Source organism: Tenacibaculum sp., assembly GCF_048269885.1.
Taxonomy (GTDB): Bacteria; Bacteroidota; Bacteroidia; order Flavobacteriales; family Flavobacteriaceae; genus Polaribacter.
On record NZ_JBLWTZ010000013.1, the window covers coordinates 57,672 to 115,342 of the forward strand.

The following is a 57,671-nucleotide window of genomic DNA, read 5'->3' on the forward strand; positions in this document are numbered from 1 at the left end:
TTCCAATAAAACGAACAGGATCTATTGCTTCATAGGTTGGTCCCGCAGTAATTAGCATCTTTTTCCCACGAAGTGGTAATTTAGATACAATATCTTTCTCTATAAAGTCAACAATATCTTCTGGTTCAGCCATACGACCTTCTCCAACCAACCCGCTTGCTAATTCACCCGAAGTAGCAGGAATGAAGATATTCCCAAAATCTTGTAAACTTTCTAAACTCGTTTTAGTTGATGGATGTTGGTACATGTCTAAATCCATCGCAGGTGCAAAATACACTGGACATTTAGCTGACAAATAGGTTGCTAATAATAAATTATCGCAAGTACCATTGGTCATTTTAGACAAGGTATTTGCAGTAGCTGGGGCTATTAACATTAAATCTGCCCACAAACCTAAATCTACATGGTTATTCCACAATTCATTTTCATCTTCTTTATCATAAAAGGTAGAATGAACTGGATTTTTTGATAAGGTGGAAAGTGTAAGAGGTGTTATAAAATCTTTAGACGCAGGAGTCATAATTACTTTGACTTCTGCGCCCGATTTTATAAATAAGCGAACTAAGTTCGCTGTTTTGTATGCCGCTATACCGGCGGTAACACCAAGTAAAACTTTTTTACCGCTTAGTACAGACATATTATTTTGTCTCTGGAGTTCTATAATATACCTTGTCGTTTAACCACTCTTCTACTGCAATAGCATGTGGTTTAGGCAAACGCTCATAAAATTTAGAAACTTCGATTTGTTCTTTGTTTTCAAAAACTTCTTCTAAACTATCGTTATAAGTAGCAAACTCATCTAACTTATCAACCAATTCCTTCTTTAAATCAGAATTAATTTGTGTGGCTCTCTTTGCTATAATAGAAATAGCTTCATAAATATTATGTGTTGGAGCCTCGATAGCTTCTTTATTATAAGTTACGGTACTTAACGGCGCTTTCGTTTCTTTATAATCCATTTTTTAACTTTTAGCTAATTGTTCTTGTTCTTTGTTTAATGTTGCTAACATTTCGTTTGATTCTTCCATGAATTTCGATTCAGGAAAATTTCTTTTTAACTTATCGTACGCTTTAACTGCTTCTTTAATTCTTTCTGCTTTTCTACGTTGCGTACTTTTCATTGCAAAATCATGCGCTGCTTTTAAACGGTAGTACAAAGCTTCTTCTTTATACTTCGTTCCTAAATAATCTTCTAATAAATTATCAAAAGCAACGATTGCTGCTTTGTAATTTCTAGAATCATAGTCTGCAGTTTTATAATATGTTTTTGCTATCTCAAAAGATTTCTTTTCTAGTTTTGCTCTTAATTCAGCATGATACTTGTTAGCCTCTGCTACCTTATCTGAATCTGGGTAATTATCTATAAACTTCTGAAAGGCTTCTAATGCTTTGTTTGTATCTGTTGGATCTAAACTAAAGCTTGGTGCTGCTTTGTAATAACTTAAAGCTGATAAAAAAGCGGCCTCTTCTCTTTTTGAACTTTTCGGATAATTCCCTGTAAATCTATTAAAATAATAACCTGCTAACCCGTAATTTTTCTCATTAAAGTTAGCTTGAGAAACCATAAATTGAATACGCTCCATTTGAGGTTTTCCTCTGTATGAAGGTGTTATTTTTTCAAACAACCGTAAAGCTTTGCCGTACTTTTGAGCTTCGTACATTTTTACAGCCATTTTGTATTGTTCTTCTACAGTTCCTTTATTCAATACTTTTTGATATTCTCCACATGAAGAAAGTACTAAAAGCATTACAGCAATATACGCTAGATTTTTCATTTTTTGCATCTGGCAAAATTAGTGATTAATTATGGATTATTAAAACGATTTTTTTTCTCATAAATGAGAGAAACAAGAAACTACAAAATCTGTTATATTTTTTCCAAAGAACTCCTAAATGTTTGTTAATCTTATTGCTGAGCTCCAGCGGCAGATTGAGCTACTATTTGCTTTACATCGTTATCAAATAGATATAATCCTCCTTTATCGTCTCCTATTAAGTTAATTTTATCTAAAATGTTGCGTGCCAATGCTTCTTCTTCTATTTGCTCAGACACATACCACTGTAAAAAGTTATGGGTTGCATAGTCTTTTTCTTGTAGTGTGATATGTACTAAGTCATTTATCGATTTAGATACCATTACCTCATGATCAAATAATGTTTGAAACATATCTTTAAAAGATCCAAATTTTGCTGGAGGTTCTTTTAAATCAGAAATATGTGCATGTCCACCACGTTCATTTACAAACTTTATTAATTTTAGCATGTGCATACGCTCTTCATCTGAATGTGCATACATAAATTGTGCTACACCTTCAAATCCTTGAATTTCTGCCCAGCATGCCATAGCTAAATATACTTGTGAAGACTCTGCTTCAACTCTAATTTGATCATTTAATGCCTGTTCTATTACTTTTGATAACATATTTTTTACTTTAAAAAGTTACTCTTTATACAAAGATGCTAAAAAAAGACTACAATAACGAAATTGTAGCCTTTTGCATTCTTTATTTTTGTTTAGACAGCTTATAGATTATCTATAAAGTCTGATATTTTTGTTTGTAGTTCTTCTGAAGCTGTTACTAACGGTAAACGTACTTCATCTAAACAAATTCCTAATTTTTGCAATACTGCTTTGATTCCTGCTGGATTGTTTTCTTCAAAAATTAAGCTTATTATATCCATTAGTTTATAGTGAAGTTCGTAAGCTTCTTTTGCTTTTCCTTCTAATCCTAACTGAATCATTTTTGAAAACTCTTTTGGCAATGCTTGTCCAATTACCGAAATAACTCCTGCTCCACCTGCTAAAGTTACTCCAACAGCCAAATCATCATCACCAGAAATTACTAAAAAGTCTTCAGGCTTGTCTTTTAACAACTCATAGTATTGTTGTTGGTTGTTTCCTGCTTCTTTTACTGCAACGATGTTTTCAAAGTCTCTTGCCAATCGTAAGGTTGTTGCTGGCTCCATGTTTTTTGCGGTCCTACCAGGAACGTTATACATAATAATTGGCTTAGGACTCGCTAAAGAAATTGCTTTGTAGTGCTGATAGAATCCTTCTTGCGTTGGTTTGCTATAGTATGGAGCTACTGATAAAACTCCATCTATTTCCGATAAATCTAAAGATTGTAGTTCCTCAACAACAGTTTGTGTATTGTTCCCTCCAACCCCTAAAACGAGTGGTAAACGCCCTTTATTTTCTTCGGCAATTACTTTAATTATATCGATTTTTTCTTCTTTAGTAATTGTAGCACTTTCTCCAGTAGTTCCATTGATTACTAAATAGTTTGTACCGTTTTCAATATTGTAATTTACTAGCTTTTTAAGTGCTTCGAAGTCTACACTTAAATCTTCCTTAAAAGGAGTTACCAAAGCTACTCCAGTTCCTACAAACTTTTGCATTATATTTTATTTAAAATCGTTAGGTATTTTTTTAATTCTTGATTTAAAACAGCTTCGTTAAAACTAGCGTCAGACACCACTATATCGTATAATCTATCGTCAATTTCAGCAAAACCTACTTTAAAATCTGCTTGCGACAACAAAGTTACCATATTCGTTAATAAGTTTGACGCTTTTGTATAGTTTATGAGTAGGTCATATTTGTTTTTAACGAAATCTTTTAAATTGTCGGATTTTAAACTCGCTTTGAAGCCAAAATCTTTTTCAGTAAAAAACTCTGGAGAGGATTCCTCCTTTTTGGAGTACTCTTTACAAACCAGTACGCTTATGTCTGTTTTTTGAAAAGGAAAAATGTTTGTTAAGTTGGCTATTACTACATTTACTAAAGCTTCATTATCTAGCAGTATTGCTACACTTTTAACTTTAGTGTCTTTATGCGGAGTATTCTCTTTTTTTACAACTAGTTTGTCGTATGCTTTTTGAATGGATTTCTTCTTTAGGGTACTTATCATTTGTAAAAATTACGAGTAGCTAATTTATATTATTTCTCATCAATTTCTAATAATAAAAATTGATTTAACTGCTTTCCATACAATTGAAAATTATCATCAGCAACCAAAATTAACGATCTATTTCCGTTTTGTAATATGGGGCCTAGAGTAATTGCCTCAATATTATCTACAATTCCATCAGTTAATTGATTTTTAACAGTGCTAAAATCAAATAAGAGTTCTTTTTTTAACGGTGTATATTTTTCGTTTTTCAACGATTGTTTTTCTAGTGTATTTGTTGAAGTATTACCTATAGTCGCTTTAAAAATTCTGACTACATTTCCATGGCTACCATAACCACTTTGATAGGCTCTTTCAATTATAAAAAACTGATTTTTTCGGTATTCTAAAATAGCCGTAGTTCCGTTTAGGTTTATTTTTCCTTTAGCTGGTTTATCAATTTTCTCTAATTGATATGCGAATTGTTTGGTTGCTTTTTTTGATTCGTTATCAAAATAGGTAATTCTAATAGGAGATTGTGTTTCGTGAAAAGTTGGTTCTTCTCCATCTGCTTCTAAAGGAGCTTCCATTGCAACCCAAAAACCTTTGCCGTCAAAACTTTTTGAAGAACTTTCAAAAACACCGTTATGCTTTGGCTTCGCTTTGGATGTTGCTTTGAAATAGTTAGGTATTTCTATCTCTTGTTTAAAGTTTCCTTTCGTGTCTATTTCAAATATACTTGGATCTTTTTTATAGTGAATAGATCCCTCACTTACTAAATTTATGGTTCCCTTATCTACAAAAATAGACTCTAAATCTAATACGTGGGTTTTAGTAAACTGACTTATAGTATCAACTATAATAACATCTTCAAAATTTACCGATTGTATCGAATCTTTTTTAACAGTAATACCTCCTACTAAAATTCTTGGGTTGGTAGCATCATCTACTACCATATAGTAGTTGTTATTATAATAATCAATTCCAGAAATACCACCGATAACAGTGTTATTAACAATTAAAGAATCTTTTACCAGATACTCATCTAAAAACTTAAGTGTTGTTTTTTGTTGTTTACAGGCTAATAAACCAAAAACTGATAAGGCAAATACTATTTTTTTCATACTTACAAAAGTATTGTTTTTAGTTCATGTAAGCATTAAAAATTGTAACGTCTAATCAAGTAGATTTTTATTATGTATGAAAAAATATATTCTTTTAATTTTAAAACTGGTTCCTGCTTTTATAATGCTTCAAACATTATTTTTTAAATTTACTGGGGCACAAGAAAGCATTGATTTATTTACTAAAATAGCCGGAGATAATGAGGTTTATATGCGAATAGGGACAGGTATTTTGGAATTCATTGCTTCCATACTTTTATTCATTCCAAAAAAAACTTGGATAGGAGCCTTGCTTACTGTAGGCGTAATGATAGGAGCCGTTATGAGTCACTTAACCATTATAGGTATTGAACATAATGGCGATGGTGGTACCTTGTTTATTAGTGCTATTGTAACTTTTATCTCTGGTTCCATTCTATTAATTTTTAATAGAGCCAACATTCCTTGGGTTGGAAAAAACTTCAAAAAGAACTAAAAAAGAGCAGTTTAAAAACTGCTCTTTTTGTTAATTTATTCCTATACATATTATTACTTCTGCATTTGTTGGATCTGATGCTTTCGCTCCATACACTTCATAATCGGATGTATAAGCTCTATTGATATCTTTATTCCAAATCTCTAACCATTTATTGTAGACAATATTATCTGTTAAACTTCCTTTTGCTATGTATGTTTTATAACTTGGGGCTGTTATTTTTTTACTCACCAATCCTTTTGGAATAGCATCTATCTCACTTACCTTGCAGCCAATGATTGTTGTATATGGCTTGGTGTAATCTGATTCATAATCGGTATATACAGCATATATTTCATTTGAAAGTTTATTGGGTATTTGTTCAGCTATATTTTCAGACATAAATCGTTGCCATAAAGCAGGTATATCTTTTGCTGCTTGTTGATTTTCATTTGTTGTTCTTACTGAAATCCCTACCACGTAAAACGGTTCTTTTTGTTCTGTACTCATCTTATCTTTTTTTAATTAAGCTATCAAATACCAAAAATCAAGTTGAGTTGTGGATTCCTCTATTTTTTCTAAAAATGCTTTACAAAATTGATTCTCAAAATACCCAGAACAGAGTTGCTTTGTTTGCCCTAAAGTTTCTCCAAACACAACTTCAGCGTAAGTATCATTTGGTAGAATTCCTACAAAATGTCCTTTGGTATTATTAAAATTATTCAGGTAGTTGTTTTTTACTGCTTCTAAGGCTGGTAATAATGAGTCTAACTTTTCAGTTTCTTTTAATTTAAAAACACCATATTCTACACATGAAAAATTCTCTGGTACCTTAAAGTTTTTCTCATTTATTTTATTAAAGTTGACTTGTACACTACTTGATTCAACCATATCGAAAAAAAGATTTACTGACTCATTACTTTCTGCTGATTTTTCGAGTTGCTTTAAGGCCCCCATATTTTCTGCAAAAAGAACATTCGCAAATTTTCCTTCTATATTCCTTACCAAACAGTGAAATACAATTCCTTTTTGCTGCTTTAAAAAGTTTGATTCAAAATTCAATACTGCTTCAATTAACTGATTGACTGTTACACTACTCTTTACCTCGAACGTAGTAAACTCCATTACTGCTACATTACTATTATTAAGTCTTATCATTTATTAAGTTTTTAATTAATAATGCAATAATAGAATCTGGTAGTGTCAGCCTTATGTCAAGGGTACTAAATATTTTAATAAGATTCGAAAAACTCCGCTAAGGTCATATTATGAGGTTCGAAAGTTATATAAGAAGTTACTAAACTCTTCATACAGTCTAACCTAAAAGCTCTAAATTCATTTCTCAATCGACAATACGCTATTAACAACCAATTTTCGTTGGTACTATATAATGCAAAAGGCTCTACTATTCTCTTCGTAAAATTATTTTCAAGAGACAAATAGTCTAACTCTAATAAATTAAAATTTGTAATTGCTGACTGAATTTGAATTAGGTAATTGCTCGATTGTTCTTTTTCTATATTGGCTCTAAAAGCAATTCTTTGAGATAGGAAATCGACTTTCCCTTTTTGTGAATACCTTAAAACTGCTTTGATCTTAGTAATAGCTTCACTATAATTTTTCACTAGTGAAGTATCTTTATTTTTCAAAATTAACTGCTCTGCTGTTATCAGTGCATTAGCTTCTTCTTCTGAAAACATAATTGGTGGTAACCGATACCCTTCTTGTAAAAAATATCCTCTTCCTTCTTCAGTAACTACCGGAACTCCTGAACTTTCTAGCGTTCTAATATCTCTATAAATTGTTCGTAAACTTACCTGAAACTTATTGGCTAGTTCTCTTGCTGTTAGCAATCTTTTTGATTGTAGTAAAGTTACAATTTGAGTTAACCTTATCAACCTCGGCTTTTCCATTAGAGAATTACTTTTCTTTTGCTACAACTGCCTTAACAATTAGATATTGAGAAACGATATACAGGATGATTATAGCAATATCAAACAACCTTTTAGGTGTATAAAAGTTATTCAATGCTATAAGGCTATCAGAAGCAATAAACAAAATAGCTCCTAACAACAACCATGAATTCGCTGTATTCTTTTGCTGACGATAATTTAGTAATGCCGCTGTTCCAAATGTTGAAATAGCTATTCCATACACCAATACAGGTAACAACATGTCTCCTAAATTATTATAAATTAAACCTAAGAGTCCCACAAATAACAATACAAAGGGAATTGCTGACGTTAGTATTTTAACTACTGAGTCTTTATACAAAAAGCTTGTCGTTATTTTAATATAAACAACATGTGCTACTAAAAACGAGGCTAAACCAAACACAAAAAAGTTTGTTTTATCTAGCAGGAAAACATCACCCCAAAACGAGAAAAACAAGGCTGATAACAGCCAAAAACTTGGTTTTTTAACCGATACCAAATACACTACCGCTAGTGATGTCATTAGTAACGGTTTAAAAATCATTTCGATAGTTTTATTTTGAGTTATTACTGCATATACGTCAGCAATAGCGACCAATAAAAAAATAATGGAAGCTAGGGTTATTTTAGTTTGTTTGGTCATTTTTTTTAATATTAAATCTTAGGTAAATTAGTTTTTAAATTTTCACTATCAACTGCCTAAAAACTAATCTATCATATCCATAAAATCTTGTTCCGAGATAATTGGAATTCCTAAACTTTCAGCTTTGGTCAGTTTACTCGGTCCCATATTATCCCCTGCTACAATATAGCTCGTTTTTTTAGAAATGGAACTCGACACTTTTCCTCCGTTGTCTTCAATCGCTTTTTTGAGTTCAGTTCTACTCATTTGATGAAAAACTCCTGAAACAACAAATACTTTTCCTGCTAATTTATCGGTTTGCCCTTCTAAACTTTCTGCAGACACTTCTAGTTGAACTCCGTAAGATTTTAATCGATTTATCAATTCAATATTTCCTAAATCATTCGAAAAATCAATGATACTTTGTGCTATTCTATCTCCAATTTCATCAACTGCAATCAATGTTTCAAAATCAGCATTCATTAAATTGTCGATTGACTTAAAATGTTTTGCTAGTTTTTTTGCTACGGTTTCACCTACAAAACGGATTCCTAAAGCAAATAACACTTTTTCAAACGGAATTTCTTTTGACTTTTCAATTCCTTCAATCATGTTTTGCGCTGATTTTTCAGCCATTCTTTCTAACGGAATTACTTGTTCTACCGTTAAGTCATATAAATCCGCATAGTTTTTAATCAACCCTTCTTTACGCAATAAATCAACCGTTTCTCCTCCTAAACCATCAATATCCATGGCTTTTCTACTAATAAAATGCTTGATTCTACCTGTAATTTGCGGTGCACATCCAAATTCATTAGGGCAATAATGTTTTGCATCTCCTTCAGTTCTTACCAACTCTGTATGACATTCAGGACAGTTAATTGCATATTGTGTAGGAACAGAATCTGCTGGTCGTTTTGTTAAATCAACAGCTATAATTTTCGGAATAATTTCTCCTCCTTTTTCTACAAAAACAGTGTCTCCTACTCGTACATCTAGCTTCGCTATTTGATCTGCGTTATGTAATGATGCTCTTTTTACAATCGTTCCAGCTAATTGTACAGGTTCTAAGTTTGCTACCGGTGTAATGGCTCCAGTTCTACCTACTTGATAGGTAATTTCATTTAATACTGTAGAAACTTGTTCCGCTTTAAATTTATAAGCAATTGCCCAACGAGGTGCTTTTGAAGTATATCCTAGTTCGTCTTGTTGCTGAAACGAATTTACTTTTACCACTACTCCATCCGTTTCGTATGGTAAGATATGACGTTTACCATCCCACTCGTTTACAAAATCTAACACCTCATCAATTGATTTAGCTAAAACAATGGTGTCTGGAACTTTAAATCCAACTTTTCTTGCAGCTTCTAAACTTTCAAAATGCGAAGCATATTTACGTTCTCTTGTTACTAATTGATACAATAAACAATCTAGTGGTCTTTTTGCTACTTCTGCACTATCTTGTAACTTCAAGCTTCCACTAGCGGTATTACGCGGGTTTCGATATGGTTCTTCATCATTCGCAATACGTTCTTCATTCATTTTATGAAATCCGTCTAACGGTAAAATGATTTCTCCTCGCATTTCAAAATCTGTCACAAAATCACTATTTGGCAATAATGGAATGGATTTTATGGTACGAATATTGGTGGTTACATTATCTCCTTGGAAACCATCTCCACGAGTAACTGCTTGTACAAACTCGCCATTCTCGTAAGTAAGGTTTATTGAAGCTCCATCGTATTTTAATTCACAGGTATATTCAACTTCATCGGTTCCTAAAATTTTCTGAACACGTTTTTCCCAATCTAACAGGTCTTCTTTAGAATACGAATTGTCTAATGAATACATTCTATGCTTGTGTGTAACCGTTTCAAAATTTTTAGTTACTTCTCCTCCTACTCGTTGCGTTGGGGAATTGGGGTCAAAATATTCTGGATTTTCGTCTTCTAGCTGCTGAAGCTCTTTTAACTTAATATCAAACTCATAATCAGAAATAGTTGGTGCATCCAACACGTAATAATTATGATTATGTTTGTGTAACTCTTCTCTTAATAGTTGTATCTTCTCCTGAACTGTCATTAAATTATTTTCTAACGGTACCTGTAAAATGATTTATTTTCGAATTGATTGGGTTTCCTGAGGCTCTTCTGAATGAAGCTAACTGACCTGCATGCCAAATAGCATCAGCTATTGGACCATTAATTGCATTCCATATTGGATGTTTTTTATCTCCAAAAATTATTTTGTACTGCGATACATCTGTACTTTTTCTAAAAATATCGCTTGCTAACTTTAAGTTTTCTAAGGTTGTTTTTCGTTTTTCAACAAATGTCATTCCTGACTTTGCTTCTTTATGAGGAACCTTTAACGCTGCATTTTTAATTACTTGCGATAAACTTAACACATGATCTATTGTTTCTCCAGTAGTTTTTGCTTCTTCACTTGGTTTGTATGCTAAATCCTTTTCTGTTAAACCTTCGGTTGCCCAATAATAGCGAAAACCTAATCCATCTATCATTCTACTAATTACAGATCCTGTAGTAAATTCTTTGGCTTCTTTTGGTATTTCGTAGTAAGGTAATTTGGATTGTGCGTTTGTTGTTATTGCTGCAAACAACAATAGTATCGGTGTAAGTACTGCCTTCATTTAATTTTATTTTTGACGCTAATTTAAGGAAAAGATTTATGTAGTATAAGCAAAATACTTATCTATTAAAAATAAAAAAACCGAGGCAATCCCTTACCTCGGTCGTTAAAAAACAAACTATGTATGATAGTTTATTTTTTTAACCACATAGTATAGATGGTTTCTTTATTTCTTGCTGAAACTAACAACATGGTTTCACTAATTTTTTCAATCTTTAAATTTTCTTCAAAGCTTTTATCGTCAAATTCTAGCTCATTGGTATCGACTATTAATTTCCATCTCCCACTTTCCTCCTTATTACTCATCATAACTTGATATCTTCCATCAGGGCTTAACTCTAACCAATTCTCGCCATCAGAAAATTCAAATTTTTCGTTTCCAACTTTCATTGAATCGACAAACCATTTACCAGAAACTAATGTAGTTAATTCTTGGGAGTAACTTAGTGAAGTAACACCAAGCATTAGAAATAGTAATATTATTACTTTTTTCATAAAGGGGACATTTTAAGGGGTTGCTCTAGCCAAATATAACAAAAAAGCCGAAGCAAATCAATGCTTCGGCTTTTTTTTATCTGTTTTTACTTTATTTTAATAATAAGTATAACGACGTACTTTAGCAATATGTTTTGCCAAACGCATTACTTGGTGTGAATAACCATACTCATTATCATACCATACATAAATTACGATAGTATCTCCGTCAGCTATTGTTGCTTTACTATCGAAAATAGACGGTGCTGTTGTTCCTACAATATCAGAAGACACTAATTCATTACTTAATGAATATTGAATTTGCTCTACTAAATCTCCTTCTAACGCATACTGTTTCATAATTGCATTTACAGACTCTACTGTTGCTGGAGTATTTAATTGCAAGTTTAAGATTGCTAACGATCCGTTAGGTACTGGTACACGAATGGCACTTGAGGTTAGCTTTCCTGCTAATGCTGGTAATGCTTTTGCTACTGCTTTCCCTGCTCCTGTTTCGGTAATTACCATGTTTAACGCAGCAGCTCTACCTCTACGGTATTTTTTATGCATATTATCAACCAAATTTTGGTCGTTTGTATATGCATGAATTGTTTCTAAGTGTCCTTTTTTAATCCCGAAGTTATCTTCTAACACTTTTAATACTGGTGTAATAGCATTGGTAGTACATGAAGCTGCTGAGAAAATATCGATATTATCAGGATTATTTTCTTCATGATTTACTCCATGAACAATATTTGGTACTCCTGCACCAGGAGCAGTTAACAATACTTTGCTAGCTCCTTTTGCTTTTAAATGACGATTTAATGCTTCTTCATCTCTAAAAGCACCTGTATTATCAATAATTAACGCATCGTTAATTCCGTATTGTGTATAATCAATATCTTCTGGTTGTGCTGCTGAAATCATGTAAACAGTTGTACCGTTAATAATTAAAGCATTGTTATCAGCATCTACCTGAACTGTCCCTAAGAAATCTCCGTGTACAGAATCTACACTTAATAAAGAAGCTCTTTTTTCTAATACTGTTTGATCTATTTTGCCGCGAGTTACTACAGCTCTTAAACGTAATTGAGAACCTTTCCCCATTTTACTACTTAGTTCACGGGCTAATAAACGACCAATACGTCCAAAACCGTATAACACTACATCTTTTGGCTGAATATTATCTGCTTCTGTAGCATCTTTTAATTGCTCTTTTACAAAAGCTATTTTATCTGCCGATGCATCATCCTGCAAATGGTATTCGTACGCTAATTTACCTATATCTAATTTTGATGGTGGTAAATCAATTGATTGAATTGCTTTCGCTATTTCTAAAGCGTCTTCTATTGTTATTGGCTTTGCTACAAATTCTTTGGCGTAGTTGATTAAGTTTAAAACCTCACTAGCTCTTTTGTCTACTAACGGATTTCTAAATAATACTAACTCGATAGATTTATCATACCATAAATCGTTAACGATGTTAATAAACTCAACTGTAGCTCTACGAACTTGCGCTTGATTTACGACTTCTTTTTCGTAATTTGTTATTGTTGACATAGTTGTGTGTTAACTAAAAATTAAAAAATTTGTGCAAAAATAGGTATTTCTTCTCTATTTTTTATTGGTTTTACAAAAGAAAAAAACCTTGTTAAAACGATTTTAGCAAGGCTTTTTATTTTAAGGGATCTTATTAGTGCTCCCTTGAAGTTTTTTACATGTCAATTTAGTATCTAAACCTTTCTATTTGACCTGATGGATTAATCATCTCTAACAAAAGTCTATTTCCACTTCCGTACATACTATCTAACATGGTAACAGCTTCTTTTGCTGAACTGACTTTTTTTCCATTAACTTTCGTTAAAATATACCCTTCCCCTACTTCAAATTGTTTAAATGCTATATTTTGTGTTCTTTTAATCTTAGCACCCCCTTCTATATTGAACTTTTTTCTATCTTCTTTAGTAAGATCTTCAAACTCCGTTTGTAAAACTTTACTCACTGGTAATTTTATAAGCTTCGTTAGCTTAACGACTTTAGTCAACTCTTCTCCATCTCTATCAATTGTTACATTTACATATTCTCCAGGTCTTTTTGCTGTTAACTGTCCTTTTAAATCAGAGAACTTAGAAATCTTCACATTGTTTACTTTGGTAATAACATCTCCTTGCTCTAGCCCCGCTTTTTTTGCTCCTCCTTCTTCTAAGACTTCTCCTATTTTTACTCCTTCGATGTCATTTGCTTCCACATCTATATTAATTCCTAAAACAGCTTGTTGTACCATTCCAAATTCTAACAAGTCATCCACCACTTTTTTAGCAATATTTGAGGGTACCGCAAACGAATACCCTATAAAAGAGCCTGTTCTTGAAGAAATAGCAGTGTTAATTCCTATTAATTCTCCTCGTGTATTTACCAGAGCTCCTCCACTATTCCCAGGGTTTACAGCAGCATCTGTTTGGATAAATGAGTCAATATTGGTATTTCCATCCAAGTCACGTCCTTTTGCACTTACAATACCTGCAGTAACGGTAGACGTTAAATTATATGGATTTCCTACTGCCAATACCCATTCTCCTACTTTAATATTATCAGAGTTTCCAAAAGGCAAATTTGGCAACTCAAAATCAGCCTCTACTTTTAACAAAGCGATATCATTACTCTTATCTGCTCCTATTAACGTTGCTTTTAACTTTTTCTGATTATTTAACGTAATTTCAATATCGCTTGCTCCTTCAATTACGTGATTGTTGGTTACAATATACCCATCAGGAGAAATAATTACACCACTACCTGTACCTACTTGTTGGTACTTTCTTGTTCCACTTCCTCTACCATAAAATAATTCTGCTAACGGGTTTTGTTGGGTTCTTATCGATGTGTTTTTAACATGTACCACCGCATGTACTGTTTTATCAGCTGCTTCCGTAAAGTCGGTGGGTGTTGATGTTGAATTTATTACTGTAGGCGTATAGTTTGCCTTTACGGTTTGCATTGTTGGTTCTACCGATTTCTCAACAATTACTTGCGGCTCATCTATCAATGTCTTATATCCTGCAAGTGTTATTGCACCTCCTAAAATCGCAATTCCTAAAGTTCCAATTATTTTCTTCATATGCTTACAAAATTTTATACTCCAAATATACAATTTTAACATTTCAAGTAAATGTGTTTAACTTCTATTTAACTGATTTTAACCGCTATTTAACAGTCCTCTTTACTTTATAAAATATGTATCTTTGTTCTTTATTATGAATTTAGAATTTTACAAATACCAAGGAACCGGAAACGATTTTATCATGATTGATAACCGTTCAAAAACCTTTCCAAAAAATAAAACTGACATAATTGCAAAATTATGTGATAGACATTTCGGTATTGGAGCTGATGGTCTTATCTTACTTGAAGAAGATAAGACCACCGATTTTAAGATGGTATACTATAACTCTGACGGTAATGAAAGTACGATGTGTGGTAACGGAGGTCGTTGTATTGTAGCTTTTGCTCATAAACTTGGACTTTTCGAAACCGAAACTACTTTTATTGCTATTGATGGATTGCATCATGCCTCTATTATTAACAACCTTGTTTCTTTACAAATGATTGATGTTGACAAGGTGAATATTTTTGACAAGTATGTTTTTACCAATACAGGATCGCCACACCATGTTCAGTTGGTAAACGATCTTGCAAATTATGATGTCTTTTCAAACGGAAAAGAAATTAGGAATGAGATTTATGGCACTGAAGGCAGCAACGTTAACTTTGTAGAACAAATAACTGACAATACTTTTAAAGTACGTACCTACGAACGAGGAGTTGAAGATGAAACTTTAGCTTGTGGTACTGGTGTTACTGCCGTCGCCATAGCCATGCATGCAACCAAAAAAACAAATAGTTCTTCTATTATTTTACCTGTTGAGGGTGGAGAATTAGAAGTTTCTTTTAAAGAGCAAAACGGAATCTATTCTGAGGTCTTTTTAAAAGGACCTGCTACTTTTGTATTTATAGGTAAAATAAATATTTAGTGCATACGTTAACTGGAACACATATCAAATTAAGAGCCTTAGAACCCGAAGACTTGGAATTTTTATTTCAAATTGAAAACAATGAGTCTTTTTGGGAAGTGAGTCATACACAAACTCCATTTTCTAAATTTTTACTAAAACAGTATTTAGAAAATGCTCATTTAGATATTTATGAAGCCAAACAATTACGATTAGTTATTGATGATAAAGTGACTGGTAAATCTATTGGGATGATAGATTTGTTCGATTTTAACCCGCAACATAAAAGAGCTGGTATCGGAATTTTGATCCATCCTGACTTTCAGCAGAAAGGGTTTGCCTCTGAAGCTTTACAATTACTAATTAACTATTGCTTTACACATTTGCATTTACATCAATTGTATGCAAATATTACGAATGATAACACCAATAGCTTACACCTTTTTGAAAAACAAAATTTTAAGCAAATTGGAATTAAGAAAGATTGGATTTTTTACAACGGAACATATAAAGACGAACTATTATTTCAACTAATAAATGAATAAGAAAATTATTTTAGGAGGTATTGCCGCCATTTTTTTAATTGGTGGAATTATTGGATTTAACTACTATCAGAAAATATTTGGTAAAGCAGTTACCAAAGATGGGGCTATATACATAGGTTCTAACGCTTCTTTTATAGATGTCAAAAAACAACTTTCTGAATTTGTTAAACATCCTGAAAATTTTGTTTGGGTTGCAGAAAAGAAAAAATTCACACAACCTAAAGGTGGAAAATACCTATTAAAAAAGGGTATGAACATGAATGATGTTGTAAACCTTTTACGCAGCGGAAATCAAACACCAATTACTCTATCATTCAACAATCAAGATACCTTAGAAAAATTAGCAGGAAGAATTGCTGAACAAATTGAAGCAGATTCTATTGCTCTATTACAGGCTATGAAAGATCCTGCTTTTTTAGCTACCAATAAATTTACTGAAAAATCAGCTTTAGGAATGTACATTCCGAATAGCTATGAGTTTTATTGGAATACTTCTGCTGAAAATTTCCGTGATAAAATGCTACGCGAATACAATCGTTTTTGGACTTCTGCTAGGTTAGACAAAGCTAAAAAACTGAACCTTTCAAAAGAAGAAGTAATTACATTAGCTTCTATCGTTCAGAAAGAAACAGCTAAAAAAGTAGAGCGTCCTATTGTTGCTGGTTTGTATTTAAATAGATTAAAAGATAACTGGCCTTTGCAAGCCGACCCAACAGTTATATATGCAATTAAAGAAGTTAAAGGGCAAGATTTTGTTGTCAAAAGGGTTTTAAACAAAGATTTAGTAATAGACTCTCCTTACAACACTTATAAAAACACGGGACTTCCTCCTACTCTGATTGCCATGCCAGATATTTCATCTATTGATGCTGTTTTAAACCATCAAAAACACAATTATTACTATATGTGTGCAAGTGTTGACAAGATTGGTTTTCATGAATTTGCGAATTCTTTAGCGCAGCATAATCGAAATGCTGTAAAATATCAACAGTGGATAAATCAACAAGGGATAAAGAGATAAATTAACAAAATTTTATTCTCATTAATTACAACAAAATATTACCAAAAAGTTAACAAAACATCTTTTTTTTTGTTTTTTACCTAAAAAAAACACCGGAAAACAACTTAATTATCAATAGTTAAAAAACTGTAAATTATTGATTCATAGCTTGTTATAAAAAATTACCGTATCTTTGCAACGCTAAACAGAAAGTATTTAATTATCAGACATTTAGTATTAGTATTTTTAGGATTTGTATTATTAACCAGTTTTACAGAGACTACAGCTAAAAAAGAAAAAACTACTACAACAACGCCAATACCAATTCATAAGGTAGAAAAGGTTAACATTCCTTTTTTATTAAATGATTTTGTAGGATTTAAAGAAGCTTTGGCTTTTAAAGAATCACAAGGCAGGTATAGAGTAGTTAACACACTTGGATACTTAGGGAAATACCAATTTGGTAGGGAAACCCTAAAGAGATTTAGAATTTACAACACCACTCACTTTCTTAAAAACCCAAAATTACAAGAACGCACATTTGTTGCTTATTGTAAGTTAAACAAATGGATTTTAAGAAAAGACATTAAGAGAAGTGTTGGCAAAACCATCAATGGAGTTAAAATAACCGAATCTGGTATTTTAGCAGCAGCACATTTAAGTGGTGCAGGTAATGTAAAAAAGTTCTTACGTTCAAACGGGTCAATCCGTTTTAATGATGCCTATGGAACCTCTATACAATCATACCTTAAAAAGTTTGCTGGTTATGATGTTTCTAACATCAAAGCCAATAAAAAACCAACGGTTTAACTAATAAGAAAACAACAAAAAAGCATCGATTAAAATCGATGCTTTTTTTATTTATGAATGATAAAAATTGCTGGTCGCTTATGTAAATCGGTCTTCACATGCTTCCATTCTTTTACCGTTAGTGTTTTAATATACTCTGTTGGAAGTGTTATATCACACGCCACACAAACTCTTGTATCAGGAGATAAAGTAGCACGTAAATCATCTAGCATTTTTTCATTCCTGTAGGGAGTTTCGATAAAAAGTTGCGACTGATTCTTTTCTTTTGAAAGTTTTTCCAAATCCTTAATAGCTCTTTTTCTATCTGATTTATCAATAGGTAAATATCCGTTAAACGCAAAACTCTGCCCATTCATACCAGACGCCATAATTGCTAATAAAATAGAGGAAGGTCCTACTAGCGGAACTACTTGAATCCCTTTTTGATGCGCCAACTTCACAATATTTGCTCCTGGATCTGCCACTGCCGGCACTCCAGCTTCAGAAAGCAAACCTACAGACATTCCTTTTTCACAAGCATCCAAATAGTTCTTGGTTTCTAAATCGTCAGAATACTTGTCCAATAACATTAACTCCAGTGAAGGTTGTGATTTTGTCGGTGTAATTCGTTTAATAAATCTCCGAGCAGACTTCTCATTTTCAACAATAAAGTAATCTAATTGTTCTACCACTTTTTTTACTGATAATGGCATCACTTCTAATGGTTCAGTATCACCTAACGTAGTAGGAATCAAGTATAATTTACCTTTCATTTTTTTGTTCTAATTTTGAAGCTATCATTTCACACGCTTCGTCTAACATTTTATACACATTTTCAAAACCTTGATCTCCTCCATAGTACGGATCTGGAACATTCCTGTTTTCATTAGGATACAATTCGTTCAGAATCATCTTTACTTTTTCATGCTGTTTTTTATTTTTAGACAAGGCTACAATATCAGCATAATTACTCTGATCCATTGCAAAAATCGTGTCAAACTTATCAAAATCAGCTCTTGTAAATTTTCTTGAACGTTGACTGCTAAGATCTATTCCGTATTTTCTAGCCACTTCAATAGAGCGTCTATCTGGTAATTCTCCTACATGATACCCAGCAGTACCAGCAGAATCAACTATAAAACTTTCCGATGACACTTTGGATTTTAAAATCCCCTCAGCAAGAGGAGATCGACAAATATTACCTAAACAAACCATTAATATTTTTTTCATATTCATAAAAAAACCTCACTTAGTGAGGTTCGTTATTTATAAAGTTAACTTTTTTGTTAAGTCTTCTACATACTTTTTAAACTGCTTATCAGTTTCAGTCAAATTATCTACAGTTTTACATGCATGTAACACCGTTGCATGATCTCTTTTACCTATTTGACTTCCAATACTTGCTAACGACGACTTTGTCATACGCTTCGCAAAATACATCGCTAACTGACGTGCTTGTACAATGTGACGTTTACGTGTTTTTGATTGTAAGGTTGCCACATCCATATCAAAGTATTTTGACACTACTTTTTGAATATAATCAATAGACAGTTCTTTTTTCGTATTTTTTACAAACTTATCTACAATTTGTTTCGCCAACTCAATTGTAAATTCTTTTCTGTTAAAAGAAGCTTGAGCTATCATTGAGATTATCACTCCTTCTAATTCACGAACATTAGACTTGATATTCTTTGCAATATACTCAACGATTTCTTCTGGCATTTCAACACCATCTCTATACAATTTATTTTGTAAAATAGAAATTCTTGTTTCGTAATCAGGCGCTTGTAACTCAGCCGATAATCCCCATTTAAAACGAGACAACAATCGTTGTTCGATATCTTGCATATCAACAGGCGCTTTATCTGAAGTTAAAATAACCTGTTTTCCGTTTTGATGTAAGTGATTAAAAATATGAAAAAACACATCTTGCGTACCAGCTTTCCCTGATAAAAACTGTACATCATCAATAATCAACACATCAATCATTTGATAGAAGTGGATAAAATCATTTCTAGTATTTGATTTTACCGAATCAATAAACTGCTGCGTAAATTTTTCAGAAGAAATATACAATACCGTTTTATCTGGATACTTATCTTTAATCTCAACACCTATAGCATGTGCTAAGTGTGTTTTTCCTAATCCAACTCCTCCATATATTAATAGTGGATTAAACGAAGTTCCTCCAGGCTTATTTGCTACTGCCATACCTGCAGAACGTGCCAACCTATTAGAATCTCCTTCTACAAAATTCACAAAATTGTAGTTAGGATTGAGTTGAGATTCTATCTTCACTTTTTGTAAACCAGGAATCACAAATGGATTTTTCAATTCTCGTTTTGACTCTAACGGAACTGTTACCTTCTGTGGTTTTAATGGGTTACGATTTGAACTAGGTATTTTTACTGTTTGAGGGCTATTACTACTGTACGTATTTTCCATACGTACATCGTAAATTAATTTAGCATCATTTCCTAGCTGACGAACCAAAGCTACTCTTAACAGTTTTATGTAATGCTCTTCTAACCACTCGTAAAAAAATTTACTTGGTACTTGAACTGTCAAAGCTTCCCCTGCCAATTTAATAGGCTTTATCGGCTCGAACCAAGTCTTATATGCCTGTGGTTTAATGTTGTCTTTGATAAAAGACAAGCATTCCATCCAAACTGAATCGGCTGTTTTAGTCATATTGGTAAAAAACAATTTTAGTTGTTAATTTTTATTCAGGTTTAGGGGACACCAAACATGAAAGTCTGGGCGAACAAAAGTGTGAATAAATTTTAGTATAAAAAAATCAAATCACTATTGACTTTTATTTTTTTTTTGCGTATCGTTAATGCTACTAAAATAAAAAAATCTTTTGCAAAAACATCACACATCTATACGTGTTCGGTATGCTGAAACTGATCAAATGGGAGTAGTTTATCATGGAAACTACGCACAATTTTTTGAGATTGGTCGTACCGAATGGCTACGTTCTCTGGGCGTTACCTACAAATATATGGAAAAAACAGGAATCATGTTGCCTGTTATTTCTTTATCTTGTAGCTTTAAAAAATCGGCATTGTACGACGACGAATTAACCATTACTACTATTTTAAAAAAGACCCCTTCAGTAAAAATTGAATTCGATTACGAAATTACCAACCAACATAACGAACTAATTTCTACTGGAAATACCGTGTTAGCATTTATTAACAAAAAAACAAAAAAACCTATGCGGTGCCCTGATTATATTTTAGATAAATTAGCTATCTTAAAAAATGAATCAACCACGTAAAAAAACACATGAAAATATATACCAAAACAGGAGATAAAGGTACCACTGCCCTATTTGGGGGGACTCGAGTACCCAAATATCATTTAAGAATAGAAAGCTATGGAACTGTTGATGAACTCAACTCTTACATTGGGTTAATTAGAGATCAAAATATTGACCATACTTTAAAAGAGAAACTAACAAAAATTCAAAGTGATTTATTCACATTAGGTGCCATGTTAGCTACACCACCTGAAAAGGAAACTTTAAAAAGTGGTAAAGAGCGCTTAAACATTCCTAAAATTAATGAAGAGTCTATTCAGTTTTTAGAAGACGAAATTGACCTTATGAATAAAGACCTACCTCAAATGACACACTTTGTATTACCAGGCGGTCATCAAACCGTGTCATTTTGTCACATAGCGCGCTGCGTATGCCGTAGATCGGAACGATTAGCTGTGGCTTTAAACGAAGAAGAAACAATTAGCAATACTGTTTTAAAGTATTTAAACCGACTTTCTGACTACCTTTTTGTGTTGGCACGGAAGTTGACCCAAGACTTACAAGCTGAGGAAATTAAATGGATTCCTGAAAAGCTATAACTAAGTTCTTTAATTATTGATTTCACATTTTTTAAAAAAAACTTGACTTTTTACAAAAAAAAATTATTTTTGCGGAAAATCTTATTAAACAGATAAAGAAATGTATTGGACACTTGAATTAGCATCTTATTTAGCAGATGCACCCTGGCCTGCAACTAAAGACGAATTAATTGATTACGCTATTCGTACTGGAGCACCGTTAGAAGTGGTAGAAAACTTACAAGATATCGAAGATGAAGGTGAGGCATACGATTCTATTATTGAAATCTGGCCAGATTACCCTACTGAAGAAGATTATCTTTGGAATGAAGATGAATACTAGAAAAAATAAATCATAAAAAGTCTCTTTTACAGAGGCTTTTTTTTTGCTTACTTTTAAGCACTCAATAAAAACACAAAAAACGCTAATTAAAAACAACTTAATTAGCTATAAAACAATATTTTACAAATGAGCGTTTTAAATTCGATTATAAAACTATTTGTTGGAGACAAACAACAAAAGGATCTAAAATCACTACAACCGATCGTTGAAAAGGTACGATCTTTTGAAAATTCTTTAAGCAGTTTATCAAATGATGAATTACGAGCAAAAACAATTGAGTTTAAATCAAAAATTAAAGACGCTACCAAATCTTTTAACGATAAAATAGCTGATCTTGAAGAAGAAGCTAAAAGTGCAGACATCGATCGTCAAGAAGACATTTATACAGAAATTGATAAATTAAAAGACGAAGCTTACGAAGCTTCAGAAGCTGTTTTATTAGACATTATGCCAGAAGCCTTTGCTCTTGTAAAAGAAACCGCAAAACGTTTTGCTAATAATACAGAATTGGAAGTAACTGCTACTCCTTTCGATAGAGAGCTATCAGCTACTAGAGAACACATTACCTTAGAAGATGACCAAGCTTTTTGGGCTAATTCATGGGATGCCGCTGGTAAAGAAGTTATTTGGGACATGATTCATTACGATGTACAGTTAATTGGTGGATCTGTATTACACCAAGGTAAAATTGCTGAAATGATGACAGGTGAAGGTAAAACCTTAGTTTCTACTTTACCTGTATACTTAAACGCTTTAACAGGTAATGGAGTTCACGTTGTTACTGTAAACGACTACTTAGCAAAACGTGACCGTGCGTGGATGGCTCCTATTTTTGAGTTCCACGGATTGAGTACTGACTGTATTGATTTCCACCAACCAAATTCAGAAGCCCGTAGAGAAGCTTATAATGCTGATATTACTTACGGAACTAACAATGAGTTTGGTTTCGACTACTTACGTGATAACATGGCTAACTCTAAAAAAGATTTAGTACAACGTGCACCAAACTATGCTATTATTGATGAGGTGGATTCTGTTTTAATTGATGATGCCCGTACGCCATTAATTATTTCTGGACCAGTACCACAAGGAGGTGATCATGAATTTAATGAGTTAAAACCGCTAGTTGCCGATTTAGTTTCTCTTCAAAATAAATACCTAGTAGGTGTTTTAGCTGAAGCTAAACGTTTAATTAAAGAGGGTGATACTAAAGAAGGTGGTTTTTTATTATTAAGAGTTTACAGGGGGCTTCCTAAAAACAAAGCCTTAATTAAGTTTTTATCGCAAGAAGGCGTGAAACAAATCCTTCAAAAAACGGAAAACTTTTACATGCAAGACAACAACAAGCTAATGCCTGAAGTTGATGCTGAATTATGGTTTACTATTGAAGAAAAAAACAATCAAATTGACTTAACAGATAAAGGTATTGCACACCTTTCTGATATCACTAAAAATGAAACATTCTTCGTTTTACCAGATATTAGTGTAAAAGTTGGTCAAATAGATAATAGCGACATTACTCCAGAAGAAAAAGCTAATCAAAAAGAAGAATTATACCGTGAGTTTAGTGTAAAGAGTGAGCGAATTCATACCATGAACCAACTTTTAAAAGCATACACTGTTTTTGAAAAAGATGTGGAATATGTGGTAATGGATAATAAAGTAATGATTGTAGACGAGCAAACGGGTCGTATTATGGACGGTCGTCGTTACTCTGACGGGTTACACCAAGCCATTGAAGCAAAAGAAAATGTGAAGATTGAAGACGCTACGCAAACGTTTGCTACCGTTACTTTACAAAACTACTTTAGAATGTACCGTAAATTATCTGGTATGACAGGTACAGCGATTACAGAAGCAGGTGAATTCTGGGAAATCTACAAATTAGATGTGGTTGAAATTCCTACAAACAAACCAATTCAAAGAGACGACAAACAAGATTTAGTTTATAAAACTACACGTGAAAAATACAACGCTGTAATTGAAGATATCGTAAAATTAGTAGGAGAAGGAAGACCGGTACTAGTAGGTACTACTTCTGTTGAAATCTCTGAATTATTAGGAAGAATGTTGCAAATCCGTAAGATTCCTCACAATATCTTAAATGCGAAATTACACAAAAAAGAAGCAGATGTAGTTGCTGAAGCTGGTAAACCTGGAGTGGTAACTATTGCAACCAACATGGCGGGTCGTGGTACCGATATTAAATTATCTGATGAAGTTAAAGCCGCAGGTGGTTTAGCTATTATTGGTACAGAGCGTCACGATTCTCGTCGTGTAGACCGTCAGTTACGTGGTCGTGCAGGACGTCAAGGAGATGTAGGTTCTTCTCAATTCTATGTAGCCTTAGACGATAACTTAATGCGTTTATTTGGTTCTGAAAGAATTGCGAAGATGATGGATAGAATGGGATTAAAAGAGGGAGAAGTTATTCAACACTCTATGATTTCTAAATCTATTGAAAGAGCTCAGAAAAAAGTAGAAGAAAACAACTTCGGTATCCGTAAGCGTTTATTAGAGTACGATGATATTATGAACGCTCAACGTGAGTTTGTATACAAACGTCGTCGTCATGCTTTAGACGGAAAGCGTTTACAGATTGATATTGCAAACATGATTTATGATACTTGTGATTCAATTGTAAGACAAAACAAGGCTACAAAAGACTTCCAAAACTTTGAATTCGAATTAATCCGTTTCTCTGCAATGACTTCTCCTTTTTCTGAAGAAGAATTCAATAAAACATCAGAGCAAGATTTAATTGACAAGCTATACAAAATAGTAACGGAACACTACAAAAACGATGCAGAAAGAAATGCAGAAAATGCATTCCCAGTAATTAAAAATGTTTTTGAAAACGAAGGTGATCGTTACGAGCGTATCGTTGTTCCTTTTACAGATGGTTCTAAAACATTACAAGTAGTTACCAACTTAAAAGAAGCTTACGAAAGTGAAGGAAAGTCATTAGTAAACGACTTTGAGAAAAACATCACTTTAGCGATTATTGATGAGAACTGGAAAGATCATTTACGTAAAATGGATGAGTTAAAACAAACTGTTCAAAACGCTACGTATGAGCAAAAAGACCCGTTATTAGTTTATAAATTTGAGGCTTTCGAATTATTCCAAGAAACAATTGATAAAATCAACAAAGAGGTATTATCTTTCTTATTCAAAGGAAAATTACCAAGTCAAGAAGCTTCACAAGTATCTGAAGCTCGTGAACAACAACGTGAGCAATTAGATTTACGTAAAGACGAGGTTCAAAACTCAACACAACAAGCCATTAGCAATGCTCGTAATCAACAAACACAAGAACAGCAAGCTGTAGAAACTATTGTGCGTGAACAACCAAAAATTGGTCGTAACGAAAAAGTTACTATCAAAAATGTAATGTCTGGTGAAGAAAAAGAGGTTAAGTACAAGCAAGCCATTCCTTTATTAGAAAAAGGAGAATGGGTATTGTACAACAAGTAACCTTGAAACAAATTATATAAAAAAGCTCGGTAAAAGCCGAGCTTTTTATTTTTTCTTCCTACCTCCTCTAATTCCTATCATTCTGTACGCATAAGTTCCTGGGCTACTTATTTCCTCGTTTTTATCTATAATTTTTTTAGTAGTTTTATTATAAAAATCAGCATATACTTTCTGACTTTTATAATAGGGTGGTTTACCTTCTATAACTCCTTCAATCCCTATAACTTCAGCTGTAGTATTTTTCCAACTATTTCTTTGAACAAAAAAAATTAAACCTCTTTTTATTCTCGTAATATATTTCATAAATATTCACAATCTTTTTAATTTTTCAAATTAAGACATTAAATTTAACGTTCTTTTCTCTGTTAACATAACTTTACTTTTACATAACCTTTACTACACTTTTAAGTAAAGATTTTATTACCAATATTTTATAATTACTTCACCTTATAAAAACATTCGAAAAGTAACTTTGATAAACATCGAAGTATACTTAGAATGAAAAGACACAAAAAACGTAAATTAGATATTGCTGTAATATCAGATGTACATTTAGGAACTTTTGGTTGCAGAGCTACCGAGCTTCATAATTACCTAAAAACTATCAATCCTAAAATATTAATCTTGAACGGAGATATTATTGATATTTGGCAATTTAACAAACGTTACTTTCCGAAACCTCACATGAAAATCATCAAACAATTGATGAACTTTATCACTTCTGGAACAAAAGTGTATTACATCACAGGAAATCACGATGAGATGTTACGTAGGTTTAAAGGTTTTCGCTTAGGAAGCTTTGAAATCGTGAACAAAGTAGTGCTTGATATTGACGGTAAAAAGGGGTGGTTTTTTCACGGGGATGTTTTTGATGTGACCATGCAACATTCAAAATGGCTTGCAAAACTAGGCGGAATGGGTTATGATTTTTTAATCCTTATTAATACGATTGTAAACTGGGTAAGTCATAAACTAGGATACGGCAGACTCTCTTTCTCCAAAAAAATAAAAAACAGTGTAAAAAGTGCTGTTAAATTCATTAATAATTTTGAAATGACAGCTACCGAAATTGCAATTAATGAAGGGTACGACTATGTCATATGTGGTCATATTCACCAACCAGAAATAAGAACCGTAAATACAGACAATGGTACAACTGTATATTTAAATTCTGGCGATTGGATAGAAAACTTAACCGCTTTAGAATACAAAAACAACAATTGGTCTTTATACGAATACGAAAAAGACGAAATAGCTAAAAACATCCATTTAAATTATACCGTAAAAGATTTAGAGCTTGTAAGCTCAGAACACAATAATAGCGAGCTTTTTACTGAGTTACTTAAAGAATTTAACATTAAAACTCAATAACCGTGAAGCCTATAATGGGCATTAAATTAGGAAATGGTCAGTACCTTCTAAATAGGTAATTTTCTAAAAACAACCATAATAAAAAATTTAAAAAGATGAAAATATTATACGCTTTTCAAGGAACAGGAAACGGACATGCAAGTAGAGCCTTAGAAATAATCCCATATTTACAGAGACGTGGTGATGTAGATGTATTGGTTAGTGGTTCGCAATACGAAATAGGGCTTCCATTCGATATAAAATACAAATTACATGGCTTGGGGTTTGTTTTTGGTAAAAAGGGAGGAATTGACCTAATTAACACCTTAAAAGACTTAAACCTAAAGAAAGTTTACAAAGAAATTAAAACGTTACCCGTAAAAGAATACGATTTGGTCATTAATGATTTTGAGCCTATCTCAGCTTGGGCATGTTTATTTAGAAATGTCCCTATCATTTCTCTTAGTAATCAAAACGCTTTGTTAAACGAGAAAAACTCTGCTTTTAAAAGGTTTAGGTTAGAACGTTTAATTATTAAATACTATGCCCCTGCAAAAAACAAATTCGGATTTCACTTTAAAACTCATTCCTCTTCAACCTTCTTGCCTATTATTCGTAAGGAAATTCGTTATCGAAATATTACAAATAAAGGTCATTACACGGTATATTTACCCTCTTATAGTGACGAAAAAATAATCAAAGTACTTTCAAGCATAAAAGACATAAAATGGCAGGTATTTTCTAAGAAAACAAAAGAACATCAATTCTTTCATAATATTACTATCCTACCAATAAACGACGATGCTTTTATTCGTAGCATGGCTTCTGCTAAAGGAATAGTTTGTGGTGCTGGTTTTGCAACACCTACAGAGGCCTTATATTTACGTAAAAAACTGTTGGTTATTCCAATGAAAAATCAATACGAACAACAATGCAATGCTGTTTCCTTAAAAGAAATGGGGGTTACAGTTGTAAAAAAACTAAGCAAAAAACAATTGCCAAAAATTGAAAAGTGGATCAACACTAACAAAGTTGTTAAAGTACACTACCCTGACGTTACTGAAGATATACTAGACGCTATTATTTTACCGTATTATAACAAAACCATTTTACCAGAAATTACCATCGAATAGTTGCCGAATCGATACTTTGTAAAAAATTGTTGGTTTTAGAAAAATGTTTGTTCTCAAACCAGTACCCCCTATTAGCACTTAATGGTGACGGATGACCTGAGGTTAAAATATGATGTTTATTTTTATCAATAAGTTTTGCTTTTTTCTTAGCAAAACCACCCCAAAGTAAAAATACTACATTTTCTTTTTCTTCAGAAATTTTCTGAATTACGGCATCAGTAAATTGTTCCCAACCTTGCTTTTGGTGGCTTCCTGCCTCCCCTGCTCTTACAGTTAAAGTTGCGTTTAATAACAACACTCCTTGTTTTGCCCAACGAGATAAATCGCCACTTTTAGGGTATGAAATATTTACATCTTTTTCTATTTCTTTAAAAATATTAATCAATGATGGAGGATGTGCAATACCCTCATGTACCGAAAAACACAATCCGTTTGCCTGCCCTACTCCATGGTATGGGTCTTGTCCTAAAATCACCACTTTCAAATCCTCTAACGCACAAAAATCAAATGCTGCGAAAATATCTGATCCTTTTGGATAACACGTATGTTTTGAATATTCATTTTTAATAAAACTGGTAAGATTTTCAAAATACGGTTTTTCAAATTCAGATTGTAAAATATTTTTCCAGCTATCATTAATTTTTACTTGCATTGTTTGTTATTTTTGTCGTGGTTTCAAATATACTATTTTGACTAAAAACATTACAGAAAAAACACTTCAAGATTTAGAATTTACAACGGTTTTAGAACAAGTTGCAACGCACTGTATCTCTAATTTAGGAAAAGAGAAAACAAGGCAAATTCAACCTATTTCAAACAAAAAAAAGTTATTTTTTGAGTTGAATATGGTGAATGAATATCTGTCTTCTTTTGAAAATGAAAACAGAATTCCAAATCATTATTTTGAAGATATTTCTGAAGAAAGTAAACGACTCGCTATTGAAAACAGTTTTTTAGAAACAGACGGTTTCTTAAAAGTTTCAGCTGTTTCAGAAACAGTAAATGAACAAAAGAAGTTTTTAAAAAAATTTCAAACCTACTACCCTACATTATTTACTTTAAGTGATCACCTTGAGTTTACAACAATAATTGTAGATAGTATAAAAAAAGTTATTACTCCGTATGGTGAGGTTGCTGACAATGCTTCTACGGCATTAAAACAAATACGAAAAGAAATTGGTTCCGTAAGAGGTAAAATTTCTGAGAGTTTTTCTCGTGCCTTGAGTAAAAATATAGCTAGTGGATACTTAGATGATATCAAAGAAACGGTAATTGATAATCAACGTGTGTTAGCTGTTTTAGCAATGCACCGTCGTAAAGTTAAAGGGAGTTTATTAGGATCATCAAAAACAGGAAATATTGTATATATCGCTCCGCAAGCTACCTTAGCTTACAGTAGAGAGTTACAAAACCTTTTGTATGAAGAAAAGCAAGAAGTAGTACGCATACTAAGGAATCTAGCTACTGAAATACGTCCTTATACTCCGCTCTTAAATGAGTATGTTTCGTTTTTAACACATTTAGATGTGGTGGGTGCTAAAGCAAAATATGCTAAGAGCATCAATGGATTGCTACCTAAAATCACTTCAGAGAAAAAAGTGTTTTTTAAAAATGCATTTCACCCTATTTTATGGCAAAAGAATAACGCTAAAAATATTGAAACTATTCCACAGACTATTCAGTTAAGTGAAGAGCAGCAAATTATTGTGATTTCAGGTCCGAATGCTGGAGGGAAAAGCATCACTTTAAAAACTATTGGCTTACTACAACTTATGCTTCAAAGCGGATTATTGATTCCTGTTCATGAGCGTAGTGAAACCACTCTTTTCAATACGATTTTAACAGATATTGGCGACAACCAATCTATCGAAAACCAATTGAGTACCTATAGCTATCGATTAAAAAACATGCGTTACTTTTTAAGAAAATGTAATGACAATACCTTGTTTTTAATTGATGAATTTGGTACAGGTTCTGATCCTGAATTAGGAGGTGCTTTGGCTGAAATTTTCTTAGAAGAGTTTTATGAAAAGAAAGCCTTCGGAATTATTACCACGCATTATGCTAACCTAAAAGTATTAGCAGATGAATTGGATAATGTTACCAATGCCAATATGCAGTTTGATGAGCGTACTTTAGAGCCTTTATACAAATTGTATATAGGACAAGCAGGGAGTTCTTTTACGTTTGAAGTAGCACAGAAAAACGGAATTCCGTACAGCTTAATCAACCGTGCTAAAAAACGTGTAGAAACTGAAAAAGTTCGTTTAGATAAAACAATCTCAAAACTTCAAAAGGAACGAAATCGTTTACAAAAAACTTCTGAAAGTTTAAACAAACAAAAATCTAAAGGACAAGAGCATATTGAAAACTTACAAGAGAAAGAGCTTAAAATACGTGAAAAACTAGAAGGTTTTCAAGAATTATATGACAACAACCAACGTATGTTATCTTTAGGGAGGAATATTAATGAAATGCTTAATAAATACTTCCAAACAAATAATAAAAAAGAGCTTTCTGCTAGTTTTTTTAAATGGGCAATGGCAGAAAAGACCAAGTACATAAAGAAAAACCCTCCTAAAAAGAAAACCAAAACAGAAAAGAAAGAAGACAAAGTTGCTACACAAAAACAACAGGAGGCTATTAAAAAAGTAGAAAAAGAAGTGCTTCAAAAAGTGGTAAAGGTTCGCGAAGAAAAGAAAAAAGAAGCGGAAAAAATTGCCAAAGAAAGAGCTGCCTATGTTTTTAAAGTAAATGACAGAGTTCGTTTAATTGACGGAAATGCAGTAGGAACCATTGATAAAATAGAAAAGAAGAAAGCGTTTATTAATTACGGCTTGTTCACTACAGAAGCCAAAATTGAGCAGTTGGAATTAGTAGAGCGTGCTAAAAAATGATTTGTTAGTAGAAAAAAATCATGCAGCAACTTCCATGGTCATAATTTACAAAGAATTGTCATACGTTAACCTATAAAAACAACTAAATAAATAATTATGCCACATTTTGTAATTGATTGCTCTGAAAACATTATCAAATTAAAATCACCTAAAGAGATTATTCAAAAAGTTTATGATACAGCAGAATCAACAAATCTTTTTGATAATAGAGATATTAAGGTAAGAATTAATCCATTTGAGTATTATACTGTAGGAAATACTAGTGATGATTTTATCCATATTTTTGCTAATATTATGGAAGGAAGGAACACTGCTCAAAAAAAGAATCTTTCAGAAAAGATTGTTACTGAATTAAAATTAATGTTTCCTGAAGTTCCAATTATTTCTATTAATATTAGAGCTTTTGAAAAAGCTACTTATTGTAATAAATCTATGGTATAAGCAGTACAAATAAAAAGCTCAAATTGTAAAATTACAATTTGAGCTTTTTTATATTAATTTATGTGATGATTACTTAAAATAGTTCATCAACCTCAATAGTTAAGTTATTGATAAAGTTTTCTGCATTCTTTATATCAGTATGCAATACCCTGTCGTCATTCACTACAGGCACATCTTGTCTAAACATACTTACAAAAGAAGTTAAAAACTCAGAAGTACTATGTTCTCTAAAAGAAAGTCCCTGAGAAGCATTCATTAACTCAATAGCTAATACTGAACACACATTATCTATTACTTTTTTAGCTTTAACAGCCGCATTAGCTCCCATACTTACATGGTCTTCTTGTCCGTTACTCGATACAATAGAATCTACACTCGATGGTGTACAGAATTGTTTATTTGCACTTACAATACTAGCCGCAGTATATTGTGGAATCATAAATCCACTATTTAAACCTGGGTTAGACACTAAAAAGTCCGGTAATCCTCTTAAACCAGAAACCAACTGATAAGTTCTTCTTTCTGAAATATTTCCTAATTCTGCAATTGCAATAGCTAAATAATCTAAAGCTAAAGCAAGCGGTTGCCCATGGAAATTTCCTCCAGAAACAATAATATCTTCATCTACAAAAATATTCGGATTATCTGTTACCGAGTTTATTTCTGTAATAAATGTTTTTTTCACAAACTCTAATGTATCTTTTGTTGCTCCATGAACCTGAGGCATACATCTGAATGAGTAAGGATCTTGCACATGTTCTTTTGGTTGTTCAATTAACTCACTTCCTTCTAATACTTCCTTAATACGTTTAGCGGTAGCTAATTGTCCGTTATGTGGACGTACCAAATGTATCAACTCATTAAATGGCTCTATTCTTCCGTCAAAAGCTTCCAAAGAAACCGCCCCAATTACATCTGCTAAATAAGAAAGTTTATAAGCCTTTAATAAGTTATGCACACCATAGGCACTCATAAATTGAGTTCCATTTAATAGCGCTAAGCCTTCTTTTGATTGTAAGTTTATTTTCTCCCAACCAAATTTTTCTAATAAGTTTTCTCCTGAAATTCGTTCTCCTGCAACGTGTACCTCTCCTAGACCAATTAACGGTAATGAGAGATGAGCTAAGGGTGCTAAATCACCAGATGCTCCCAACGAACCTTGTGTATATATAACAGGTAAAATATCATTGTTATAAAACTCAATCAAACGCTCAACGGTGGCCAACTGAACTCCAGAATGACCGTAACTCAGCGACTGTATTTTAAGCAACAACATTAACTTTACAACTTCATGAGGAACTTCGTCTCCTGTTCCACAGGCGTGGCTCATTACCAAGTTTTCTTGAAGCTGTTGTAAATTATCTCCACTAATTTTAACGTTACATAACGAACCGAATCCTGTATTAATTCCATAAATAGGATCGCTATGCGTTTTCATTTTCTCATCAAGATAAGCGCGACATTTTACTATCTTTTCTTTTGATTCTTCTGATAGAGAAAGCTTTTTATCTAGTAATACAATACGATGAATATCTTCTAAACCAACTGGTTGTGAATTTATTATATGTGTAGTATCCATTTTAATATTTTTAAGGTGTACAAAGAACCAAAAAAAAGATAAAACTTCAAGCTGATTTTTTGTAAAAAATAGAGTGTTGTTTAAATAAACTGTTAATTTTTTTGATTAAAAAGTTAAAAAAAGTAACTTCGACGCCTTAAACACCATATTCTCACTAAACATTAAACAATGAAAAAACTAGTACTTTTAGTCCTCTTAGGAGTTACCATAATTTCATGTAAAAAAGAAGAAAAGCCTGTTAAAGACTACTTAGTCTTCACTGGTAAAATTGACAACTTCAAAAAAAGTAATGTTACTTTAAATGGCTTTCGTTTTGAAAAGAAAATAAAATTTGATAGAAAGACTGGCTCTTTTATCGATACCCTTAGAATTAATAGAGATGGTTATTATACTTTATTATGTAATAAAAAACCAATTAATTTATACCTAACGAAAACGGACGATGCTGGTATTGTATTTGATTACAAAAATGCTGATGTGATAAATTTTGAAGGCACAAATGCAAAAATTAATAGCTACCTTCATGAAAAACAAAAAACATGGCCTGAAATACTTGTTAGCGCTAACAAATACTTTGCTTTAGATGAAGAAGAGTTTTTGAATAAAACTAATGAATATAAAGATGCTGTAACGGAGCTTTCTATTGCTAAGCAATTACCTGCTGATTTCTTAAAACAAGAAGTAAAAAACATTGATTATGAATGTTTAAGAAACATATATAATTATCAAGATTTTCATGCTACTTTAACTGGTAACAAAGACTTTAAAGTTTCAGAAGATTTTCCTGACCCATTAGAAAACTTTAACTACAGTAGTGGTTCTGACTATGTTAACTGCTACTTCTACAGAGCAATGTTAGAAACAGAGTTAAAAAACATGGCTAAAGAAAAAAATAAAGAAGGAGAAGATTATTATTTAACTTATCTAGAAACTGTACAAACTGAAGTAACTGATTCAATCGCTAAAAACGATTTGCTATACAATAGTGCTGAAAGTAGTATTACCTATGCCAGTGACTTAAAAGAGTTTTATAGAAAGTTCATGGCATATTCTACTAATAAAGCACACAAAAAAGAGATTACTAAAGATTACGAATTATTAAAAACTACTGCAAAAGGACAACCCGCTCCTAAGTTTAAAGATTATGTAAACTATGATGGAGGAACTACTTCTTTAGATGACTTATTAGGCCACGGAAAGTACTTATATATTGATGTTTGGGCTACTTGGTGTGCTTATTGTAAAAGAGAAATCCCTTTATTAAAGAGATTGGAACAAGAATACCATGGTAAAAACATTGAGTTTGTAAGCATTAATGTTGATGCTAAAGGGAATGATGAAAAATGGAAAGAAACTATTCAAGACAGAGAAATGACGGGTATACAGTTAATGGCTGGAGATAGCCATTTAAACTTAGACTGGGCTCAAAACTTCTTAATTAAAGGTTTGCCTAGGTTTATCATCATTGATCCAGAAGGTAATATTGTAAGTCCAAACGCTCCTGCACCATCAGAAGGAGAAAGATTAATCAATATGTTTGAAGAGTTAGGAATCTAAACCTTATTATCATAAACTAAAAAAAGCCGCTAAATTTAGCGGCTTTTTTTAGTTTATATATTAAAACAATAATTTTAAAATCTATTATCTCCATCTAAGATATCTCCTAAACCACCCAAAACACTGCCTTCTCCTCTATCGCCTTTTCCTGTTTGTGGAGCCATAGCCAACACTCTACCTGCTAATCGACTAAATGGCAATGATTGAATATATACCGTTCCTGGACCTCTTAATTTTGCAAAGAACAATCCTTCTCCTCCAAAAATGGTATTCTTTATACCGCCTACAAATTCAACATCATAATCAACATCTTGGGTAAAACCTACAATACAGCCTGTATCTACTTTTAAAACCTCACCAGGTTCTAATACTTTTTTTGCCATGGTACCACCAGCATGCACAAAACCTATACCATCACCTTCCATTTTTTGCATGATAAATCCTTCTCCTCCAAACAGTCCTCTTCCTAAACGTTTTGAAAACTCAATTCCGATAGACACCCCTTTAGCTGCACATAAAAAAGCATCTTTCTGACAAATAAACTTCCCTCCAAATTCTGTTAAATCAATGGGAATAATTTTTCCCGGATATGGGGAAGCAAAAGAAACTTGTTTTTTTCCTCGACCATCATTGGTAAAAACTGTCATAAACAAACTTTCACCTGTTAATATTCGTTTTCCTGCAGAAAAAATTTTCCCTAGCAACCCTTTTTCTTGATTTGAACCATCTCCAAAAATCGTGTTCATTTTTACATCGGCATCCATCATCATAAAACTACCACTTTCGGCAACAACTCCTTCTTGAGGGTCTAATTCTATTTCTACATACTGCATTTCTTCTCCAAAAATGCGATAATCAATTTCGTGTGCATTCATATTTTTTTGTTTTTATACTTATAAGAAGATTTTTTTATTGTTTTGTTACAAATGATTCATTTTCTCTTAAAACTTTTAATACATCAAGAGCTTTAAAAGTCACTTCTTTCCTTTCTTTATTAAAAAATTCCATAGAAAAACTCTTTTGAGGCACAACGTTTGTTGCAAAGAAAAAAACATTGCTTTTAACCAACACATAGCCAACAAACCAACCATTGTTTTCTTCACCTCTAATCGACCAACCTGTTTTACCTCTCAACGTAAACAAGTTGTTTTTAGATAATACCATCATTTTTTTTACAATACTATCGGTTCGCTTTGAAATAGGTAAACTAGAATTGTATAATCTTTTTAAAAAGTCGATTTGTTCAAATTGACTGATCTTAGATTTTCCTTCTAACCAAAAGTTATCTAAAGTTGTTTCGTTTACATCCATTGAACCAAAAGCTAACTTTTCTAAATTAGACTTCATTCTTTCAACTCCAATTTTTCTAGCAACTTCCTGATAACAAGGAACACAAGAATAATAAAAAGCCTCTTTAAATAGTAAATCTTGTTCCCAAACTTTTAAAAACCTTGATTCTCCATCCCATTTAAAAATTGTACTATCACTTTTAACGACTTCTGTTTCTAGAGCAATGATAGAATTTGGAATTTTAAATGTTGACGCTGGTAAATTTCCTTTTTTACACCAATCAAAATCATTAGAATAATACACATCTTTATACAAATCATAAACTAGTATAGCTCCTTCTAATTTTGCCTTATCAAGTATTTCTTGAAACTGATTATTAACTAAAAACTTTGTTTCAACTTTCTCTTTTTTACTCTTTTCTACACTCTCACAAGAAAATAGCAGTACTATAATTATAAAAATATAATTAAACCTCACCACAAAACTAATTTTTAACCTTTAAACTCCATTCATATTCAAATTTTGAAACAGAAATCTCTTCTTCGTTAAAACCTTCTGAAGTAACAGTTATTGTTTGCCCTTCACCTGTATCTATTGCTTTTTGTATAGTTTCTCTTATTAATTTACCATCGTTACATTCAAAACGAATTTTCCCTGTAGCTTTTTTAGTAAAGGTTCCATTCATATTTGTAACTAGCATTGAAATTTTTTTGTTCGACGCATCTATTTCTTTCATTACCAAAATACCTGTTGATAATTCTGATGCCATTCCCTGTACCGCCCAGAACATCGATTTAAACGGATTTTGATTCACCCATCTATGGGTAACTTTAACCACTGCCGTATCGTTGGTAAGTGATTTTAATCGTACTCCAGTAAAAAAAGCTGAGGGTAACTTAAATAATAAAAAGGCATTAACTTTTTTAGGTGTAAACTTCATTTTTTTCAGTATTTACAGGCAATGTACAGCTTTTTATTTAATTATTTCGTTTCATTTAAATGTTAAATTTTGTTAATTTTTAGTACTATGTATTGCATAATACCTTTTAAAAGATATATATTTGCATTGTAAAGTATTATATAAATCATTTCACTATGCAACACAACGACCAAAATACCAATGCTTTTTTAATACATATCTCTGCTTTTGCAGGGTATTTATTTCCTTTAGGAAGCATTATTACCCCACTTATATTATGGCAAACTTTAAAAGAGCGAAGTCCCTTTTTAAATGAACATGGTAAAGAAGCCGTTAACTTTAACATCAGTTATAGTTTGTATATTTTTATACTAAGCCTCTCTTTTATCCCTTTTTTCTTCAGAAGAATTTTCAACGGATTTGAGGGGATGGACATCGACTTTGGTGGATATCACGGTTATGGAGGATTGTTTGGCATTTTTGGATTTGCTTCTGTTGTAAGCATTGTTGCTCTTATAAAAATAGCACTGATAATTATAGCTGCGATGAAAGCAAACAAGGGTGAGATGTATAGATATCCACTTACAATAAAATTTATAAAATAACCATAAACCGCATTACATGAAGATAGAAAACACAAAAGCACAAATGCGTAAGGGCGTTTTAGAATACTGTATCTTATCTATTTTACAAAAAGGAGATGCATACACCTCTGAAATACTCTCAAATCTTAAAAGTGCTGAAATGATTGTGGTTGAAGGAACCATATATCCGTTGCTTACCCGCTTAAAAAACGCAGGATTATTAAGTTACAGATGGGAAGAATCAACCTCTGGACCACCAAGAAAATATTACGTACTCACCGAGAATGGCGGAATGTTTTTAAAAGAATTAGATAAAACATGGCATAATTTAGTAAACGCAGTAAACCAAGTAACAAGCACAAAATCAACTAAAAATGAATAAGACAATAAATATAAACCTAGGCGGATTTTTCTTCCATATAGATGAAATTGCCTATCAGAAATTAAAACGATACTTAGACGCTATTGCTCGTTCGTTAAGCGATGACCCACAGGGTAAGAATGAAATTATAGCCGATATTGAAGCTCGCATTAGTGAGTTATTATCTGAAAGAATCACCGATGCTCGTCAAGTTGTAAATGAAAGCGATATAGAAGAAATTATTGCGATTATGGGGCAACCTGAAGATTATGCCGAAGCGGAAGAAGGATATAGCGAAAACACTTCTTACACCTATAAAAGAAATACAGCTAACAAAAAAATGTTTAGAGATGGCGATGATAAGTTTTTAGGAGGAGTTTGTTCTGGACTTGGACATTATTTCAATATCGATGTTGTTTGGATTCGTTTAGCTTTCCTTATTTTAACATTGGCCGGATTTGGTTTTGGAATTATAGGATACATTATTTTATGGGTTATACTACCAGAAGCTAAAACTACTTCCGAAAAATTACAAATGGAGGGAGAAGCAGTAAATATTGATAATATTGAAAAAAAAATTCGCAATGAATTTGAAAACCTTTCCTCAAAAGTAAAGGAAGGCGCCCATGATTTATCGGATAAAATTTCAAATGCTGATTATCAAAAATTACGCAACCAAACTAAATCTGGTTTTCAGGATTTTATAGACACTATGGGTAAAATTTTACTGGCCGTATTCAAAGTGTTTGGTAAATTCATGGGCGTTTTATTAATATTTATTGCTGGGATTACAATCATTTCATTATTACTAACCTTATTTTCGGTAGGTAGCTTAGAGATCTTAAATTTTGATGGAGATATGATTCATTATCCTCCTTTCTTTTACGATTCAGCAATGCCTAAATGGTTGTTAATGACATTTGTATTTTTCTTGATAGGAATTCCTTTTGTTGTCCTATTTATTTTAGGATTACGAATTTTATCTCCTAATATTAAAAGACTCGGTATTGCAACCGTTTTAACATTGTTTGGACTTTGGTTAATCTCTTTATTAGCAATCGGTTTCTCTGGTATTGAATATTTTACTACACATGCTTACGATGGTGCACATGTTTCAAAACATAGTATTACATACAACCAAGAAGAACCTTTAAAAATACGAGTAGTAAACGATGATAATATTTACTATCAACACAATTTACGCAATAGAGATAATTCAATATCTGTTCATGTAAATGATAAAGAAATGAAGTACTCTAATGATATAAATATTGATGTTCGCAAAAGTGAAACTGGCAGTGCTTATATAGAAATTAAGAAAACTTCTGAAGGAAGAAAGCGAAATGATGCCAATAGCAACGCAGAAGCTGTTCTATACAACTTTAAAACAGCTAACAACACTATTGTTTTTGATGCCTTTTTTATTAGTGAATACAAAAACATGTGGAAAGATGAAGAAATTGACGCTGTTGTATACATTCCTGAAGGAACAACTATATATTTTGAAGGTTCGTCTCGTAACTTTTTAGATGATGTAAAAAACGTTCAAAACGTATACGATCGTGATATGGCCAATCATCATTTTAAAATGACTTCTAAAGGTTTTGACTGTTTAGATTGTGACGAAGAAGACATCAACAATAATGAAGATTCTGATGATTGGGATTCTGATAATGACGATGAAGTAAGTTTCTTATTTGATAGTACAATTAATGATGCAAAAGCTGAATTTATCATCTCAAAGAAAACTACTGAAAATGAACTTAACAAATTAATTGACTGGTTTAAAGATCGCAAAAACATAGATATTGATATTGTTGACTCAAAATTTCATACTGACAAAACAATTAGCAATCTCGTTTTAGAAATTGATTGTAACGATGGATATGTAGGTAGTATTAAAATTTCAAACGGTACTTTAGATACTATATCAAAAGGTTTCCGTAGACTGTATAATGAAGAAGGAGCTTTGAGCTTTAAAACTTGGTAAATGCATAAACTGAAAAACTATGAACGATGTATTTGACTTCTTCTTTAAGGGTAACTTTTTTATGAAAATAGTTACACTTTTATACACGCTATTACTATCATGGGTAATGAACGGACAGGTACAAGAAATCCCTAACTACAAACCTGTTGATATTGATTTACACAATCAAATTGCAACAATGGATAGCATATTCTTTAACGCTTATAATACTTGTGACATGAAAACACAGTCTGATATTTTAAGTGATGATATTGAGTTTTTTCATGACAAGGGAGGTTTATCTACTTCTAAAAGTGAAATTATAGCGGCCACTAAAAAAAATATTTGTGGTAAGGTCACTCGAACCTTAATAAAGGGAAGTATTGAAGTATACCCTATTAACAACTATGGAGCCGTTCAAATAGGTTATCATAAGTTTTTTAATAATAGAGAACCTAATGCTAAATCTACCCCTAGTAAGTTTATCGCCATTTGGAAAAAAGAAAACGCAAAGTGGTTGATGACAAAAGTAATTAGCTTACATTAAAAATATAGTTGATACTAACAACATTAGTTCATTGGTTTAGCTAACTCCGATGACACTAATACTTGGTTTTATTAGTTAAGCCAAAGCTGTAGAGCTTTGGCTTTTTTCTTTTTATATTTGATACTACATTCAAAAAAAGTAACTTCGTTATCTAACAAATTTTACAATGGTAGCAGAAATAATTACAACTATCCTTTTTTTAATTGCAGTGATCGACCCTCTAGGAACAGTTCCTGTATATTTAGAAGCTACCAAACAATTAGATACATACCACAAGAAAAAAGTAGCTATCCGCGCATCGTTCATTGCTTTTTTAATTCTACTATTCTTTATTGTCGTAGGACAAATTATTTTAGAGGGGATGAAAGTTACTCTAGATGCTTTTCAAATTTCTGGAGGTGTTATCCTTTTCCTTTTTGCTTTAACTATGATTTTTGGTGAAGGAAAACCTGAATCTGAAAAACATTTAATTTCAGATTATAAACATGTTACTATTTTCCCTGTAGCAATTCCTTCAATAGCTTCACCAGGAGCTATCATGGCAGTAGTATTATTAACTGACAACCATATATATACTATTCAACAACAAACCATCACTACCTTACTCGTTCTTTTTGTAGTAGCGCTCACTATGATAATTCTTTTATTGGCCAGCCGTATACAAAAAAGGATTGGCGAATATGGTATTACAGTTATTAGTAAAGTAATGGGGCTTATCTTGGCCTCTTATGCTGTACAAAGTATTTTAAGTGGGCTAAAAGGCTTTTTTTTAATGGCTAACTAAACTAGCACTTAAAAAGAGTAAAAAGAACATCTCTTTTAATTTTATCAACCTATTTTAAGGGTACCTTTTTCACTTACAAACCTTTATTTTTGTTAGATAATGATTTTTAATTACTAATGGTCTTTGAGATTGAAAAAGTACAACTAATGAAACTATTCTCATAAATTTCTAAATTTTTCGAAACAGAATTTCCATTAAATCAACATGGGCTTGATCAATTATTTTTTTTATTTAAGGTTGAAAAAACATGCTAAAGGAAATATCTTACTTCAAAAAAAAACTAAAGAAAAACACTTATTCACTACTTAACAAAGTAACTCATTGTTTAATTGCTCATCAACATCCAAACCATATAAATAATGCTGGTGTACAGTTTTTAATTAAAAATAACATTCCTGTTACCTGTAGTATAAAAACATGAAGAAGCGTTTAAAAAACGAAAGATAAACATTGTACAAAGTTTAAAACATTGGGAAAAACAAGCTTTTTAGGAGGCAAAATTGAAGGAATACCTGCGAGACACGGTTATGGTTTTGCTGCTAAACTCATAGGAAATGTACTTGGTTTTTACATATAACTACCCAACCAAAAATTTATTTACCTCAGCTCTGATACCGCTTATGCAGTACATAAAATACTTACCAATTACAAACCTAAAATTAGTGTATTGCATGGGAAACTACCCAGTTTGATCTTTTTAAACAACTTATTAAGAATGTAGAAGATATCTTAAAATTTATAAAAACTCATCTGGTTCTGTCATCGGTAATCATATGGAAGCTATTAACCATTGTTCTTTAACTCGAGAAAAACTTAATTTAAAACTATACTGCAACAACATAATGTACATCACAATGTTTACCTTCCTGAAGATGGAGAGTTGTAACTATTGAGTAAAAGTCTCTTATATTTACATAACCATTATTATGAATAATATGAAACAGAAAACTTTAGTATTAGCTACTCTATTCATCACTATTGCAACCTTTACTCAAAACATTCCTAAAAAAATGAATGAAGGTGATTTTTCCATCGGAAAAACGGTTCAAATAAAATCGACCATTTTAAAAGAAAACAGAACGCTCAATATTTATTTTCCCGCAAGCTACGATATTGATAAATCAAAAAAATATCCAGTGATTTATTTACTAGACGGTTCTAAAGATGAAGACTTTATTCACATTGCTGGAATTGTGCAATTCGGTTCTTTTCCTTGGATAAACATGCTTCCTGAAACTATAGTCGTTGGTATTGGAAATGTAGATAGAAAAAGAGATTTTACCTATCCTTCTACTCTTGAAATTGATCAAAAAGAATTTCCTTCTTCTGGAAAATCTAAAGAATTCATTCAGTTTCTACAAAAGGAGCTGTTACCCTTTATCGATGCCAACTACAGAACCACTAATAACAAAACATTAATCGGACAATCGCTAGGTGGTCTTTTAGCTACAGAGGTTTTATTTAAAACTCCCAATCTTTTTAACAACTACATAATTGTAAGCCCAAGTCTTTGGTGGGATGCTGAAAAACTTTTAACCTTTGTTCCTGCTAAATACAATACTAAGAAACACATTTATATTGCTGTTGGTAAAGAAGGACCTGTTATGGAGCGAACTGCTAGAGAATTATATGACAAACTGCTCCACAAAGCCGCTGATAACTCAAAAATTTACTTTGATTTTTTAGAAGATAAAACTCATGGTGATGCACTACACGAAGCAGTATACAATGCTTTTGGAAGCATTTATAAATCAAGAAAATAAAATATTCTAAACAACAAACTTTCTTTTTATTTAGTTTACCACTACAAGCCTTTGCCGAACCACCTTTTTTAAGCAAAATAAAACCAAAGTACAACTCACTATCGGCAATGAGATGCCCACAAGCAAACACATAATAGCAGAAAATAATCTCTTTTGTAAATTTTTAGTTAGGAACTCTATCTGCGAAAACACTTGTTTACTATGGTTCTTAAAATGACGAAACTTTTGAGTTGTTGTTTAGAGTATATATCTTATGTTTATTCTTTAATAGCATTAAAATTTCTGAAATATTTTACCAAAACTCATCCCCTAAAACAAAGTCAAATTGACTTTTAAAAAACCCTTTTTTAGTAAAAATTGTCTTTTTTTTAACCAAAAAGACAATCACCAAAGAAAACTGACTCAAAACAAATACTAATAAAACAAAATTCACTTTTATGTGTACTAAAAAAAATTAAATTCATTTAATTTGTAGCAAATTTCAATAAACTATGTCATCAAAAAATAAACTAGAACGTTTTGTTAATACAACTGAAGAATTGGTCTCTCCAGAGTACATTCGTAACCGCTTCTCTAAAATTATGTCGGATATGTACAAGAAAGAGGTACCACTTTATGGTGAGCTACTTAATTTGGTTCATGACATAAATGATGCCGTTCTTTCAGAGTCTAAAGAAATTGAAGAACAGTTAGCACATACTGGCGAATTAACTCGACTAAATATGGAACGCCACGGAGCTATTCGTTTAGGTAAGCCCTACGAACTATTTACGATGAGGCGTTTGTTTAAGGTTATGGGAATGTATTCTGTTGGCTACTACGATTTAGCCCCAGCTGGTGTTCCTGTTCATTCTACGGCGTTTAGAGCTATTGAAAGCACTGCTCTTAATCAAGCTCCATTTAGAGTTTTTACCTCTTTATTACGTATCGATTTAATTGATGATGCTCAGCTTCGTAACAATGTTGAAACGATTTTAGAAAAACGTCAAATTTTTACAGAAAAAGTTTTGCAACTCATTGAAAAATCTGAAAAACAAGGGGGGTTAAATAAAGAAGATGCCGAAACCTTTGTTCAAGAAGCTCTAGAAACTTTTCGTTGGCACGATACTGCTACTGTAGATTATGAAATGTACGAAGCTTTACTAAATCAACACCGATTAATTGCTGATGTCGTTGCTTTCAAAGGTCCTCACATTAATCACTTAACTCCTAGAACTTTAGACATAGACAAGGTGCAAGTAAGCATGGAGGCTCGTAACATTCCACCAAAAGACAATATAGAAGGCCCTCCGGCAAGAAAATGCCCTATTTTACTACGCCAAACGAGTTTTAAAGCATTAACTGAAAAAGTAACTTTTAAGAACAATGTTGAAAAAGAAGAAATAGGCGAACACAAGGCTCGTTTTGGTGAGATTGAACAACGGGGTGCGGCATTAACTCAAAAAGGACTTGATTTGTATCATGAGCTGTTAGGCAAAACACGTAAAGCTATCGGTGGATCACCAACTGCTGAAAACGCCTCAGAATACAATGAATTATTAGTAGAAAACTTTAAAGTTTTTCCTGATAATTACAACGAATTACACTCAAAAGAGTTGGCTTATTTCCATTATTTCACTACCGATAAAGCAAAAACGTTATCTAAAGAAAAAGTGTATACAAAAGGTGATGTAAATCAATTATTAGAGGGGGGGTATTTAAGCATAGAACCTATGGTTTATGAAGATTTCTTACCTGTAAGTGCAGCAGGAATTTTTGCTTCAAACTTAGGTACAGATGATGCTAAGCGTGAATATGAAGGAACCTCTAATCAATCATTATTTGAAAAAGATTTGGGAGAACCTGTTTATAAGTTAACAAAATGGTATGAAGATATGCAAGATGAAAGCATACATAACTGCTTGGCAGAAATAAATGCTTAATCATAAATTAAGTATTGAAAAAGTGTAGCCGTATATTTGCATTATCGGCTACACTTTTTCGTTAAAAACGATTGTTTATCTTGTAGCTTATATTAAGTTTATCCTAATAAAATTATTCTTTTGGAAAATCAATTTGATTATATAGACAAACAAATACTTTCAAAATTACGTTTAGATGCACGTAAACCTTACTCACAAATTGCGGAAGAATTAAAAGTTTCCAACTCCTTAATTCATCAGCGTATTAAAAAGCTAACCGCTGAAGGTGTAATTAAAAATGCAGAATTTGTTTTGGAAGAAAAAAGCTTAGGCTATAAAACCAAATCATACACTGGGATTCGACTTCGAGAAGCACGTTTTGCAAAAGATGTTCTAAAAGAACTAGAAAAAATTCCTGAAATAACCGAGTGTAATTTTGTTTCGGGTTACTACGCTATCTTTATTTTGATTTATGCAAGAGATAATGAACACTTGCAAAAATTACTATACGATAACGTGCATTTGATTAATGGAGTAGCTGGAACCGACACATTTATTTGTTTTGATACTTGCTTTAAACGAAACATTCCTATTGAATAATTTAACAATACAATACCTTTTCTAGCTTATTATATAAATGATACAGACAACACAACTAGAAACCTTCAAAAAATTATTAGCTGGCGAATTATTTTTTGACAACTTACATAAAAATATTTATGCCACTGATGCTTCGGTATATCGTAAAATCCCATTGGCAGTTGCCTATCCTAAAAACGCACAGGATATTCAACTATTAATTGATTTTGCTACTAAAAATAACATCACCTTAATTCCACGAACCGCAGGAACTTCGTTAGCTGGACAGTGTGTTGGAGATGGAATTGTGGTAGACGTTTCTAAGTACTTTACCAACATCTTGGCCTTTGATGAAATGAACAAAACCATTACGGTAGAGCCTGGAATTATTCGTGACGATTTAAACCGCTTCTTACAACCTTTCGGGTTGTTTTTTGGGCCGAATACCTCAACCTCTAACCGTTGTATGATTGGTGGAATGGTAGGTAACAACTCTTCAGGAAGTACTTCTATACGTTACGGAGTTACTCGCGATAAAGTCATTGCTATTCAAGGGGTGTTAAGTGACGGTAGTGAAGTTACCTTTTCTGAAATTACTTCAACTGAATTCAATCAAAAGAAAACACAAAATTCGTTAGAAGGAAACATCTATCGAGCAATTTATACTGAACTTTCTCAAGAAACCGTTCAACAAGAAATAAAAAAAGAATTTCCGAAAGAAAGCATCCACCGAAGAAATACAGGATATGCAGTTGATGAGTTTTTAACTTCCGAGTTATTTGGTGGGACAGAACCAACTATCAATCCTGCTAAATTTTTATCAGGAAGCGAAGGAACCTTAGTCTTTTCAACAGCTATTACCATTCAACTAGACGACCTACCTCCTACGCAAAGTATTATGGTATGTCCGCATTTTACTAGTGTAAACGAAAGCTTAAAAGCCACTGTTACTACTATGAAACACACGCTCTATGCTTGTGAATTAATGGATAAAGTAATTTTAGATTGTACTAAAAACAACCGTGAGCAAGCCAAAAACCGTTTCTTTTTACAAGGTGATCCTGAAGCGGTGTTGATGTTAGAAGTTTCGGCAGATACTATTGAAGAAGCAGAAGTACTAGCCGATACACTTATTGAAGATTTAAAAGCAAACAACTTTGGATACCACTATCCTAAAGTATATGGCGAAGACATTGCTAAAGTACATCAACTACGGAAAGCTGGTTTAGGACTACTAGGAAATATTGTTGGAGACGATAAAGCGGTAGCTTGTATTGAAGACACAGCTGTGGCTTTGGAAGATTTACCTATCTATATTGAGGAATTCACCAAAATTATGGATAAGTATCAGCAAAAAGCAGTGTATTATGCACATGCAGGAGCTGGTGAGCTACACTTACGTCCTATTTTAAATTTAAAGAAAAAGGAAGACGTAGTACTGTTTAGAAAAATAACTACTGAAACTGCGGAGTTAGTTAAGAAATATCAAGGATCATTTAGTGGTGAGCATGGTGATGGTATTGTACGTGCTGAATTTATTCCGCTGATGATTGGTGACAACAACTACCAATTATTACGAAGAATAAAAAAAGCATTTGATCCGAACAATGTGTTCAACAAAGGAAAAATTACCGATGCTTTTCCGATGGATCAAAGTTTGCGTTATGAGGTTAACCGAAACGAACCTATTATTGAAACTATTCAAGATTTTTCAGATAGTGAAGGTATATTAAAATTAGCCGAAAAATGTAACGGTTCAGGTGATTGCCGTAAGTCTCCCGAAGCTGGTGGAACCTTGTGTCCGAGTTATCGAGCAACTCGAAACGAAAAAGAAACTACTCGAGCTAGAGCCAATACACTACGTGAAGTTTTGACTAATAACACCGCTCAAAACAAATTCGACTCAAAGGAATTAAAAGAAATTCTCGATCTGTGTTTAAGCTGTAAAGCTTGTGCTAGTGAATGTCCGAGTAATGTAGATATTGCTTCTATGAAAGCAGAATTCTTGTACCAATATCAAGAAACAAATGGATATTCTTTTCGTAGTAAATTGTTTGCTAACAATGCTAAGTACAACAAATTAGGAAGTAAGTTTCCTGTGCTAACAAATTTCTTTACCAATACTACTCTAGCTAAAAAGCTTATGGGAGTTGCTACAGAGCGTTCTGTTCCTAAGTTAGCAAAACAACCGTTGAGTGTTTGGTTAAAAAAGCATCAATCAATAGCTTCTAAAAAAACAGTGTACTTATTCAATGATGAGTTTACGAACTATTACGATGCAGAAATTGGAAAAGACGCAGTTGTTGTATTAGAAAAGTTAGGATATGAAGTAAAAACCGTGAACCACGAAGAAAGTGGGCGTAGCTATATATCAAAAGGATTTTTAAAAGAAGCTAAAGAGATTGCTAATAAAAATGTAGACACTTTTAAAGAATTAATTTCTGAAGAAACTCCATTAATTGGAATAGAACCTTCGGCTATTTTAACCTTTAGAGACGAGTACTTACGTTTAGCGAATGATAAAACATCAGCCAAAAAACTTTCTGACAATTCTTTTACTATTGAAGAGTTTTTAGCAAACGAACATGCCAAAGGTTCGGTAGATACCACTAAATTTAGTAATGAAACAAAAGAACTTAAAATACATGGGCATTGTCACCAAAAAGCTTTGTCTAGCACACATGCTTCTTTTTCTATATTAAATATTCCTAAGAACTATAAAGTAACAATTATGAATACAGGTTGTTGTGGTATGGCGGGTTCTTTTGGGTATGAAAAAGAACATTATAAAGTAAGTATGCAAGTGGGTGAAGACACGTTGTTTCCTAAGGTTAGAAACTGTTCGGTTGATACAGAAATAGTTGCTGCTGGTACGAGTTGTCGTCATCAAATTTATGATGGAACAAAACGTTTAGCAAAACACCCTGTAACAATTTTAAGAGAAGCTTTACTATAAATAATTGATTTTCATGTCTTTATTTTGTACTTTTAAGACGATTAACTCTTAAAACGTACTCTTATGGCGAGCAATAAAATCATATTTAGCAATGCACTGCTAATTTTTGCAGGTATTGTTGGCTTCTTTCTCATTATGAAAATTTTTGGATTGGAAGATGTTTCCGAACTGCGTTTTTTAAACTTTGCTTTCGTTCTTTATGGTATTAACAGAGCTATAAAAACCAATATCATTAAAAACCATGAGTCGTTATATTTCAGCAACTTTTTATTAGGAATTGGAACCTCTATAATTGCTGTAGCCTTAACTATTTTGGGGCTAATTATATATGTAGATTTTATAGATGCTGGTTTTATGACAATACTTGAACAGTCTTCTTTTTGGGGACAAAATTTAAGTTTACCACTAGTTGTATTTGCATTAGCTATAGAAGGGATTGCATCTTCTGTAATCTGTTCTTTTATTTTAATGCAGTACTATAAAAATTATAAAGTTTCTAACACAATGGTTACTTAAGCTTTTGGTAAAAAAACCTCAGCCATCATGCAACGAGCACTTCCACCACCACAAGTTTCTATAGTTTCTAGTGAACTGTGTAGTATTTTGCAATGCTTTTCTATAGCTTTAATTTGATTTGGGTTTAATGAATGAAAGGCGGAAGAACTCATTATAAGGTAACGCTCATCATTTGTTCCTTTAACTTGCAACATATTTCCTGCAAATTGTGTTACTTGTTGTTCTGAAATAGCAATAACTTCTTTTCCATCCGACTTTAAGTGTTTTAATAAGTTTTTCTTTTCTTTTTTATCATCTATCGAATCTAAACACACCACCGCAAAACTTTCCGCAACACACATCATTACGTTTGTATGATAAATAGCTTCTCTCCTTCCCTCAACTGTTTGGTTTGCTGTAAAAATTACAGGAGTATATTCAAAATCTTCACAAAACTCAATAAATAATTCTTCATCTGCACGAGGAGACAAAGCGCAATAGGCTTTTCTGTTATGCCTATCTAAAATCATGCTTCCAGTTCCTTCTAAGAAAACCTCCTCCTCTTCTGCTTCAGAGTAGTCTACAACATTTTCTATTACAAACCCTTTTTCTTCCAAAATCTCTAGTACATCTTCTCTACGCTCAAAACGTCTATTCTCTGCAAACATCGGATAGATAGCTACATCTCCGTTTTCATGAAAAGAAATCCAGTTATTTGGAAATAATGCATCGGGTGTATTAGGCTCTTTAGTGTCTTCAACAACTACTACAGTAACACCAACAGCTTCCAATTTTTCTACAAAAGCATCAAATTCTTCTTGTGCCTTAGCATTGATTGATGCAGGTAACATTCCTGACAACTCTTGCTGGTAATAATTATTTACGGCTGTTTGCTCATTCATCCTAAAGTTTGCGGGACGAACCATTACTATTGTATGTGTTGTTTGTTGCATACTGCGAAGGTAATAAGATTTTGGATTTTTATTACAGCAAAAGAAAACAACTAAATTTTAATTATACGATGTTAATTTATCCTATTTTTTCTCTGATTTGTCCTATCGCAATCACCTTCTCTCATTTTACTTTTGTTTAAAAAAACATGAATCATTTATTTCAAACAATTTTAGTAGGTATTGGTGCTACAGCAACCATGGATGTTTACTCTATCATTTTAAATTACTTTGGTATCAAAACACTTGATTACAAATTTTTAGGCCGTTGGATTGGTTATTTTTTTGACGGTAAATTTTCTCATCATACAATATTTACCGCTCCTTCCATAAAACATGAACATCTAATTGGTTGGGTTGCACACTATACGATTGGAATTATGTTCGCTTTACTTTTAGTACTTATTTTTGATAAAAAATGGCTTGAGCACCCTACACTTTTACCAGCTTTAATCATAGGGATAGTAACTGTTATAGCTCCTTTCTTTTTTATGCAGCCTGCGTTTGGATTAGGAATTGCTGCTTCTAATGTTCCTGATCCAATCAAAGCTAGAGTAATGAGTTTAATAACACATACTGTATTCGGTTTTGGATTATTTTTAAGTGCAAAGATTTTAAATATTCTAATTAAGTAATTAGTTTTTTTAAGAGAAGTATCCTTAATTCTATAAACTCACCTAACAAAACTACTAATAATTACTGCTATTGGTAGTTTTGTTATTATGCTTAAAATTTATTTTTCACTAATTATATCTGCCAAATAGCTTGCATCTTTTGATACACCTCCTAGAGTGGCAGAACCACGAGTATACATCCAAGGTAAGCCTATAAAATATAATCCTTCAATATTACTCACTCCCCTGTAATTTTTTGGGTAATTATCTGCATCTAACTCCAACCCTTCTATCCACTTAAAGTTTGGACGATATCCTGTAGCCCAAATAATATTTTTTATTGATGTTACTTTCTTGTTTTCAAAAACAACTTCATTATCTAACGCATCTTTAGTTCTTCCTACTGTAACTACATTTTCACGGGATAGAATTTCTTTTACATCCGTACCAATTACAGGCTGTAAAGAAGTGCTTATTTTTTTCCCTATCCAACTGTATTTGTTAAATTTTAAAAATCCTATTAAAGAAAACCACCACCATAACGTTTTTCCTAAAAATTGCTGAGGTAAGGTTTTTACTTTAGTAGTTCCCGAGAAATATACCGTCTTTGACTTTTTATCCTTAGATATCTCATCCAAAATTTGATATCCTGAATCTCCTCCTCCAACAACTAGCACATCTCCTTCTTGTAACTGTTCACTGTTTTTATAGTAATTACTATGCATTTGTAACACCTCATCTGATAATTTTGTATGACAGGGAGGCGTATATGGTATGTGAAATGGCCCCGTTGCTACAATTACATTTTTTGCTACAAGTGCTCCTTCATTATATAATGCATGAAATCCTTTTGCTGATTTTTTAACAGAAGTTACCAATGTATTCAGTTGTACAGGAATATCAAATTTCTTTACATACGATTTAAAGTAATTGCTAACCTCGTATTTAGAAGGATAGTGACCTTTTGGAGCATTAAATTTTAAACCTGGTAAGTGATTATATTCAGTTGGTGTAAATAGCTTTAAAGAGTCCCATCTATTGAGCCAAGAGGCTCCAATTTCTTCTTCTCCATCTACTACTATAAAACTTTTTTCCATCTTTTTTAAGTGGTAAGCCATGGATAAGCCTGCTTGCGCACCACCAATAATCACAAAATCTAACATCTAAAATCATTTTCATTAAGGCTCAAATATAGATACTTTAAACAAGCACGTCAAACTTTTCTTGGAACTGAAGACTTTCTTAAGAATTAAAAGACCAGTCATTTACAGCATACTAAACTTAAGATGAGCAAAGTAACCTAAAACAAATTACACACATAAAAAAAACATGAGCACCATATAATCAATCATTTTCTATTTCAAAAAGTAATAACAGCATAAAACACTTATCAACCTTTCATATATTTTAACAAATTTCATATCAATACCTGTTGCTTTTATAAATATTTTCACCAAAAATAAGCTGTAGGCTTACAAACCTAAAAAAAACACTATGGGATGGTTTAAAAGAAAAAAGGCTTCAAAAAATATTACCCCTAAAACTGAAGCAACTCAAAGAGATTCTTCCATTGTAAGATCTCAATCAATTACTATTTGTCATGATGCTGGATTTAAGCCTGCAAGTTCTCTTCCTACAATTAGGGAAACAAAATTAAGACCCGCTAACGAAATTGCAGGAAGACTCCACGCCATAAAAGCTCTTGTTTTATGGTTAATGGTACCTACAGAGAATTTACCTGATGAAAAAATTATAAATTTTATTAATCAGAATAAACTTCTTGATTTTATGACTGAAGAAGAAAAAGAAATACTCAATGTATCTAGAAATAATATAGAATTGAGAAATTCTATTGGTTGGAAGTTTGAAAACGCATGGCCACTTGCTTGGTACTTTGGTTATAATGAACCTGAAATTTCTGGTCAAATGATGACTGGTGAGCAAATGCAAGAAATTTTAATAAATCATACATGTTCACTTGATTCTTTAATTAGTGAATGGCTTCCTAATCAACATACCCTAGAAGAGGAAAAATTAGTAGAAAAAGAAGATTTATTTTACTGTTTACATAATGCAATAAGAAGTGCCCAATTAGGAGGAAATACTGTTCCTGATGGTTTTGACCCTATTGGAAATGGCGGGGTTATTCATGAACGTAGACATTCGTTAACATGGATGCTTTCTAACGGTACTGAATGGGAAGATACCGATCTTAGCACATAAACTTAAATAAAAACAGGAGAAGTTAATTTATAGACTCATAAATTTGTAAAAATTGAAGTTTTAAGAAAATGAGAATACTTACCCTAATTGTTTTACTACTTAGCTTTTCATCGTGTAAGAAGGCTCAGAAAGAAAACAACACCCCTAAAAAGAAGCCTGAAGTAAAAATAGAAGTAGTTACTCCTAACAACCACCAAAAAACAATTGACACTACTTTAATTGTGTTAGACTCTACCACAAACTTAATTTGGATGAAGAACGATTTTAGTGTCATTGAAAAAAGGTTTTTAAATAAGTGGGACGAAGTATTTGAATGGCAAGAAAAAATGAACTCTGATATCTATGCAGGATTTAACGATTGGAGAGTTCCAACTATAAAAGAATACCGATCTATTAATAAAAATAAAAAAGATAGAGTTACTTACAAACAATTTTTTACAGAGATTGACTCTACTTTCTTCTGGGGAAAAGGAGCTTATGCTTTTTGGAGTTCAACAACACCTAATAAAAACACTGCTAGCTACATGAGTTTTAAAGAAGGATTTGCTGTATCTGGGAACAGAGAAAGAAATATAACATACATGAAAGGTCATAAAGGCAAATCATTGGGTATGAGTGTTAGACTAGTTAGAAATAAAGTCAATTAAAAGGTTTACAATGATTATTAGAAAAGCTACCTCTAAAGACTCCCAAGAAATTGCTTTTTGTATGCTCTTGGCAATGGAAGACATTGTTTATACATTTATTGGAGAAAACACTACAGAAAAAGCACTTGCCTTTTTAGAGTCTTTAATTATTCAAAAAAACAACCAGTACTCTTACGAAAACTGTTGGGTTATAGAAAGTGACAATAAAGTCATTGCTGCAGCTAACATCTATAATGGTGCCGATTTAAAACAACTTAGAAAACCGGTAGCTGCCTTACTAAAAACTAGGTTTAATCAAAAGCTAACATGCGAAGATGAAACCCAGTTTGGAGAATATTATATTGATTGTATTGGTGTAAGTTCTAGCTACCAAGGTAAAGGTGTTGGTTCTAAAATACTAAGCTTTTTAATTGATGAATATGTTCATAAAAAGAAAGAGACATTAGGACTTTTAGTTGATAAAGAAAACCCTAACGCTAAGAAACTATACTTAAAGCTAGGTTTTAAAATTGTTGGAGAAAAAAGATTCGTTGGTAAGGCAATGGAACATTTACAGATACACTAACTTTATTAAGAAAATTATAACAAACTACACTCCGTTTATTTTATAAGTTTACCTTGTGAGAAAACTTAACAAAATACCAAACACTTCTTCGCTACTTCCTAATAATAGGTCTAGTAATTTTATTATTTTTTTCTCCCTGTAAAGTTAGAAACTTTATACAAGCAGAACTTAATCTTCCGCTTACTGAAGTTTCAAACAAAAGTCAAACTACCACAAGTAAGCTTAGTTGCTATAGTAGTGAGGTTACAGATGTTTCGCTACTACAAACAATGCCTTTTGTTAAAATTTTGCCTGTTTTTATAGATAGTTTTTTTAACACCTCTTCTCAGTTTGTTGCAAATTTCCCTAATAAAACAAGAACTAACTATCAAAAAAAGAGACATGTAACATCTTCAGTTCCTCTTTATATTTTATTTAAAAACTTTAAAGCCCACCTTTAGCCTCCTCTTCTTAACAATTACAAATAAAAATAATAACCTACATAATACTTACTTATGTAGCTATCACTTGTACTATAAACTACAAATAGTATAAGTTCTAACACAAAACATAATGATTAACAACAATATAAAAAACGATTCAGGGCTTTTGGTTCTGGCAATACGATTGGTTATTGGTTGGACCTACTTCTCTGCCTTTTGGAGAAGAACAATTTTAGCCAATAAACTCGACCCTGAAGTAGCAGGATACATTGGAGAAAAATTCAACCATTTTCTTCCTAATGCATTAGGTATTAAACCTCTTATTCAATACTTAGTTGAAAACCCTGACATTCTTTGGCTAAACATGGTAATATTTACTATTATTGAAGGAATTGTAGGACTATTCATCATCTTTGGTTTATTTACTAGAATAATGAGTATCGGTGTATTCGGTCTCGCTATGGGAATTCTTTTGGGTTCTGGTTGGATAGGAACAACATGCCTTGATGAATGGCAAATTGGTGTACTTGGCATCGCAACAGGATATGTACTTTTTTTAACCGGAAGTGGTAAATACTCGCTAGACAACTACTTTATTAAAAATAATCTTTCTTTTACAAAAAAGAAATGGTTTGCATGGCTAGGATCAGGGACCTTACCGATTAAAAACAACATTTTTCCAAGGTTTGTTTTAATAGGATCCTTAACTATTTTAGGAATGACTTTATTCACCAACCAAGTATTTCATGGTGGTGTTTGGGGAGCACTTCATAACAAATCGGTTAAACCTAAATTAGAAATAACAGAAGGTAAAATTAACAACGATATACTTTCTTTTAACCTCTTTAGAACAGAAGGTGTTGATGTATATGGATCGTGGGTTATTGCTATTGAATTACTTGATCAAAATGGTAATATTGTTGTTCAGTATGCACAAAAAGAATTAGCTTCATTAGCTCATCAAAATATATTAAATTATTACGTTGCTAAAATAAAACCTGGTAAACATAGTTTGGTTGTCCCTTTAGGAGCCAAAGCAAAAATGACTTTTAGTAATCAAACTCTTTCACAGGTTTCTAACGGAACATATACCCTAAAAATAACAGATATTAGTGGTGCTTTTTGGACACACCAAATAACTAACTAAATCTAAAACGCAATAGTGTTGAAACACTATTGCGTTTCTTTCAAAACTTCAATTATTTCCCAAAAACCAACCTTATGCTTTTTTTAACAAATTTCATATCGATTACTTTTTCTTTTGTAAATAATTTCACCAAAAAAAGCTATTAAGTGTTTCTTACACTTAACTTCTCATTAAATAAATATAAAAAGTAGACTATGAACAATCAATTAAATTTTAAAGAATTAAACTTTAAACTAGCTGTAATTAACGAGTTAATGTACGTTCAAGAAGTGTTACAACCTAAATTAGAGGTATATGAGTTTATAGAAAAGCAACGGAACTTAACTTCTTCAGAAGCTTATGATATTATTGAAGAAGAAGGCTATGAAATAATTCCTGAAGTACTGGAATACTTTAAAAACTTAGAACTCACTTCTGAAATGGTTGAAAACATTGAAGAACTAAACATGGATGGTGGTGACGAAATCTATGGTCAAATTATCCCTTTTTGGGACGGTGAAGATGATGTATTTAGTGTGAACTCTGCTGTTGATTCTACATTACTACCCAACCTAAAAAGGATTTCTCTTCTTTATAGCGAAAATGATTCTTTATTAGAAGAATTTCAAGAAAAAGGAATTGAAGCTGATTGGCTTTAAGAAAGTAAAACGTATTTAATGAAAACTCTTAAAACAAACGATAAAGAAGAAACAGAACTTCGGTGGTAAAACTATAAAACAACATGTTTAAAATAAAAAAGAAACTACTTATTCTTTTAATAATTCTATTAACAGGCTTTTTAATTCCTCAAAACTTAAAAATGCCTGTTAATGGAGCTACCAAATCTGATTACAATCCAAAATCATTTTGGTATTACCCTTGGGGTAAATCAGTTACCCATAAAGGGGTTGATATTTTTGCTAAGAAAAATACTAAAATCACCTCTTCTACTCTCGGAGTAGTTTTATTTTCTGGAAAAATAAGTATGGGCGGAAATACCGTAGTAGTTCTAGGTCCAAAATGGAGGTTACACTACTATGCACATTTAGAAAGTGTAAAAACAACTTCTTTAACTTTTGTAAATACCAATTCGATAATTGGAACTGTTGGCACGAGTGGAAATGCCGCTGGAAAAGCTCCACATTTACACTACTCTATATTTACTCTAATACCTTATGTATGGAAGATTGATTCAGACAAACAGGGATGGAAAAAAATGTTTTACCTAAACCCTATTGATTATTTAGAAGAATAGTTCTTATTCTAATCCTTCCATTTCAGCATCATAAAATAATCCTGCTGCTTCAATTAAGCCTTCTAACTCATTAGCTAAGTCTTGTTCATTTTCGTTAGACAAGTCTTCAAACCACTCAATTTCATCATCTTTTAAATTGATTAAAAAACGAGGATACTCTGTATGCAAAACAAAAATATCTTCTGGGTGATTGCTATTATCAGCTAATAAAAATTTAGGTAAGTTCATTATGTTTTGTTTTAATCAATTGTAAAGTTAATTTATTAAATCGTATAAATAGTAAAATTGATGCTGTGGTTAACCCTGCAAGCAACCCTAACCAAATACCAAAGCTGCCATATTTCCCTTCTGATCCGAAGAAAAAACTAATAGGAAAACCTACCACCCAATACGATATAAAAGTGATGAATGTAGGTATTTTAACATCTTGTAAGCCACGTAAAGCTCCTAACATTACTACTTGTATACTGTCACTTATTTGAAAAATTGCCGCAGCAATTAATAAGTTTGCTGCTATACTCATTACCTCCATATTATCTGCATAATTTTCAGCATCGCTTAAATCAACATATAAATTTGGTAACGATTTGTGAAAAACAAAGAAAAAAGTAGCAAATATAACTGCGAGTATAGTCCCTAGGAAAAAGATTGAAAATGCTATTCTTCTCAATTCTTTATAATTTTGTAATCCTTTTTGATTTCCAACTCTAATCATAGAAGCAACGCTTAATCCAGTGGCTACCATAAATGTCATTGAAGATAAATTCAACGCTATTTGATTTGCCGCTTGAGGGTTTTTTCCCAACAATCCACTTAACCAAATTGCTGCTGTAAAAATAGCTACTTCAAAAAACATTTGCATAGCACTTGGTGTACCTAAGTTTATAATTTTTCGAATCATTAAAGTATCTAACACAAAAAACTTAATATTGGTAACCAAACGTTTTGAACGCTCTTTTTTACTTAACAACCACCATAAATATACCACCATTACAAACCTTGAGAGCAACGTTCCGTAAGCAGCTCCCACGATGCCTAATTGAGGAAAACCAAACTTCCCGTAAATTAGTAGGTAATTCAGCAATACATTCAACACATTAGCAAGTAATGTGGCATACATAGGATAGCGTGTCATTGACATTCCATCACTAAATTGTTTAAATCCCTGAAAAATAATCATCGGAATTAATGAAAAAGCTACCAAATCTAAATATGGAATCGCCAACTCAACCACCTCTATAGGTTGTTTCATTAAATACATTAATGGTTTCGAAAAGAAAACTACTAAAAACAGCATAATTCCCATCATAGTACACAAGAAAAGTCCGTGCTTAAAAGTAGATTTTGCTTGTGTAAAATTATTAGAAGAGTCTGCTTCGGCAATTAAAGGTGTTATTGCAGTAGAAAAACCAATTCCTAACGACATTGCTATAAACATAAAACTGTTACCTAATGAAACCGCTGCTAATTCGGCAGTTCCTAGTTGACCTACCATTATATTATCTATAAAACTCACAAAAGTATGCCCTAACATACCTAGCATTACTGGAGCAGCAAGTTTTAAGTTATATTTAAACTCTGAAGTGTATTGTTTAATGTTCAATTTAGTATTC

At 32.3% G+C, this 57,671-nt stretch carries 60 protein-coding genes (1 of these 60 only partly in view); 31 read left to right on the forward strand and 29 right to left on the reverse strand.

Features of this window, described 5'->3' with window-relative positions:
* The 7 genes from coaBC to ACN0WY_RS11075 form a co-directional block, all read right to left on the reverse strand.
* On the reverse strand, positions 1–637 hold the 5' portion of the coding sequence (coaBC, locus tag ACN0WY_RS11045; protein WP_330487182.1) for a bifunctional phosphopantothenoylcysteine decarboxylase/phosphopantothenate--cysteine ligase CoaBC. Its footprint begins 575 nt before the window's first position; the window shows 637 of its 1,212 coding nt (coding positions 1–637); its start codon is at positions 635–637; its stop codon lies off the left edge, out of view.
* A 1-nt stretch (position 638) separates the two neighbouring features.
* On the reverse strand, positions 639–959 hold the full coding sequence (locus tag ACN0WY_RS11050; protein WP_125067943.1) for a DNA-directed RNA polymerase subunit omega: 321 nt from the start codon (positions 957–959) through the stop codon (positions 639–641).
* Between the two features lie 3 nt (positions 960–962).
* Positions 963–1,775, reverse strand: coding sequence for an outer membrane protein assembly factor BamD (locus ACN0WY_RS11055; RefSeq protein ID WP_330487183.1), 813 nt, complete (start codon positions 1,773–1,775; stop codon positions 963–965).
* Between the two features lie 131 nt (positions 1,776–1,906).
* Complete coding sequence (locus tag ACN0WY_RS11060; RefSeq protein WP_099216412.1) at positions 1,907–2,422, reverse strand: ferritin; 516 nt, start codon at positions 2,420–2,422, stop codon at positions 1,907–1,909.
* A gap of 101 nt (positions 2,423–2,523) precedes the next feature.
* A complete protein-coding gene (gene dapA, locus ACN0WY_RS11065; protein ID WP_330487184.1) occupies positions 2,524–3,399 on the reverse strand; it encodes a 4-hydroxy-tetrahydrodipicolinate synthase in 876 nt (291 codons plus the stop codon).
* Entirely contained in the window at positions 3,399–3,911 is a 513-nt protein-coding gene (locus ACN0WY_RS11070; protein ID WP_417800387.1) for a DUF6913 domain-containing protein, read from the reverse strand. Before ACN0WY_RS11070 ends, dapA begins: the two co-directional genes overlap by 1 nt.
* 29 nt (positions 3,912–3,940) lie before the next feature.
* Complete coding sequence (locus ACN0WY_RS11075; RefSeq protein ID WP_417800388.1) at positions 3,941–5,014, reverse strand: esterase-like activity of phytase family protein; 1,074 nt, start codon at positions 5,012–5,014, stop codon at positions 3,941–3,943.
* Between the two features lie 76 nt (positions 5,015–5,090).
* Here ACN0WY_RS11075 and ACN0WY_RS11080 point away from each other — a divergent pair, with 76 nt between their 5' ends.
* Complete coding sequence (locus ACN0WY_RS11080; protein ID WP_417800389.1) at positions 5,091–5,489, forward strand: DoxX family protein; 399 nt, start codon at positions 5,091–5,093, stop codon at positions 5,487–5,489.
* Positions 5,490–5,519: 30 nt separating this feature from the next.
* Here ACN0WY_RS11080 and ACN0WY_RS11085 read toward each other — a convergent pair whose 3' ends face one another.
* The 9 genes from ACN0WY_RS11085 to ACN0WY_RS11125 all read right to left on the reverse strand — a co-directional run bounded on the left by ACN0WY_RS11085 (position 5,520) and on the right by ACN0WY_RS11125 (position 14,262).
* The gene (locus ACN0WY_RS11085; protein WP_330487188.1) at positions 5,520–5,978 is read right to left on the reverse strand and encodes a GyrI-like domain-containing protein; all 459 of its coding nucleotides are present in this window, start codon (positions 5,976–5,978) and stop codon (positions 5,520–5,522) included.
* Positions 5,979–5,993: 15 nt separating this feature from the next.
* On the reverse strand, positions 5,994–6,626 hold the full coding sequence (locus ACN0WY_RS11090; RefSeq protein WP_417800390.1) for a hypothetical protein: 633 nt from the start codon (positions 6,624–6,626) through the stop codon (positions 5,994–5,996).
* A 74-nt stretch (positions 6,627–6,700) separates the two neighbouring features.
* Positions 6,701–7,381, reverse strand: coding sequence for a YafY family protein (locus ACN0WY_RS11095; protein ID WP_330487190.1), 681 nt, complete (start codon positions 7,379–7,381; stop codon positions 6,701–6,703).
* Positions 7,382–7,388: 7 nt separating this feature from the next.
* A complete protein-coding gene (locus ACN0WY_RS11100; protein ID WP_417800391.1) occupies positions 7,389–8,045 on the reverse strand; it encodes a lysoplasmalogenase in 657 nt (218 codons plus the stop codon).
* Between the two features lie 63 nt (positions 8,046–8,108).
* A complete protein-coding gene (gene ligA / locus ACN0WY_RS11105) occupies positions 8,109–10,106 on the reverse strand; it encodes an NAD-dependent DNA ligase LigA (protein WP_417800392.1) in 1,998 nt (665 codons plus the stop codon).
* 4 nt (positions 10,107–10,110) lie between these two features.
* Positions 10,111–10,674: a hypothetical protein gene (locus tag ACN0WY_RS11110; protein WP_417800393.1), complete on the reverse strand. Its 564-nt coding sequence runs from the start codon at positions 10,672–10,674 to the stop codon at positions 10,111–10,113.
* Positions 10,675–10,805: 131 nt separating this feature from the next.
* A complete protein-coding gene (locus tag ACN0WY_RS11115; RefSeq protein ID WP_330487195.1) occupies positions 10,806–11,168 on the reverse strand; it encodes a hypothetical protein in 363 nt (120 codons plus the stop codon).
* Between the two features lie 96 nt (positions 11,169–11,264).
* Positions 11,265–12,707 carry a glyceraldehyde-3-phosphate dehydrogenase gene (locus tag ACN0WY_RS11120; protein ID WP_330487196.1) on the reverse strand — a complete coding sequence of 481 codons (1,443 nt, stop codon included), beginning with the start codon at positions 12,705–12,707 and terminating at the stop codon, positions 11,265–11,267.
* A gap of 166 nt (positions 12,708–12,873) precedes the next feature.
* Positions 12,874–14,262 (reverse strand): trypsin-like peptidase domain-containing protein, encoded by a 1,389-nt coding sequence (locus tag ACN0WY_RS11125; protein ID WP_330487197.1) that lies wholly within the window; start codon positions 14,260–14,262, stop codon positions 12,874–12,876.
* Positions 14,263–14,398: 136 nt separating this feature from the next.
* Here ACN0WY_RS11125 and dapF point away from each other — a divergent pair, with 136 nt between their 5' ends.
* The 4 genes from dapF (at position 14,399) to ACN0WY_RS11145 (ending at position 17,509) form a co-directional block, all read left to right on the forward strand.
* Complete coding sequence (dapF, locus tag ACN0WY_RS11130; protein ID WP_417800394.1) at positions 14,399–15,175, forward strand: diaminopimelate epimerase; 777 nt, start codon at positions 14,399–14,401, stop codon at positions 15,173–15,175.
* The gene (locus ACN0WY_RS11135) at positions 15,175–15,699 is read left to right on the forward strand and encodes a GNAT family N-acetyltransferase (RefSeq protein WP_417800395.1); all 525 of its coding nucleotides are present in this window, start codon (positions 15,175–15,177) and stop codon (positions 15,697–15,699) included. Before dapF ends, ACN0WY_RS11135 begins: the two co-directional genes overlap by 1 nt.
* Positions 15,692–16,720, forward strand: coding sequence for an endolytic transglycosylase MltG (gene mltG / locus ACN0WY_RS11140; RefSeq protein ID WP_417800396.1), 1,029 nt, complete (start codon positions 15,692–15,694; stop codon positions 16,718–16,720). The genes ACN0WY_RS11135 and mltG overlap by 8 nt, the downstream gene beginning before the upstream one ends.
* 168 nt (positions 16,721–16,888) lie before the next feature.
* Positions 16,889–17,509: a peptidoglycan-binding protein LysM gene (locus tag ACN0WY_RS11145; RefSeq protein ID WP_417800418.1), complete on the forward strand. Its 621-nt coding sequence runs from the start codon at positions 16,889–16,891 to the stop codon at positions 17,507–17,509.
* Between the two features lie 47 nt (positions 17,510–17,556).
* Here ACN0WY_RS11145 and ACN0WY_RS11150 read toward each other — a convergent pair whose 3' ends face one another.
* The 3 genes from ACN0WY_RS11150 to dnaA are packed head-to-tail and all read right to left on the reverse strand — an operon-like array spanning position 17,557 to position 20,179.
* Positions 17,557–18,261, reverse strand: a complete 705-nt coding sequence (locus tag ACN0WY_RS11150) for an SAM-dependent methyltransferase (protein WP_330487201.1) — start codon at positions 18,259–18,261, stop codon at positions 17,557–17,559.
* Positions 18,251–18,718, reverse strand: a complete 468-nt coding sequence (locus tag ACN0WY_RS11155; protein ID WP_330487202.1) for a low molecular weight protein-tyrosine-phosphatase — start codon at positions 18,716–18,718, stop codon at positions 18,251–18,253. The genes ACN0WY_RS11150 and ACN0WY_RS11155 overlap by 11 nt, the downstream gene beginning before the upstream one ends.
* A 36-nt stretch (positions 18,719–18,754) precedes the next feature.
* Entirely contained in the window at positions 18,755–20,179 is a 1,425-nt protein-coding gene (dnaA, locus tag ACN0WY_RS11160) for a chromosomal replication initiator protein DnaA (RefSeq protein WP_047789195.1), read from the reverse strand.
* Positions 20,180–20,351: 172 nt separating this feature from the next.
* Here dnaA and ACN0WY_RS11165 point away from each other — a divergent pair, with 172 nt between their 5' ends.
* From ACN0WY_RS11165 to secA, 4 genes are all read left to right on the forward strand, one after another.
* Positions 20,352–20,771 (forward strand): acyl-CoA thioesterase, encoded by a 420-nt coding sequence (locus ACN0WY_RS11165; RefSeq protein ID WP_417800397.1) that lies wholly within the window; start codon positions 20,352–20,354, stop codon positions 20,769–20,771.
* Between the two features lie 8 nt (positions 20,772–20,779).
* Complete coding sequence (locus ACN0WY_RS11170; RefSeq protein WP_330487204.1) at positions 20,780–21,352, forward strand: cob(I)yrinic acid a,c-diamide adenosyltransferase; 573 nt, start codon at positions 20,780–20,782, stop codon at positions 21,350–21,352.
* Between the two features lie 100 nt (positions 21,353–21,452).
* The gene (locus tag ACN0WY_RS11175; protein ID WP_047789198.1) at positions 21,453–21,674 is read left to right on the forward strand and encodes a DUF2795 domain-containing protein; all 222 of its coding nucleotides are present in this window, start codon (positions 21,453–21,455) and stop codon (positions 21,672–21,674) included.
* Between the two features lie 126 nt (positions 21,675–21,800).
* The gene (gene secA, locus ACN0WY_RS11180; protein ID WP_330487205.1) at positions 21,801–25,151 is read left to right on the forward strand and encodes a preprotein translocase subunit SecA; all 3,351 of its coding nucleotides are present in this window, start codon (positions 21,801–21,803) and stop codon (positions 25,149–25,151) included.
* Positions 25,152–25,196: 45 nt separating this feature from the next.
* Here the strand turns inward: secA and ACN0WY_RS11185 are convergent, their stop codons facing one another.
* Positions 25,197–25,454: a hypothetical protein gene (locus tag ACN0WY_RS11185; RefSeq protein ID WP_417800398.1), complete on the reverse strand. Its 258-nt coding sequence runs from the start codon at positions 25,452–25,454 to the stop codon at positions 25,197–25,199.
* A 195-nt stretch (positions 25,455–25,649) separates the two neighbouring features.
* On the opposite strand from ACN0WY_RS11185, the gene ACN0WY_RS11190 reads away from it, so the two are divergent.
* Positions 25,650–26,522, forward strand: a complete 873-nt coding sequence (locus ACN0WY_RS11190) for a UDP-2,3-diacylglucosamine diphosphatase (RefSeq protein WP_417800399.1) — start codon at positions 25,650–25,652, stop codon at positions 26,520–26,522.
* A 95-nt stretch (positions 26,523–26,617) separates the two neighbouring features.
* Positions 26,618–27,634 carry a glycosyltransferase family protein gene (locus tag ACN0WY_RS11195; protein ID WP_417800400.1) on the forward strand — a complete coding sequence of 339 codons (1,017 nt, stop codon included), beginning with the start codon at positions 26,618–26,620 and terminating at the stop codon, positions 27,632–27,634.
* Here ACN0WY_RS11195 and ACN0WY_RS11200 read toward each other — a convergent pair.
* A complete protein-coding gene (locus ACN0WY_RS11200; RefSeq protein ID WP_417800401.1) occupies positions 27,621–28,286 on the reverse strand; it encodes a uracil-DNA glycosylase in 666 nt (221 codons plus the stop codon). The genes ACN0WY_RS11195 and ACN0WY_RS11200 overlap by 14 nt on opposite strands.
* Positions 28,287–28,323: 37 nt before the next feature.
* Between ACN0WY_RS11200 and ACN0WY_RS11205 the strand changes: the two genes are divergently transcribed.
* Together ACN0WY_RS11205 and ACN0WY_RS11210 are read left to right on the forward strand one after the other, a co-directional pair.
* Positions 28,324–30,531: an endonuclease MutS2 gene (locus tag ACN0WY_RS11205; protein ID WP_417800402.1), complete on the forward strand. Its 2,208-nt coding sequence runs from the start codon at positions 28,324–28,326 to the stop codon at positions 30,529–30,531.
* A gap of 96 nt (positions 30,532–30,627) precedes the next feature.
* Positions 30,628–30,972 (forward strand): 5-carboxymethyl-2-hydroxymuconate Delta-isomerase, encoded by a 345-nt coding sequence (locus ACN0WY_RS11210; RefSeq protein ID WP_330487211.1) that lies wholly within the window; start codon positions 30,628–30,630, stop codon positions 30,970–30,972.
* 73 nt (positions 30,973–31,045) lie between these two features.
* Here ACN0WY_RS11210 and hutH read toward each other — a convergent pair whose 3' ends face one another.
* Positions 31,046–32,551: a histidine ammonia-lyase gene (hutH, locus tag ACN0WY_RS11215; RefSeq protein WP_330487212.1), complete on the reverse strand. Its 1,506-nt coding sequence runs from the start codon at positions 32,549–32,551 to the stop codon at positions 31,046–31,048.
* Between the two features lie 168 nt (positions 32,552–32,719).
* On the opposite strand from hutH, the gene ACN0WY_RS11220 reads away from it, so the two are divergent.
* A complete protein-coding gene (locus ACN0WY_RS11220; protein ID WP_417800403.1) occupies positions 32,720–34,108 on the forward strand; it encodes a TlpA family protein disulfide reductase in 1,389 nt (462 codons plus the stop codon).
* A 74-nt stretch (positions 34,109–34,182) separates the two neighbouring features.
* On the opposite strand, the gene ACN0WY_RS11225 is transcribed toward ACN0WY_RS11220, so the two are convergent.
* From ACN0WY_RS11225 to ACN0WY_RS11235, 3 genes are read right to left on the reverse strand one after another with little or no spacing between them, the layout of a single operon-like run.
* Positions 34,183–34,983, reverse strand: a complete 801-nt coding sequence (locus ACN0WY_RS11225) for a TIGR00266 family protein (RefSeq protein WP_417800404.1) — start codon at positions 34,981–34,983, stop codon at positions 34,183–34,185.
* Positions 34,984–35,017: 34 nt separating this feature from the next.
* The gene (gene blaOXA, locus ACN0WY_RS11230; RefSeq protein ID WP_417800419.1) at positions 35,018–35,875 is read right to left on the reverse strand and encodes a class D beta-lactamase; all 858 of its coding nucleotides are present in this window, start codon (positions 35,873–35,875) and stop codon (positions 35,018–35,020) included.
* Between the two features lie 7 nt (positions 35,876–35,882).
* A complete protein-coding gene (locus ACN0WY_RS11235; RefSeq protein ID WP_330487216.1) occupies positions 35,883–36,338 on the reverse strand; it encodes a DUF4442 domain-containing protein in 456 nt (151 codons plus the stop codon).
* A 155-nt stretch (positions 36,339–36,493) separates the two neighbouring features.
* Here ACN0WY_RS11235 and ACN0WY_RS11240 point away from each other — a divergent pair, with 155 nt between their 5' ends.
* From ACN0WY_RS11240 to ACN0WY_RS11285, 10 genes are all read left to right on the forward strand, one after another.
* On the forward strand, positions 36,494–36,922 hold the full coding sequence (locus ACN0WY_RS11240) for a DUF4870 domain-containing protein (protein ID WP_330487217.1): 429 nt from the start codon (positions 36,494–36,496) through the stop codon (positions 36,920–36,922).
* A 16-nt stretch (positions 36,923–36,938) separates the two neighbouring features.
* Positions 36,939–37,283, forward strand: coding sequence for a PadR family transcriptional regulator (locus tag ACN0WY_RS11245; protein ID WP_330487218.1), 345 nt, complete (start codon positions 36,939–36,941; stop codon positions 37,281–37,283).
* Positions 37,276–39,252: a PspC domain-containing protein gene (locus ACN0WY_RS11250; protein ID WP_417800405.1), complete on the forward strand. Its 1,977-nt coding sequence runs from the start codon at positions 37,276–37,278 to the stop codon at positions 39,250–39,252. The genes ACN0WY_RS11245 and ACN0WY_RS11250 overlap by 8 nt, the downstream gene beginning before the upstream one ends.
* 19 nt (positions 39,253–39,271) lie before the next feature.
* Positions 39,272–39,778 (forward strand): nuclear transport factor 2 family protein, encoded by a 507-nt coding sequence (locus ACN0WY_RS11255; RefSeq protein WP_417800406.1) that lies wholly within the window; start codon positions 39,272–39,274, stop codon positions 39,776–39,778.
* A gap of 166 nt (positions 39,779–39,944) precedes the next feature.
* Positions 39,945–40,562: a MarC family protein gene (locus tag ACN0WY_RS11260; protein WP_330487221.1), complete on the forward strand. Its 618-nt coding sequence runs from the start codon at positions 39,945–39,947 to the stop codon at positions 40,560–40,562.
* Between the two features lie 935 nt (positions 40,563–41,497).
* Positions 41,498–42,325, forward strand: a complete 828-nt coding sequence (locus ACN0WY_RS11265) for an alpha/beta hydrolase (RefSeq protein WP_330487222.1) — start codon at positions 41,498–41,500, stop codon at positions 42,323–42,325.
* Between the two features lie 491 nt (positions 42,326–42,816).
* The gene (locus ACN0WY_RS11270) at positions 42,817–44,247 is read left to right on the forward strand and encodes a VOC family protein (RefSeq protein ID WP_330487223.1); all 1,431 of its coding nucleotides are present in this window, start codon (positions 42,817–42,819) and stop codon (positions 44,245–44,247) included.
* 120 nt (positions 44,248–44,367) lie between these two features.
* Positions 44,368–44,826 carry an Lrp/AsnC family transcriptional regulator gene (locus ACN0WY_RS11275; RefSeq protein ID WP_330487224.1) on the forward strand — a complete coding sequence of 153 codons (459 nt, stop codon included), beginning with the start codon at positions 44,368–44,370 and terminating at the stop codon, positions 44,824–44,826.
* A gap of 37 nt (positions 44,827–44,863) precedes the next feature.
* Positions 44,864–47,761 (forward strand): FAD-binding and (Fe-S)-binding domain-containing protein, encoded by a 2,898-nt coding sequence (locus tag ACN0WY_RS11280; protein WP_417800407.1) that lies wholly within the window; start codon positions 44,864–44,866, stop codon positions 47,759–47,761.
* Between the two features lie 63 nt (positions 47,762–47,824).
* Entirely contained in the window at positions 47,825–48,277 is a 453-nt protein-coding gene (locus ACN0WY_RS11285) for a hypothetical protein (RefSeq protein ID WP_417800408.1), read from the forward strand.
* On the opposite strand, the gene ctlX is transcribed toward ACN0WY_RS11285, so the two are convergent.
* Positions 48,274–49,209, reverse strand: coding sequence for a citrulline utilization hydrolase CtlX (ctlX, locus tag ACN0WY_RS11290; RefSeq protein WP_417800409.1), 936 nt, complete (start codon positions 49,207–49,209; stop codon positions 48,274–48,276). The two genes, ACN0WY_RS11285 and ctlX, sit on opposite strands and share 4 nt — an antisense overlap.
* Positions 49,210–49,355: 146 nt before the next feature.
* Between ctlX and ACN0WY_RS11295 the strand changes: the two genes are divergently transcribed.
* Positions 49,356–49,841, forward strand: a complete 486-nt coding sequence (locus ACN0WY_RS11295; protein ID WP_417800410.1) for a DUF2938 domain-containing protein — start codon at positions 49,356–49,358, stop codon at positions 49,839–49,841.
* 98 nt (positions 49,842–49,939) lie between these two features.
* Here ACN0WY_RS11295 and ACN0WY_RS11300 read toward each other — a convergent pair whose 3' ends face one another.
* Positions 49,940–50,983, reverse strand: a complete 1,044-nt coding sequence (locus ACN0WY_RS11300; protein WP_417800411.1) for a flavin-containing monooxygenase — start codon at positions 50,981–50,983, stop codon at positions 49,940–49,942.
* A 331-nt stretch (positions 50,984–51,314) separates the two neighbouring features.
* Here ACN0WY_RS11300 and ACN0WY_RS11305 point away from each other — a divergent pair, with 331 nt between their 5' ends.
* The 6 genes from ACN0WY_RS11305 to ACN0WY_RS11330 all read left to right on the forward strand — a co-directional run bounded on the left by ACN0WY_RS11305 (position 51,315) and on the right by ACN0WY_RS11330 (position 56,058).
* On the forward strand, positions 51,315–52,043 hold the full coding sequence (locus ACN0WY_RS11305) for a DUF4272 domain-containing protein (RefSeq protein WP_417800412.1): 729 nt from the start codon (positions 51,315–51,317) through the stop codon (positions 52,041–52,043).
* A gap of 68 nt (positions 52,044–52,111) precedes the next feature.
* The gene (locus tag ACN0WY_RS11310) at positions 52,112–52,690 is read left to right on the forward strand and encodes a DUF1566 domain-containing protein (RefSeq protein WP_417800413.1); all 579 of its coding nucleotides are present in this window, start codon (positions 52,112–52,114) and stop codon (positions 52,688–52,690) included.
* Between the two features lie 10 nt (positions 52,691–52,700).
* The gene (locus tag ACN0WY_RS11315) at positions 52,701–53,255 is read left to right on the forward strand and encodes a GNAT family N-acetyltransferase (RefSeq protein ID WP_417800414.1); all 555 of its coding nucleotides are present in this window, start codon (positions 52,701–52,703) and stop codon (positions 53,253–53,255) included.
* 552 nt (positions 53,256–53,807) lie between these two features.
* Entirely contained in the window at positions 53,808–54,824 is a 1,017-nt protein-coding gene (locus ACN0WY_RS11320) for a TQO small subunit DoxD (protein ID WP_417800415.1), read from the forward strand.
* A 194-nt stretch (positions 54,825–55,018) separates the two neighbouring features.
* A complete protein-coding gene (locus ACN0WY_RS11325; protein WP_417800416.1) occupies positions 55,019–55,462 on the forward strand; it encodes a DUF6892 domain-containing protein in 444 nt (147 codons plus the stop codon).
* An 83-nt stretch (positions 55,463–55,545) separates the two neighbouring features.
* Complete coding sequence (locus ACN0WY_RS11330) at positions 55,546–56,058, forward strand: M23 family metallopeptidase (protein ID WP_330487235.1); 513 nt, start codon at positions 55,546–55,548, stop codon at positions 56,056–56,058.
* Positions 56,059–56,061: 3 nt separating this feature from the next.
* On the opposite strand, the gene ACN0WY_RS11335 is transcribed toward ACN0WY_RS11330, so the two are convergent.
* Both ACN0WY_RS11335 and ACN0WY_RS11340 read right to left on the reverse strand, forming a co-directional pair.
* A complete protein-coding gene (locus ACN0WY_RS11335) occupies positions 56,062–56,286 on the reverse strand; it encodes a hypothetical protein (RefSeq protein ID WP_299007500.1) in 225 nt (74 codons plus the stop codon).
* A complete protein-coding gene (locus ACN0WY_RS11340; RefSeq protein ID WP_417800417.1) occupies positions 56,273–57,661 on the reverse strand; it encodes an MATE family efflux transporter in 1,389 nt (462 codons plus the stop codon). Before ACN0WY_RS11340 ends, ACN0WY_RS11335 begins: the two co-directional genes overlap by 14 nt.
* Between the last annotated feature and the right edge of the window lie 10 nt (positions 57,662–57,671).

What these genes read in the sequence shown, in the direction of transcription:
- ACN0WY_RS11050 (WP_125067943.1), bottom strand. Translation starts at nt 959, where the DNA reads ATGGATTATAAAGAAACGAAAGCGCCGTTAAGTACCGTAACTTATAAT.
- ACN0WY_RS11055 (WP_330487183.1), bottom strand. Translation starts at nt 1,775, where the DNA reads ATGAAAAATCTAGCGTATATTGCTGTAATGCTTTTAGTACTTTCTTCA.
- ACN0WY_RS11060 (WP_099216412.1), bottom strand. Translation starts at nt 2,422, where the DNA reads ATGTTATCAAAAGTAATAGAACAGGCATTAAATGATCAAATTAGAGTT.
- dapA (WP_330487184.1), bottom strand. Translation starts at nt 3,399, where the DNA reads ATGCAAAAGTTTGTAGGAACTGGAGTAGCTTTGGTAACTCCTTTTAAG.
- ACN0WY_RS11070 (WP_417800387.1), bottom strand. Translation starts at nt 3,911, where the DNA reads ATGATAAGTACCCTAAAGAAGAAATCCATTCAAAAAGCATACGACAAA.
- ACN0WY_RS11075 (WP_417800388.1), bottom strand. Translation starts at nt 5,014, where the DNA reads ATGAAAAAAATAGTATTTGCCTTATCAGTTTTTGGTTTATTAGCCTGT.
- ACN0WY_RS11080 (WP_417800389.1), top strand. Translation starts at nt 5,091, where the DNA reads ATGAAAAAATATATTCTTTTAATTTTAAAACTGGTTCCTGCTTTTATA.
- ACN0WY_RS11085 (WP_330487188.1), bottom strand. Translation starts at nt 5,978, where the DNA reads ATGAGTACAGAACAAAAAGAACCGTTTTACGTGGTAGGGATTTCAGTA.
- ACN0WY_RS11090 (WP_417800390.1), bottom strand. Translation starts at nt 6,626, where the DNA reads ATGATAAGACTTAATAATAGTAATGTAGCAGTAATGGAGTTTACTACG.
- ACN0WY_RS11095 (WP_330487190.1), bottom strand. Translation starts at nt 7,381, where the DNA reads ATGGAAAAGCCGAGGTTGATAAGGTTAACTCAAATTGTAACTTTACTA.
- ACN0WY_RS11100 (WP_417800391.1), bottom strand. Translation starts at nt 8,045, where the DNA reads ATGACCAAACAAACTAAAATAACCCTAGCTTCCATTATTTTTTTATTG.
- ligA (WP_417800392.1), bottom strand. Translation starts at nt 10,106, where the DNA reads ATGACAGTTCAGGAGAAGATACAACTATTAAGAGAAGAGTTACACAAA.
- ACN0WY_RS11110 (WP_417800393.1), bottom strand. Translation starts at nt 10,674, where the DNA reads ATGAAGGCAGTACTTACACCGATACTATTGTTGTTTGCAGCAATAACA.
- ACN0WY_RS11115 (WP_330487195.1), bottom strand. Translation starts at nt 11,168, where the DNA reads ATGAAAAAAGTAATAATATTACTATTTCTAATGCTTGGTGTTACTTCA.
- ACN0WY_RS11120 (WP_330487196.1), bottom strand. Translation starts at nt 12,707, where the DNA reads ATGTCAACAATAACAAATTACGAAAAAGAAGTCGTAAATCAAGCGCAA.
- ACN0WY_RS11125 (WP_330487197.1), bottom strand. Translation starts at nt 14,262, where the DNA reads ATGAAGAAAATAATTGGAACTTTAGGAATTGCGATTTTAGGAGGTGCA.
- dapF (WP_417800394.1), top strand. Translation starts at nt 14,399, where the DNA reads ATGAATTTAGAATTTTACAAATACCAAGGAACCGGAAACGATTTTATC.
- mltG (WP_417800396.1), top strand. Translation starts at nt 15,692, where the DNA reads ATGAATAAGAAAATTATTTTAGGAGGTATTGCCGCCATTTTTTTAATT.
- ACN0WY_RS11150 (WP_330487201.1), bottom strand. Translation starts at nt 18,261, where the DNA reads ATGAAAGGTAAATTATACTTGATTCCTACTACGTTAGGTGATACTGAA.
- ACN0WY_RS11155 (WP_330487202.1), bottom strand. Translation starts at nt 18,718, where the DNA reads ATGAAAAAAATATTAATGGTTTGTTTAGGTAATATTTGTCGATCTCCT.
- dnaA (WP_047789195.1), bottom strand. Translation starts at nt 20,179, where the DNA reads ATGACTAAAACAGCCGATTCAGTTTGGATGGAATGCTTGTCTTTTATC.
- ACN0WY_RS11170 (WP_330487204.1), top strand. Translation starts at nt 20,780, where the DNA reads ATGAAAATATATACCAAAACAGGAGATAAAGGTACCACTGCCCTATTT.
- ACN0WY_RS11175 (WP_047789198.1), top strand. Translation starts at nt 21,453, where the DNA reads ATGTATTGGACACTTGAATTAGCATCTTATTTAGCAGATGCACCCTGG.
- secA (WP_330487205.1), top strand. Translation starts at nt 21,801, where the DNA reads ATGAGCGTTTTAAATTCGATTATAAAACTATTTGTTGGAGACAAACAA.
- ACN0WY_RS11185 (WP_417800398.1), bottom strand. Translation starts at nt 25,454, where the DNA reads ATGAAATATATTACGAGAATAAAAAGAGGTTTAATTTTTTTTGTTCAA.
- ACN0WY_RS11190 (WP_417800399.1), top strand. Translation starts at nt 25,650, where the DNA reads ATGAAAAGACACAAAAAACGTAAATTAGATATTGCTGTAATATCAGAT.
- ACN0WY_RS11195 (WP_417800400.1), top strand. Translation starts at nt 26,618, where the DNA reads ATGAAAATATTATACGCTTTTCAAGGAACAGGAAACGGACATGCAAGT.
- ACN0WY_RS11200 (WP_417800401.1), bottom strand. Translation starts at nt 28,286, where the DNA reads ATGCAAGTAAAAATTAATGATAGCTGGAAAAATATTTTACAATCTGAA.
- ACN0WY_RS11210 (WP_330487211.1), top strand. Translation starts at nt 30,628, where the DNA reads ATGCCACATTTTGTAATTGATTGCTCTGAAAACATTATCAAATTAAAA.
- hutH (WP_330487212.1), bottom strand. Translation starts at nt 32,551, where the DNA reads ATGGATACTACACATATAATAAATTCACAACCAGTTGGTTTAGAAGAT.
- ACN0WY_RS11220 (WP_417800403.1), top strand. Translation starts at nt 32,720, where the DNA reads ATGAAAAAACTAGTACTTTTAGTCCTCTTAGGAGTTACCATAATTTCA.
- ACN0WY_RS11225 (WP_417800404.1), bottom strand. Translation starts at nt 34,983, where the DNA reads ATGAATGCACACGAAATTGATTATCGCATTTTTGGAGAAGAAATGCAG.
- ACN0WY_RS11235 (WP_330487216.1), bottom strand. Translation starts at nt 36,338, where the DNA reads ATGAAGTTTACACCTAAAAAAGTTAATGCCTTTTTATTATTTAAGTTA.
- ACN0WY_RS11240 (WP_330487217.1), top strand. Translation starts at nt 36,494, where the DNA reads ATGCAACACAACGACCAAAATACCAATGCTTTTTTAATACATATCTCT.
- ACN0WY_RS11245 (WP_330487218.1), top strand. Translation starts at nt 36,939, where the DNA reads ATGAAGATAGAAAACACAAAAGCACAAATGCGTAAGGGCGTTTTAGAA.
- ACN0WY_RS11250 (WP_417800405.1), top strand. Translation starts at nt 37,276, where the DNA reads ATGAATAAGACAATAAATATAAACCTAGGCGGATTTTTCTTCCATATA.
- ACN0WY_RS11255 (WP_417800406.1), top strand. Translation starts at nt 39,272, where the DNA reads ATGAACGATGTATTTGACTTCTTCTTTAAGGGTAACTTTTTTATGAAA.
- ACN0WY_RS11260 (WP_330487221.1), top strand. Translation starts at nt 39,945, where the DNA reads ATGGTAGCAGAAATAATTACAACTATCCTTTTTTTAATTGCAGTGATC.
- ACN0WY_RS11265 (WP_330487222.1), top strand. Translation starts at nt 41,498, where the DNA reads ATGAAACAGAAAACTTTAGTATTAGCTACTCTATTCATCACTATTGCA.
- ACN0WY_RS11270 (WP_330487223.1), top strand. Translation starts at nt 42,817, where the DNA reads ATGTCATCAAAAAATAAACTAGAACGTTTTGTTAATACAACTGAAGAA.
- ACN0WY_RS11280 (WP_417800407.1), top strand. Translation starts at nt 44,864, where the DNA reads ATGATACAGACAACACAACTAGAAACCTTCAAAAAATTATTAGCTGGC.
- ACN0WY_RS11285 (WP_417800408.1), top strand. Translation starts at nt 47,825, where the DNA reads ATGGCGAGCAATAAAATCATATTTAGCAATGCACTGCTAATTTTTGCA.
- ctlX (WP_417800409.1), bottom strand. Translation starts at nt 49,209, where the DNA reads ATGCAACAAACAACACATACAATAGTAATGGTTCGTCCCGCAAACTTT.
- ACN0WY_RS11295 (WP_417800410.1), top strand. Translation starts at nt 49,356, where the DNA reads ATGAATCATTTATTTCAAACAATTTTAGTAGGTATTGGTGCTACAGCA.
- ACN0WY_RS11300 (WP_417800411.1), bottom strand. Translation starts at nt 50,983, where the DNA reads ATGTTAGATTTTGTGATTATTGGTGGTGCGCAAGCAGGCTTATCCATG.
- ACN0WY_RS11305 (WP_417800412.1), top strand. Translation starts at nt 51,315, where the DNA reads ATGGGATGGTTTAAAAGAAAAAAGGCTTCAAAAAATATTACCCCTAAA.
- ACN0WY_RS11310 (WP_417800413.1), top strand. Translation starts at nt 52,112, where the DNA reads ATGAGAATACTTACCCTAATTGTTTTACTACTTAGCTTTTCATCGTGT.
- ACN0WY_RS11315 (WP_417800414.1), top strand. Translation starts at nt 52,701, where the DNA reads ATGATTATTAGAAAAGCTACCTCTAAAGACTCCCAAGAAATTGCTTTT.
- ACN0WY_RS11320 (WP_417800415.1), top strand. Translation starts at nt 53,808, where the DNA reads ATGATTAACAACAATATAAAAAACGATTCAGGGCTTTTGGTTCTGGCA.
- ACN0WY_RS11325 (WP_417800416.1), top strand. Translation starts at nt 55,019, where the DNA reads ATGAACAATCAATTAAATTTTAAAGAATTAAACTTTAAACTAGCTGTA.
- ACN0WY_RS11330 (WP_330487235.1), top strand. Translation starts at nt 55,546, where the DNA reads ATGTTTAAAATAAAAAAGAAACTACTTATTCTTTTAATAATTCTATTA.
- ACN0WY_RS11335 (WP_299007500.1), bottom strand. Translation starts at nt 56,286, where the DNA reads ATGAACTTACCTAAATTTTTATTAGCTGATAATAGCAATCACCCAGAA.